36 protein-coding genes and 1 pseudogene are annotated in these 46,866 nt (G+C 42.1%); 16 read left to right on the forward strand and 21 right to left on the reverse strand.

The genetic code is table 11. The features are described from left to right. The 6 genes from WJR50_RS29695 to WJR50_RS29720 form a co-directional block, all read left to right on the forward strand. On the forward strand, positions 1-510 hold a 510-nt coding region (locus tag WJR50_RS29695), incomplete at its 5' end, for a Crp/Fnr family transcriptional regulator (protein WP_341296965.1). A gap of 145 nt (positions 511-655) precedes the next feature. Beyond that, a complete protein-coding gene (locus WJR50_RS29700) occupies positions 656-1,141 on the forward strand; it encodes a hypothetical protein (RefSeq protein WP_341296966.1) in 486 nt (161 codons plus the stop codon). Positions 1,142-1,210: 69 nt separating this feature from the next. Next, positions 1,211-1,603 (forward strand): GreA/GreB family elongation factor, encoded by a 393-nt coding sequence (locus WJR50_RS29705; RefSeq protein WP_341296967.1) that lies wholly within the window; start codon positions 1,211-1,213, stop codon positions 1,601-1,603. Between the two features lie 91 nt (positions 1,604-1,694). Next, positions 1,695-2,726, forward strand: coding sequence for a rod shape-determining protein (locus WJR50_RS29710; protein ID WP_341296968.1), 1,032 nt, complete (start codon positions 1,695-1,697; stop codon positions 2,724-2,726). Between the two features lie 342 nt (positions 2,727-3,068). Beyond that, a complete protein-coding gene (locus WJR50_RS29715; RefSeq protein WP_341296969.1) occupies positions 3,069-3,704 on the forward strand; it encodes an HdeD family acid-resistance protein in 636 nt (211 codons plus the stop codon). 141 nt (positions 3,705-3,845) lie between these two features. Then, positions 3,846-4,307 carry a hemerythrin domain-containing protein gene (locus WJR50_RS29720; RefSeq protein ID WP_341296970.1) on the forward strand — a complete coding sequence of 154 codons (462 nt, stop codon included), beginning with the start codon at positions 3,846-3,848 and terminating at the stop codon, positions 4,305-4,307. Positions 4,308-4,394: 87 nt separating this feature from the next. Here the strand turns inward: WJR50_RS29720 and WJR50_RS29725 are convergent, their stop codons facing one another. Together WJR50_RS29725 and WJR50_RS29730 are read right to left on the reverse strand one after the other, a co-directional pair. Next, positions 4,395-4,826 carry an RrF2 family transcriptional regulator gene (locus WJR50_RS29725; protein ID WP_341296971.1) on the reverse strand — a complete coding sequence of 144 codons (432 nt, stop codon included), beginning with the start codon at positions 4,824-4,826 and terminating at the stop codon, positions 4,395-4,397. Between the two features lie 56 nt (positions 4,827-4,882). Further along, on the reverse strand, positions 4,883-5,815 hold the full coding sequence (locus tag WJR50_RS29730; protein ID WP_341296972.1) for a PA14 domain-containing protein: 933 nt from the start codon (positions 5,813-5,815) through the stop codon (positions 4,883-4,885). Positions 5,816-6,009: 194 nt separating this feature from the next. Between WJR50_RS29730 and WJR50_RS29735 the strand changes: the two genes are divergently transcribed. The 4 genes from WJR50_RS29735 (at position 6,010) to cysI (ending at position 11,273) form a co-directional block, all read left to right on the forward strand. Beyond that, positions 6,010-6,915, forward strand: coding sequence for a LysR family transcriptional regulator (locus WJR50_RS29735; RefSeq protein WP_341296973.1), 906 nt, complete (start codon positions 6,010-6,012; stop codon positions 6,913-6,915). Positions 6,916-6,949: 34 nt separating this feature from the next. After that, positions 6,950-7,585, forward strand: a complete 636-nt coding sequence (locus WJR50_RS29740; RefSeq protein ID WP_341296974.1) for a peroxiredoxin — start codon at positions 6,950-6,952, stop codon at positions 7,583-7,585. Between the two features lie 126 nt (positions 7,586-7,711). Next, positions 7,712-9,538 carry an assimilatory sulfite reductase (NADPH) flavoprotein subunit gene (locus tag WJR50_RS29745; RefSeq protein ID WP_341296975.1) on the forward strand — a complete coding sequence of 609 codons (1,827 nt, stop codon included), beginning with the start codon at positions 7,712-7,714 and terminating at the stop codon, positions 9,536-9,538. Between the two features lie 40 nt (positions 9,539-9,578). Then, positions 9,579-11,273, forward strand: coding sequence for an assimilatory sulfite reductase (NADPH) hemoprotein subunit (gene cysI / locus WJR50_RS29750; protein WP_341296976.1), 1,695 nt, complete (start codon positions 9,579-9,581; stop codon positions 11,271-11,273). A 327-nt stretch (positions 11,274-11,600) separates the two neighbouring features. Here the strand turns inward: cysI and WJR50_RS29755 are convergent, their stop codons facing one another. The 5 genes from WJR50_RS29755 to WJR50_RS29775 form a co-directional block, all read right to left on the reverse strand. Next, the gene (locus WJR50_RS29755) at positions 11,601-14,987 is read right to left on the reverse strand and encodes a CHAT domain-containing protein (protein ID WP_341296977.1); all 3,387 of its coding nucleotides are present in this window, start codon (positions 14,985-14,987) and stop codon (positions 11,601-11,603) included. Between the two features lie 209 nt (positions 14,988-15,196). Then, complete coding sequence (locus WJR50_RS29760; RefSeq protein WP_341296978.1) at positions 15,197-15,880, reverse strand: HupE/UreJ family protein; 684 nt, start codon at positions 15,878-15,880, stop codon at positions 15,197-15,199. Next, the gene (locus WJR50_RS29765; RefSeq protein ID WP_341296979.1) at positions 15,881-16,867 is read right to left on the reverse strand and encodes a DUF4198 domain-containing protein; all 987 of its coding nucleotides are present in this window, start codon (positions 16,865-16,867) and stop codon (positions 15,881-15,883) included. A 295-nt stretch (positions 16,868-17,162) separates the two neighbouring features. Next, positions 17,163-18,491: a DUF4374 domain-containing protein gene (locus WJR50_RS29770; protein WP_341296980.1), complete on the reverse strand. Its 1,329-nt coding sequence runs from the start codon at positions 18,489-18,491 to the stop codon at positions 17,163-17,165. 18 nt (positions 18,492-18,509) lie between these two features. Further along, on the reverse strand, positions 18,510-20,930 hold the full coding sequence (locus WJR50_RS29775) for a TonB-dependent receptor (RefSeq protein WP_341296981.1): 2,421 nt from the start codon (positions 20,928-20,930) through the stop codon (positions 18,510-18,512). A 1,386-nt stretch (positions 20,931-22,316) separates the two neighbouring features. On the opposite strand from WJR50_RS29775, the gene WJR50_RS29780 reads away from it, so the two are divergent. Further along, complete coding sequence (locus WJR50_RS29780; RefSeq protein ID WP_341296982.1) at positions 22,317-25,535, forward strand: SusC/RagA family TonB-linked outer membrane protein; 3,219 nt, start codon at positions 22,317-22,319, stop codon at positions 25,533-25,535. Between the two features lie 29 nt (positions 25,536-25,564). Further along, a complete protein-coding gene (locus tag WJR50_RS29785; RefSeq protein WP_341296983.1) occupies positions 25,565-27,124 on the forward strand; it encodes a RagB/SusD family nutrient uptake outer membrane protein in 1,560 nt (519 codons plus the stop codon). 297 nt (positions 27,125-27,421) lie between these two features. Here the strand turns inward: WJR50_RS29785 and WJR50_RS29790 are convergent, their stop codons facing one another. From WJR50_RS29790 to WJR50_RS29815, 6 genes and pseudogenes are all read right to left on the reverse strand, one after another. Next, complete coding sequence (locus WJR50_RS29790; RefSeq protein WP_341296984.1) at positions 27,422-28,726, reverse strand: polysaccharide pyruvyl transferase family protein; 1,305 nt, start codon at positions 28,724-28,726, stop codon at positions 27,422-27,424. Positions 28,727-28,806: 80 nt separating this feature from the next. Next, entirely contained in the window at positions 28,807-29,835 is a 1,029-nt protein-coding gene (locus WJR50_RS29795; protein ID WP_341296985.1) for an NAD(P)-dependent alcohol dehydrogenase, read from the reverse strand. Further along, positions 29,832-30,563 carry a DUF4386 domain-containing protein gene (locus WJR50_RS29800; RefSeq protein WP_341296986.1) on the reverse strand — a complete coding sequence of 244 codons (732 nt, stop codon included), beginning with the start codon at positions 30,561-30,563 and terminating at the stop codon, positions 29,832-29,834. The genes WJR50_RS29795 and WJR50_RS29800 overlap by 4 nt, the downstream gene beginning before the upstream one ends. A 28-nt stretch (positions 30,564-30,591) precedes the next feature. After that, positions 30,592-30,891, reverse strand: a pseudogene (locus WJR50_RS29805) (DUF6567 family protein); the annotation flags it as partial. Between the two features lie 181 nt (positions 30,892-31,072). Beyond that, positions 31,073-31,966, reverse strand: coding sequence for an AraC family transcriptional regulator (locus tag WJR50_RS29810; RefSeq protein WP_341296987.1), 894 nt, complete (start codon positions 31,964-31,966; stop codon positions 31,073-31,075). A gap of 571 nt (positions 31,967-32,537) precedes the next feature. After that, on the reverse strand, positions 32,538-33,389 hold the full coding sequence (locus WJR50_RS29815; RefSeq protein WP_341296988.1) for an SDR family oxidoreductase: 852 nt from the start codon (positions 33,387-33,389) through the stop codon (positions 32,538-32,540). Between the two features lie 357 nt (positions 33,390-33,746). On the opposite strand from WJR50_RS29815, the gene WJR50_RS29820 reads away from it, so the two are divergent. From WJR50_RS29820 to WJR50_RS29830, 3 genes are all read left to right on the forward strand, one after another. After that, positions 33,747-34,010 (forward strand): hypothetical protein, encoded by a 264-nt coding sequence (locus tag WJR50_RS29820; protein ID WP_341296989.1) that lies wholly within the window; start codon positions 33,747-33,749, stop codon positions 34,008-34,010. A 96-nt stretch (positions 34,011-34,106) separates the two neighbouring features. Then, a complete protein-coding gene (locus WJR50_RS29825) occupies positions 34,107-36,128 on the forward strand; it encodes a BamA/TamA family outer membrane protein (RefSeq protein WP_341296990.1) in 2,022 nt (673 codons plus the stop codon). Between the two features lie 86 nt (positions 36,129-36,214). Further along, positions 36,215-36,493: a hypothetical protein gene (locus WJR50_RS29830; RefSeq protein WP_341296991.1), complete on the forward strand. Its 279-nt coding sequence runs from the start codon at positions 36,215-36,217 to the stop codon at positions 36,491-36,493. A 60-nt stretch (positions 36,494-36,553) separates the two neighbouring features. On the opposite strand, the gene WJR50_RS29835 is transcribed toward WJR50_RS29830, so the two are convergent. The 7 genes from WJR50_RS29835 to WJR50_RS29865 form a co-directional block, all read right to left on the reverse strand. After that, positions 36,554-38,890 (reverse strand): TonB-dependent receptor, encoded by a 2,337-nt coding sequence (locus WJR50_RS29835; protein ID WP_341296992.1) that lies wholly within the window; start codon positions 38,888-38,890, stop codon positions 36,554-36,556. Positions 38,891-38,961: 71 nt separating this feature from the next. Beyond that, a complete protein-coding gene (locus WJR50_RS29840; RefSeq protein ID WP_341296993.1) occupies positions 38,962-39,570 on the reverse strand; it encodes a porin family protein in 609 nt (202 codons plus the stop codon). A 31-nt stretch (positions 39,571-39,601) separates the two neighbouring features. Continuing rightward, entirely contained in the window at positions 39,602-40,216 is a 615-nt protein-coding gene (locus WJR50_RS29845; protein ID WP_341296994.1) for a porin family protein, read from the reverse strand. Between the two features lie 101 nt (positions 40,217-40,317). Then, positions 40,318-40,905 (reverse strand): porin family protein, encoded by a 588-nt coding sequence (locus WJR50_RS29850; RefSeq protein ID WP_341296995.1) that lies wholly within the window; start codon positions 40,903-40,905, stop codon positions 40,318-40,320. Between the two features lie 25 nt (positions 40,906-40,930). Continuing rightward, positions 40,931-41,911, reverse strand: a complete 981-nt coding sequence (locus tag WJR50_RS29855) for a DUF4249 domain-containing protein (protein WP_341296996.1) — start codon at positions 41,909-41,911, stop codon at positions 40,931-40,933. 9 nt (positions 41,912-41,920) lie between these two features. Then, positions 41,921-42,922, reverse strand: coding sequence for a DUF4249 family protein (locus WJR50_RS29860; RefSeq protein ID WP_341296997.1), 1,002 nt, complete (start codon positions 42,920-42,922; stop codon positions 41,921-41,923). Positions 42,923-43,934: 1,012 nt separating this feature from the next. Beyond that, entirely contained in the window at positions 43,935-44,636 is a 702-nt protein-coding gene (locus tag WJR50_RS29865) for a DNA-binding domain-containing protein (protein WP_341296998.1), read from the reverse strand. 219 nt (positions 44,637-44,855) lie between these two features. Here WJR50_RS29865 and WJR50_RS29870 point away from each other — a divergent pair, with 219 nt between their 5' ends. Further along, entirely contained in the window at positions 44,856-45,404 is a 549-nt protein-coding gene (locus WJR50_RS29870; RefSeq protein WP_341296999.1) for a Uma2 family endonuclease, read from the forward strand. Between the two features lie 80 nt (positions 45,405-45,484). Here the strand turns inward: WJR50_RS29870 and WJR50_RS29875 are convergent, their stop codons facing one another. After that, the gene (locus WJR50_RS29875) at positions 45,485-46,774 is read right to left on the reverse strand and encodes an aminopeptidase P family protein (RefSeq protein WP_341297000.1); all 1,290 of its coding nucleotides are present in this window, start codon (positions 46,772-46,774) and stop codon (positions 45,485-45,487) included. Positions 46,775-46,866 lie beyond the last annotated feature (92 nt).

The following is a 46,866-nucleotide window of genomic DNA, read 5'->3' on the forward strand; positions in this document are numbered from 1 at the left end:
GTCAAAACCTTCAAGACGACCGAAGATGGTAAGGAGTTCATTACCGGTATTTTTCTGGAAGGAGATTTCTTTGGATTCATGCCTTTACTCAGTGAAAAGGAAACTTATACCGAAACTGCCGTAGCTATGGAAGAGGCTGAAGTCTGCCTGATTCCGCAGGAGGATTTCTTCAAATTTCTTTACAGTAATCGCGATGTAGCCAACACATTCATCAAGATGCTTTCCAATAACCTGATGGAAAGAGAGGAACAACTGCTTCAGGTATCTTACTTCTCTGTAAGGCAAAGGGTAGCCGAAGTACTCCTGAGAGTAAGTGAACAATCCGCTAAACAGGATGAGTCATTGCCCGAAGTCACTTTAACCAGAGAGGATCTTGCCGGTCTGATCGGAACGGTGAAAGAAACAGTGATCAGAACCCTGGCAGACTTCAAAGAGGAAGGCTTGATTGCTATTGACCGTAAAAAAATCACCATTCTGGACAAGGAACGCTTAATAAGAGTGAAGTCATAGCTTATGGTTTAAGTAGTAGTCCTGCTGCATTTCCGAATAGTTCGGGATGATTTTAATCACCTATTTTTTCAAACATAGATCATTTTAGCTCAGCTTATTTAGCTTTTTCTTTACCCCATCAAAAGGTTTTTTGTAAATACTAAAGATGAATAAGGAGCTTTCAAATGAACGTCTGGAGCATAAGTGGAAGATACACCTCTACCTGAAGGTATGCAATACACTTGCTGAAGGAGAGGCTTCGGTCCGAAACCTACAAAATCGTCATCCTCCCCTGGAACATCTTTCTGTATTGGGAAAAGTGAGTGGCTTCAAAGAACTGGATTTCCGTCATGCATCCGCATGTTTTACTCATTTGACGTCTACAAAAATCCATATCCTGGATATTTCGGGTATAGGAAAAATTTTTGTTGCAGGTTCATTGTCGTCTCTATTACTAGAAAAAATTGATGGCAAAGCCCTGGGGTCATTGGAAGGAGGCTTGATGGGAATTCTGAATGGTTATGGTTTGAGTCATAAAAAAACCACCCACTACCTGGAGCATCTGCGGAACGGCAAACTGCTGATCCTTGGGTGGGAGTACGCTTCGCTGCTGAAAAACAATAACTCTTTTTCTGCAGGAATCGCAAAATAAAAGCTAGCCCTAAGCCTGGCTACAAAAAATCAATCTTAAAAGAAATCTTTCAATTTAATGTATGCAGAGATGGCAAAAAAGATCATAGTCACAGAAAGAGATTATGCGTTGATATCTAAATTCATCAATTATAATCCCAAAAATCTGTCTTATTACGCTTATTCCAGACTTGTGGATGAATTAAAAGAAGCCAGTATTGTCGCTGGAGATAAAACACCACAAGGAGTAATTGGCCTGAACTCAGAAGTGATGTTGTATGAAAATACACTTGGAAAAGAGATTAAAGTAACTTTGGTACTTCCCAGCAAAGTAAATCCTAAAAACAACATGGTTTCAATATTCTCCCCCTTGGGCGTCGCGCTGATTGGATATCGTGAAGGAGACTCCGTGGAATGGGAAGTACAAGGAAGCGTACGGAAGTACAAAATACTCCAGGTAAACAATAGCGGAAATAAAAAATAATTTAAAGCAAAAATCAGCATTTACTGTATTGTATTGCCTGCTCCTCTCATCGTCAGGCCAAACAGGTTTTTTAATTTCAATTACTTTATACATGTTTAATATCAGCAGCTTAAGAAGGGGAAATAGTCTGGGAATAGATTTAGGCAACAGCAATACAATTTTTACTGAGAAAGAGGAGCAATATTTCTCTCAGCCTTCATTCATTGCATTGCATAAAGATAAAAAAGCAGTGAAAGCAGTAGGGCAGGAAGCCTATGATATGCTGGGTAAAGCCAGCGAGCAGTTTAAAATTGTAAAGCCACTAAAAGGTGGAGTAATCATGGATTATGATTCAGCCAATTGTATGGTAAAATCACTGATCAAAAACCTAAATGCCAGATCTTCCTTTTTTTATGGTTTTGATAATGTGGTGGCTGGTATTCCTTATGATACTACTGAAGTAGAACGCAGAGCGCTGCGCGATGTACTTGAGCAATTTAAGGCGCATCGGAAATATTTGATCTTTGAACCTATCGCTGCCGCCATTGGCATGGGGCTGAACATTCAGCAACCCGATGGCAAATTTTTGGTAGATATTGGCGGAGGTGTCACTGAAATTGTGGTCATCTCCCTGTCTGGCGTGGTTTCGCATCAATCTATCAAAATAGCAGGAGACACATTTGACGAGGATATTCAGGATTACTTTAGAAAGCGGTATAATATGTCTATTGGAAGCAAAGTAGCCGAACAACTCAAGATCAAGGTAGGTGCTGCAATAGATTTACCAGATGATGTTCCTGAGGCATGTAATGTGATAGGAAAAAATCTGATGACTGGTCTGCCGGTGAGCATACAGATAAACCACGCAGAAGTAGCGGATATATTAAACGGCTCGCTTGTCAAGATAGAGGATGCAATTCTTAAAGCGCTTGAGGAGTGTGAGCCAGAGCTTGCTGGTGACATTTATGGTAATGGAATTCATCTGACGGGTGGAGGCTCGCTACTGAGAGGTTTTAAGCAAAGACTGGAAGCCAAAACCAGACTTCAGGTGTATCATGACACCCATGCATTACAATCTGTGATCAAAGGCATTGCTACTGTTTTAAAGTCACCGGATACATATAAAACTGTGTTATTTTCGTGATTGATTAAGCTTAAAAATACAGCCATTCAATTTCATTGATATTTATCACTTATTTATGAAAACTGAGAGCAGCATCTTATTTGGCCTGTTAATTACATTTACAAACTAAAGTAAATCAATAACCTAATTGCCAAATTTTCTATATCAAATTTAACGCTTTTACCTTCTGCTTCTTTGGCCAAAATATCATTCAGAAAAATAGTGTTTTCCAGTGACAAAGATCATCATTTTCATATGATATGTATCGTTTCATGCCGGTCTGCTTATTGCTAATTTGGAAAACATAAGGTTACTCCAATTTCGCATTTTCCCTCTTCGGAAGAAGGCGAATTAACCTTTCTTATGAACAATTTTAAGGTGAATAGTATGACGCTGGAAAGACAATTTATCAAAAATAAAAGCAGCCTTATATACAGAGGTATAGGAGCCATCACATTTGGTCTGGTAGCCTTATGTTATCCGGGTGATGAAATCAATGCATTGGCATTCCCATTTGGCCTACTCTTGCTGGTTAGCGGGTTAATCAATATCACCAGGTATATTAGCCTTAGAAAAAATAAATCAGGCAGTATATTCTCACCTGCAGGAAAAGGAGCAACAGAAATATTCATCGGGAGTGTAAGTCTTTTTACTGCTGTTGCAAAGATTGATCTACTTTGGGAACTGATCGCGTTCTGGATCATCATGACGGGCGTTTTTCAGGTTCTCACTTTTAACAGAATCAAGCATCTTATCAAGGAGTGGAAAGTTATGGTAGTGTTAGGAAATCTGGCAGTGATCTTTGGCACCAGCATGCTGGTAAATAACTCATTAAACATGGTTGTTCCCTCCTATGAGCTTGCCATTTTTACTATATTTTATGGACTTTGTTTTATCTATATTTACTTCAAACTCAAGGAAAAAAGCAAATACATCAAAGATAAGCCGGTAAAAGTTTTTGAATATAAAACAAAAGCTTTCTATGAAAAGATGGGGTAGCATTCAGCCTCCAAGCTTATGGGTTGGAGATTAATTTTATATGCTTTAGAAATTAAGATGTGAGTTGTATCAAGCCTTTGAAAATTCCGGACACCAAGCCTGTAAATATTTTGATAAATGAACGGTTCAAAAGATACCGCTATGAAAAGAAAGCCGATCAAAAGAAGTCAAGCCATACAACCCTTGAGCCGTGAACATCACCATAGCCTACTTTTGTGCTGGAAAATCAGAACAGGCATAAGAAAAAACATTGAGCTTGACCGTATAAAAAAATATGCTAACTGGTTTTTTGAAAAACACATCTCACCTCATTTTGAGATAGAAGAAAAATATATTTACCCAGTTCTTGGCAATGAAAACGAATTGGTAAAAAAAGCCCTTGCCGAGCATAGAAGGTTGACAAGGTTATTTGAAAACGATGAAGAACTGGAGAAATCGCTGAGCCGTATAGAGGAGGAACTGGAAGCCCATATTCGTTTTGAAGAGCGCATCCTGTTCAATGAAGTACAAAACATAGCCTCAGAAGAACAACTGAACAAAATTGCCAGACAGCATAGCGAAACAAAGTTTCAGGAAAATACAGAAGACGAATTTTGGAATTAACAGATGAATAATAAGATGAAGATTGAAGTATTTCCACTGTGAGAGGGGAAAAATTTTCTACTTCTGTTCAACTGTATTTTCAAATCGTCATTTTTTCAAAAACACCAGTCCTTTTTCCAAATCTTCCGTCACTTCCTGTACAGTAGTTTTTTCCAGCATTTCTTTGAGAGCATCTCTGATTTGCTTAAACTCATCATGAATAGGACAAGGCTTTCGTTCCGAGCATTCTTTTATTCCTAATCCACAACCTGTAAACAGTTTGTTTCCATCAATAGCCCTTACAATATCAATGAGTCGGATATCTTTTTTCCCTTCTTCAATATAAAAGCCACCGTGCGGACCTTTCACTGAACTGATCAGGTCCATGCGGCTGAGGTTTTGCAGTATCTTGCCGGTAAAATGCTCAGGAACGTCAATTTCCTGACTGATATCACGAATCCCAACTTTTTTTCCTTCCTGGCTTTTGGCTACGATATAGATGACAGCTCTTATACCATATTCACATGCTTTAGAAAACATAATTTTTTCGTTTGTAAAATGTAAAGGCAAATTAAAGAACAAATTTCCACCTGCTTTCATTTAATATCAACAGAAAAAACCTCATTAGGAATGACGCTATAATATTCTTCATCAGGCGGAATCCATTGTAGTGACCATACATTATGATCCTCTTTCAACACATATTCTACCACAATGGGATATGTACCTGACTGCATTTCCTTCATGACTTCAGTATCATCATCATTTTCGTTTATGATCTTATCCCCATCTATGAAAACCCTGCCCGGACCTTCCTTAACCAGCTTAAAAAAATATTTTCCTTTTTCTTCAATGTGTATATTACCGCTAGCACGAACCAAAGCACCTGCTGTAATCGGCTGAAAAGATGATTGCTCAGTAAAATGTATAATATTTGCCTTTCCTGAATATGCTACCGCAACTTCTGATAGCTCTCCGGTTTTGAGATAAGCCAGATCAAACGTACTCACGGTGGAGGGAGCAAAAACATTTATTTCCAAGCCATTTGTTGAATTTGACTTCTGGTTTTTATCCTTAAAAACTTCAGAAAACTTAAGCGTTGGCTGATGCCTGATAGGAGTTTGGTGCACAGTAGAGTCATTCAGGGAAAAAATCCATCTCACTATTTTTTTAGCGTCTTTTTTCTCCAGAAACGGATGCTTGGTCATCTGCTCACTTCCCCACATACCTCCTCCACCCTCAATAATTTTGCTGGCCAAGCGGCTGATGGTGCTAAAATCCGCTTCGTACTTTTGCGAGATTTGTATATAAGTAGGTCCCACAGATTTATCTTCTATATTGTGGCAATTCAGGCAATCATCATTTCTGATGATGGTGAGCGCTGTTTTCTCTTTTACTTTCTTTTGCTGACGATTTTCTTCTCTTTCACTACAAGCTGGTAAGCAAAGTATATAAATGGCCAGTACAACTATGAATAACTTATTCCCTTCTCTTAATATCATCTGATGCTTACTAGTCCTGTTCTCCATATTTTGTGTTAGATATTTTCCTGCAAAATATAATAATTTACAAAAAGAGACAAAAAAGTCTTTTATTAGGTTAACTTATTGCCTGACTGAAAATGTATTGGGTATCAAAAAACCTGATGATAAGTATGAAAGCTTTTCATCAATAAAATTAGGCTAACAACTGAACTGCATATAATTTTGAAAAAATAAAAGAAATGGAGATAAGGTATTTACGTCTGATTAAAGCTATTGTGGAGGAAGGGAGCATTACCCGTGCCATTGATAAGCTCCATCTGTCACAAAGTGCGCTCAGCTACCAGTTGAAGGAAGCTGAAGTACAGCTGGGCACACCTATCTTCTATCGTCGTAATAAAAAACTGATCCTTACTCCTGTCGGAAAAAAGCTGTATAACACTGCTAATCATGTACTCAAGGAAATTGATTCAACAGAATCAGAGATCAAAAAACTGATCTCGGGAGAAACCGGAGTGATCCGCATTAGTACGGAATGCTATACCAGTTATCACTGGTTACCCCCTGTACTCAAAAAATTCAAAAATGAATTCCCAAACGTGGAGGTACAAATTGTTTTTGAAGCGACTCATCGTCCTATTGAGAAACTAATGGAAGGAGAACTGGACCTTGCCATTACCAGTAATCCTGAATCAAAGGACAAAGTGGAATATACTGAGCTTTTCTCCGATGAAATGTTCGCTGTCGTATCACCACATCACCATTGGGCGGAGCTAAACTATGTGGAGGCTGAAGATTTTGAGGATGTCAAATTGATTATTCATTCCTTACCACTGGAAACAGTCTCTATATTCAGAAACCTGCTTACGCCCAAAGGCATACAACCCAAAGACCTCATCATACTGCCCCTCACTGAAGCCTCCATTGAACTGGTGAAGGCCAATATGGGGGTGATTGTCATGGCCAATTGGGCACTCAAACCCTACAAAAACCAGGAGATCAAAACCATCAAGATCAACAAACATGGATTCTTCCGCCAGCAGTATCTGGCAAGAATGGAAGACCGGGATTTTCCCGCCTACTTTGACTACTTCATCAAGTTCCTGAGAGAGGAGATCAGGTTTGATGACAATGAAGAAACCAACTAAAAATTTTCTTTTTTTAACCATTAATATTTTTACAATGAGTTTACAAATCGGTGACGAAGCACCTAATTTTACTGCGCAAACCACTGAAGGAGAAATCAATTTTCATGACTGGCTCGGTCAGGGCTGGGGCGTGCTGTATTCACACCCCGCTGATTTCACACCAGTTTGTACTACTGAACTGGGAAGGACCGCACAACTCAAAAGTGAGTTTGAGCAGAGAAATACCAAAGTGCTGGCAGTGAGCGTAGACGATCTTGACTCACACAAAGATTGGGTGAAAGACATCAACGAAACACAAAACTGCACTGTTAACTTTCCTATCATCGCTGACTCTGACAGAAACGTGGCAGAATTGTACGATATGATTCATAAGAACGCATCGGCTACGCTTACGGTAAGGTCAGTATTCTTTGTAGGACCAGACAAAAAAATTAAAGCTACGATCACCTATCCGGCCTCTACCGGAAGAAATTTCCACGAAATACTCCGGGTAATAGACTCTCTGCAATTAACTGCTGATTATAGTGTAGCTACTCCTGCCGACTGGAAAGAGGGTGAAGATGTAGTCATCGCACCTGCGATCAAAGATGAGGATATCCCTGCCAGATTTCCTAAAGGACACAGGAAAATCAAACCCTATTTGAGACTTACGCCTCAGCCTAATAAGTAAATGGTTTTGCTGTATTCGTATGGAGAGGTGCCATGATTGGACAGAAGACAGGAGCCGGAAGACTGAAGAAAAAGTTTGTAAATTTATTTCATCACTCATTCGTAATTCGTAAGAAGGCAATTAACAATGGATTGGAAAGACGGCATAAAGGGAGGGCCATTTAGCTCGGATCAGCTTGATAAGCTTATCAGTGCGTTTTCGGACTTATCTTCTGAGCAGATACAATGGCTAAGCGGATATTTTGCTGGCACTACGCATGCATTAGCGCAGCAAACAGTTCCACCAAAAGGGCAAAACGCTTCAGCAGGAAAACTCACTTCAGATAAAGTGCCCTTATTGATACTTTATGGCACACAGACCGGCAACGCTGAAAAGCTTGCCTTGCACATGGAAAAGTGTGCCGAATCTACTTCTCTGGAAGTGATCGTAAAGAGTATGGCAGAGTTTAAAGGTAAAGACCTCAAAAAAGTCACTAACCTTGCCATTATCGTAAGCACGCAGGGCATTGGCGAACCTCCAGTTCAGGCCGAAGAACTCTACAATTTCCTCCATAGCAAAAGAGCGCCAAAGCTTGATCATATCAAATATTCGGTGTTGGCACTGGGCGATACCGGCTACGCGCAGTTTTGCCAGACGGGCAAAGATTTTGACAGTGTGCTGGAAAAACTTGGGGCAGCGCGAATTTGTAAAAGAGTGGATTGTGACATTGATTACGAAGATGATGCTTCTGCCTGGATAGATGCTGTATTAAAGGCACTGCAAAAAAGCGAGGCAACAATCTCTCCTACTCCACTTGTTAACTTTCAACAAAATGGTAATGGCCATCAGCAGCAACCTCAGTACAACCGGAAAAGTCCTTTTGAAGCTACGCTTTTGGAAAAGATCAATCTGAATGGCAGAGGGTCTAGCAAAGAAACCATTCACCTGGAAATTGGCCTGGAAGGCTCAGGGATCACCTACAAACCGGGAGACGCGCTGGGCATTTACGCACACAATTCCGAACGTTTAGTCAGCAGTATTCTGGAATCTTTGCAATTCACAGGTACAGAAGAAGTAGAAACTTATAAAGGGATATGCAAGCTTGAGGACGCTTTAACATACGACTATGAGTTGACTCCTTTAACCGCTCTTTCTTTGAATAAATACGCTGAATTGACAGGAAGCAGCAAGCTCAAAAAAACATTAGCTGAACCTTCACGTGTGCCCGAATATCTTTACGGAAGAGATATCATAGACCTTTTGAAGGAAACTCCCTCTAAGCTTAGTGCTCATGAATTAATCTCGGTGCTCAGGAAAAACACAGCACGAATGTACTCCATTGCCTCCAGCCAACAAGCCTATGAAGATGAGGTACATGCTTTAGTCTCTGTCATCCGATATCAATCTCACGGAAGGGTTAAAGAAGGATTTTGTTCATCCCACCTGGCTGACCGGCTTACTTTTGAGAATGATAAGCTCAAAGTTTTTGTAGAGGAAAATAACAAATTCCGGCTTCCAGAAGACGAGCAAACGCCTATCATCATGATCGGCCCGGGTACAGGGGTGGCACCGTTTAGAGCATTTATGCAACAAAGAGAAATAAGTGACAATCCCGGTAAATCATGGCTGTTTTTTGGAGATCGTAATTTTACTACGGATTTTCTCTACCAGACAGAGTGGCTGCAATATCTCAAAGAAGGTGTACTTACCAAAGCGGATGTTGTCTTTTCACGAGATAGTCAGGAGAAAGTCTATGTACAGCACAAGATGCAGGAGAATGGCAAAACGTTATATGACTGGCTGGAAAGTGGCGCTCACTTTTATGTCTGCGGCGATGCCATCAGCATGGCTAAAGATGTTGAAAAAACTTTGAAAGACATCATAAGAACGCAAGGGGATAAAACATCAGAGCAGGCGGAAGAATATGTAAAATACCTGCAACTGTCCTGTAGATACCAGACAGATGTCTATTAACCCACAACGCTACTTTTTTAAAATCTAAATATTTATAGATATGGCTGAACAAGATCATCTTTCACAGGAAGAACATATCAAGAAAAACAGTAATTACCTAAGAGGCACCATTCAGGATAGCCTCAAAGACCCTTTGACAGGCTCGCTAGCCCCAGAAGATATTAAGCTCATCAAGTTTCATGGTTCTTATCAGCAACATGACCGTGACCTTGAGCACGAACGTAAAAAACAAAAGCTGGAACCACTGTACCAGTTTATGGTGAGGGTAAGAGCAGCGGGAGGTATTACCCAGCCTCAGCAGTGGCTTATCCTGGATGAGTTAGCGGAAAAGTATGCCAACAATACGCTTAAGCTCACTACCCGACAGTCCTTTCAGTTTCATGGAATCCTGAAGAGAAATCTTAAATCTACCATCAGGTCTATCAATCAGGCACTGATGACCACTATTGCTACCTGTGGAGATGTGAACAGAAATGTGATGTGCAACCCCAACCCCTACCACTCCCAGGTACATGATGAGGTTTATGAACAGGCAGAAAAGCTCAGCGAATATTTCAAACCTAAAACCAAAGCCTATTATGAGATCTGGCTTGATGGAGAGAAAGTTGAGAACACAGCAGACCAAGAACCTTTATACAATGACACCTATCTACCCAGGAAGTTCAAAATAGCCCTGGCTATACCGCCCCGAAATGATATAGATGTCTTCGCCAATGACCTTGGGTTTATCGCCATAGAAGAAGATGGAAAGCTGACAGGATATAATGTATGTGTAGGTGGAGGATTAGGCAATACTTTAGGCGATGATGCTACTTACCCCAGGTTGGCTGACGTGATCGGTTTTGTCAGGCCAGAGCAGGTGATCCAGGTCGCTGAAGGTGTCATTAGTTTACAGCGTGACTATGGCAACCGTAAGGAAAGAAAAAACGCTCGTTTGAAATACACCATAGACAAAATGGGGCTGGAAGTGTTTAAGCAAAAACTTAATAGCTGGCTGGATTGGGAGTTAGAAAAAGCCAGACCCTTTAAGTTTACCACCAATGGCGATGCGTACGGCTGGTTGAAAGGAACCAATGGCAAGTGGTTTTATACTCTTTTTGTAGAACACGGCAGGGTGCTTGATGAAAAAAACTATCAGCTCAAAACTGCTTTAAGAGAAACCGCTAAAATTCACAAAGGTGATTTCCGCCTGACGGGTAATCAGAACTTGATTATTGGCAATGTCAGCCAGGCGGATAAAAGAAAAATAGAAAAGGTTCTGACTGACTATGGCGTGCTCAACCATCCTAAACTTACGGGTTTAAGACTCCACTCCATGGCCTGTGTGGCACTGAACACCTGTGGGCTGGCATTTGCCGAATCAGAACGCTACTTACCTTCTCTGGTGGATAAACTGGACCAGATCATGGAAAAATACAGTCTGGAAAAAGATGCGATCAATATTCGTATGACTGGCTGTCCCAATGGCTGCGCCCGCTCCTACTTGGGTGAAATAGGCTTTGTAGGCAGAGCCCCCGGACATTACAATCTGTACCTGGGAGCCAGCCACAATGGCGACAGACTTAACGCACTCTACAAAGAGATGGCAGATGAAAAAATCATTCTGGAAGCGCTGGAGCCCATCATCAAACAGTATGCTGAAGAAAGTGAAGACGCAGAACATTTCGGGGATTTTGTGATTCGTAAGGGCATAGTAGAGCCACACATTGTTGAACATCAAAACCTTGCTTTATGATAGCTGAGAGCACTTTATGTTTGTATCCTGTGGAAAGGTGAAGAAACATGCTATAATTTATCCTGTTTAGCTTTCCACTGCATACTTCTATCTGGAGACTGGAGAACACCTATAACCAGGCTTTCTTTCTACCATTAATTAGATTAGGGGCGGTTATCGCGAGACTGGAAAGAGGAAATTATGATATTACTGATTATTTACCTGCTCTTTTTTGCTCTATGAATGTATTCTATCAGTATGATACAAAATTAATCAACAACTTCTGTATCCAATCTATTTGCAGAGCTTTACCAGTTCTCTTTAGCATTATTCTCATAACCCTGACTGTTATTTTTTGTAGCGATAAAATAAACCCAAACCTAACAATAGCACCGTAACTCCACTACCCCACCACCAGTAGGAGAATTGGTACTTTTGTAGGGTAAGTGGTGAAGGATCACCCTGCACTACAAAACCTGCCCAGTAAAAAGGATGAGCAAAAAGCTCGTTGGTAGTAGTCAGATATTGAGTTTTAGCTTTTTGCAGGGCTTCATCTTTGCTCATTCCATCGGACAAGGCCTGGTAAAAATTGACCATAATCTCGGCGGTGGCCTGATCCTGTGCCGGCCACAAACTCATGATAATGCTGGGGCAACCTGCATAGGCGAAAGCACGGCCCAAACTCATCACACCTTCTCCTCTTTGTAACTTTCCAAAGCCGGTGTTGCAGGCCGAAAGGACAGTCATCTGAGCATTGAGCTTCATATTGTATAATTCCCAAGCATAGAGATTTCCGTCTTCTGATTGCTTGTTTGCCGAATCACGGCTTAGTGTATCTCTGTTCCAGGAATCGCCATTCCGGGAATCGCCATTCCGGAAACCTTCGTTCTGGATATTGTCTTCTTGGATGCTAAAAAGTAAACGGGAGTTCATAGGGTACATATCATCAATGATGGCATGGGTGGCCAGATGGATGATGTCATAGCTTGAAGCATATTCTTTGAATAGCTGTTCGTTAGCTGTAGCCCCTTCGTAAAACTGTCCGTTAAAATGATTTGCAATCGCATTTACTTCTGCTGTAGTGCCCTTCAGATTGGCTAAAGAACCGCGTTCTTCATCCGCAATGGCCAAAACCGCGGCACCAGCTGTATCCAGAGAAGATGACTTCTTTTGATTGAATGAAGGGGCAAATGCCAGATATTTGATTTCGCTGTTTCGCTTCCTGGCTTTCAATGATTCCTGCCATAGGGTAGCAGAATAGGCATAAGCAATCTGATGATCTTTGATAATATAGGGTAAATTGAAATATGTACTTTTATTATCCTCAGGAAGTGATTTTATGAAGACTCCGAAAGGAAGATAACTTAGCCCCCCATCCGGAATTACGATCAGATTTTTTCCCTGTATCAAGGGTTCGGCAGGAGCTATTAAGGTATGGTATAGTGTATAAGCACTATGGGTAAATTCATGGATATTATCTGTCTTATGGGCTATAGCTGACCTTACAATCTCTACGTGTTGGTGATACATACTGTCAATACTGCTGTGATAAAATGCAATATTGTTTTTATTGATCACAAAACTATAGATGCTGCTGTCTCCCACAAAATAGGAAAGTAGTGACGCTGATTTCTTGAGTTGCTGCTGAATCTGATCAACTGAGCTAAGACTTGTACTATATTTCAATTGATAATATTCAGGAGATTTCTGCTCCATGACATGGATAAGTGAGTCATAGCTGTTTTTCAACACAAAAATCTTATTCTGGTACGATTTGAAGTCTGAGCTGTCAGGATGTTTCTGTTGTTCTTCAAACAGCTTCCGTTTATAAAAGGCCAGATCTATTTTCAAAGCTCTTTCCGCTGACAATACTGAGGTAGGAATATTAGCAAACTCCTCAGCTTCCGATTCTTTCATGGCTTCCAGCAGAGCTACCGCCTTACTTTTTTCAGCCAGTGTAAAAGCTTGATTTATATATTCATTTTTAGCATTACGCTCATATAACAACCAGGCCGTTTCCAGGGCATCTTCAAAGTAATCTACGCTTTTTCCGGCCAGCAAATTTTTAGAAGTTGATGTCATCAGACTTTTACGGGTTTCCTGCAAAGTATTGGCTGCCAGTTGATAGGTTTGAAGAGCATAATTGAGGTCTTCCACTGTACCCGAACCTTTCTCTCCGTATTCCCGAAATGCCAGTGCCTTGGCATTTAGTACTTCGTATAGGATGTAGGGATTTAATGTCTGATCAATGGGTGGATTCTGGTAAATGTCCAGGGTATCCAGCGGTGCGTAAAGTACCTGTAGCGCCTGCTGATAGGCAGTGAGGCTTGCTGAAAAATGTTGTAACTTTCTATGTACATTGCCAATATTTGCATATACATAAGCAACTTCAGGATGGCTTAGCCCCACTGTTTGTTTTCTGACCTCCAAGTCTTTATGATAGTATTCCAGCGCCCTGTTGTAGTCCTGCATTTCTTCGTAACAACTTCCTATATAACCATAGGTTTCTCCTAGTCTGGATTGCCATACCTCCGCTAATTCCAGGTAGACTTTTAAGGCTTCTTGCTGATACTGTAATGCTTGCTCGCCCTGTCCTAACTTAAGGCTGGTATTCCCTATGTTATTATAGAGTGCTGCTATTTGAGGAGAATGATTTTCTCCTGCCTTTTCTAAAATGTTCAGCGACTTCCGGAAGTAAGCCAGAGCCTGCTCATAATTTTGCTGGTTGTTATAGGTAGCGCCAATATGAGAGATAAGAGCAGCACTATGCAGATCATTTTCTCCAAATGAAGCTATGGCAATGTCTAGCGATTTCTGAAAATAAGTCCGAGCCATCTCAGCATCGCCCTTTTGGATATAACAAATTCCGATGCTTTCGTAATCTCCGGCTACGTAAGCATGGTTTTCCCCAAACAAATGAATATCTATCCGAAGGGCTTTGAAGTAGTACTCAAGGGCAGTAGCGTTGTCACCCCGGTCTGCATAGATATTGCCTATATTAAAATAGCTACCCGCTACATTAGAATGATTTTCCCCAAATGCCGACAGAAAAAGCGGCAACGCTTTATGATGGTATTCCAGGGCTTTGTCAAATACTTCCATAGAAGCATAGGTAGCACCCAGTCCATTGTAGGCCGCAGCGGCAAACCGACTGGTATCCTGCCCGAGGGCGGTTAGCATATCCACACCTTTCAGGGTGTAGGCTATGGATTTTTCGGGCATATATTTGCGCCGGTATACATTCCAGATATTAATGTTCATTCTCGCTATTTCTGCCTCATGATCTCCCTGTAAATCGGTAAAAATGTCCAGAGCGGTTGAATAATTTTGCAAGGCTTCATCATACTGGCTGGTATAAAACTGATTCCACCCCAACTGATCATAGGCATTGGCCGTTTGCAAATGCTTTGCTCCAAGTTGTTGTACACTTAATGAGAGGGCTTGCTCAAGTAGCTGTTTAGCTTTATCATACTGACCTAGGTTATTGAACACTTCTCCTCTTCGGGTCATGCAATCAATATATTGCTCATAATAAATGCCTTTCTTATAAATCTTTTCTGCGATTTCAAAATATAATAGCGCACTGTCGTATTCTTGATCGGTTGCAAATGTAGCAGCTTTCTCATAATGCTGCCTGGCCATTGTTGTATCAGCCTGTACATTTATTTGCGCTATGCACGGACTGGCAAAGGAGAGCGCAAAAGGTAGAATGACATACTGTAAATGCCTGATCATAAATGATAATTGCTTTTTGATGCAAAGCCTATTTGCAAACTGTGGTTTACCTTTCCCGGCAACTATCTTAATATAAGAAAAGGAATTGTCATTGCCTTATTTCTGGGCGATGATTTACCATGCTTATAGTCAAGGACAAAACTTATTGTAAACGATATTGTACTTGCCGAGGATGGACTCAAAATCTTTTGCAGCCAGTTTTTGCAAAATCAGTGTACATAATAGTAACCATACATTTGATAAATGAAGAGCATAATTCCTGCTATTACTAAATAATAGTTGGCAGCTTTATAGAAGGCCTGATAACTCTTCTTATGTTTCCATGTGTTGATGATGAATACTATAGGAATCAACGCCAGAATTTGGCCCAACTCTACGCCTATATTGAAAGATACTATTTTAGACAGGAACTGTGCTGTGCCGACTTCAAAGGATTGTAACCTGGTAGATAAACCAAAACCATGAATGAGACCAAAAATAAAAACCATCAATAGCAGATTGGGAGATTGTATATTGAACTGTTTCTGAAAACCACCCAGATTCTCAAATCCTTTGTACAATACACTTAAAGCAATAACCGCATCTATCAAATGCTCATCTGCCCTGATGCCCAGGTAAGTAGCCCCAATCAACGTAATGCTATGACCAATGGTAAAGGCAGTGATGAAACGAACCACATCTTTGAATCCACTCAAATAGAAGATGACGCCTGCCAGGAACAGCAAATGATCGTAACCCGTGACCATGTGCTTTGCGCCGACATAGATATAGGCTAATAACCCTCCATTGTTTAATATTTCCTGATCAGCACTGCTTACCCCGTGTGCTAATAATACGACAGGGTAGCATAGCAGTATGCAGCATAGAGTCAATCTTAAAATTAATCGCTTCACTTATTTTTTCCGGTTAAACCAAAAAAACATCCCCCCTATCAGTAGAAGACTGCCAATCCAATAGACATAAGTTGGAATACCGGATTCCTGATCATGCGTATGGGTATTCTCTCCATGCTCATGCGTCACTTCAAAGCTAAGGGTCGCCCAGTTAGACTCATGCGTGAATCCTGGTTCTTCGGAATGAACCAGGTGAATAGTACGCAAATACCATATTCCATCTGCTGAAAGAGGTAGCTTTAAATTTCCATTGTCATCAGTGCGAAGTTGCGTACCGTAGGTATGCTGATGGTCTGAAGTTTCATGACCTTCATGAGTATGATCACTTTCTGATCCATGCGAATGAGGATGGCTGTGCCCATGCTCGCTCGTTCTGTAATCTGCATAGACCAGTTGATTAGCCAATGGCTCACCTCTTACAAGAAGTTTAACTTGCAGTTCGTCTCCTGTATGTAGGTTATAGGGATTGCTGAGAGGAATAAATTCAATGGGATAGCCCAATGCCGTTTGCCAGTCGTTCGTTCTTTCGTCACCCACCTGAAAGATGGCTTTGACATGCTTGGAATATTTTTCCACGGCATCGGTTTCAAGCTGGTCATTTTCCTTTCGCCATGCCAACATATCCAGCACACCATCATGCTCAAGATAACTGTTGAAATCAGTGGCAGTCAGTTCTATTGATCTTGGAACGGTAGAAACTCCAGCGACCCAGGTACCGGGTTCTCCGGTATTAAAACTTAAAATGGTAGCACTATCTTTTTCACTCCACTGAGCCGTGTCTACCTGAGAGCGTTTACCATTGCCTAGCAGGCTCACATCTACCATACGATCGCGCGTAATTACATTTTCACTCTTATCAAAAGTCCCATTGTAGAGTTCAATAGTCGCTGCGCTACCAGGCTGGAGAAAATAGGTGTCCAACTTCAGGTACATATCATGACTACTGAACAACACAAAAGCGATCAGAAACAGGAATATTTTTTTCATCAGAGGGGTATCGAGTAAAGGAGATTAGGTCTAATAATTACAAGCCAAAATTAGAAGGATTAAGCGAAAAGTAGAAGAAAATCTGATTGAAATGATGAGACTGTAAATATCTGGGAGAATAGAAAAACTATTGGGTTTACATATCAACCACAAGGGTTGCATAAATTATGTACACATAAAAGGGATTTACCTTCTGAGGTACACCCTAAGCTTTTAAATTAAGTAAGCTTTCTGCATAGTAATTTATTTACTCCACAGAAAGCTTAACTTATAAAATAACTACAGCTATTACACCCTAGAATACACCAATGTAGTGGTTCCCAGCTTTATTAACCAATTTGGCTCCTTTGGTCACTTCTCCTGTCTGGCTGTCCAATACATAAATATTTCCATCCTTACCAATGGGAGTCACTGCCATTAATAGCTCATCTCCACTCACAAGAAAACCCTGGTACTGATGAAGGCTCAGGTCAGCATCATTAGGAATTTCTTCTACCCTTTCGGCAGTTTGGTTATTCAGATCAATACGGGCAACATAGCTCTGGTCAGACTCTCCGTAACGATATACTATGTAGCCAATACCATTGCGCACATATCTCCAGGTCTGCACATAGACATCATCCACGCCTAGCGCCTGGTCCAAGCTGAATACGTAAGAGTTGTCATACTCATTATCAGCCGTGATTTTAAGTATATGAGAGCCATCGGTGTCTCGCTGGGTAGCCTGATATATACTCCCGTCTTCAGCCAGGAAGTTGACATTACTACGATAGCCTGAGCAGTCACCGTTCGCCACAGTTGAAGTGATCACTTGAGGGTTTTCCAGGGAAGGGTAATCTACCACTACAGACTTGGTACCCAGTCTCTCCCATTCACTTTCTCTCTCACCCGTGGCAGGATCGTACTTGCGCATCCAGGTACCAATAATCAATTTATCACCAGCCTGGTTTAATACCGGAGCGTCCAAACGAAAGATGGCATGTCCTTCACTTTCTTCTTCTGCTGAAAGAGGAATTTCATATTGCTTGTAATCTGAGATAAGCACATCCTGCAGATCCAAGGCAAGTACAGTGGCTGTACCACGGTAATAGGCAAAGGGCTCATCCGACTCAGCATTGTTTGCGGTAATATCCGCTATATTCACAGCTATACCCGTTTGATCTCCGTCATAGAGTTTTCCCCATCTGGGAGCAGTTCCGGCATATTGAGCAATGCTCACTGTAACATCTTCTTCCACATAATTGGCACCTCCCTGAACATTGAATCTTGAAAATTCACCACCATTTTCTCCGGCATAAGCGATGTTGAACATGGTATTACCATCTTCAGCAACCTGCAAACGCGCGGTACGGTTTGATTTTACCGGTTCTCCTTCATCATATAAATTGATAGTAGTTTCAGGGTTAATAGCGTCTTCATAGCTTATTGCATAGATCATCGTACCACCATTGCCATCTCCAGGATTGTCACCCATAAGCGCTCCGGCTACAGTTACCCAACGGGAATCATCCACCGGGTCTTCTGTATCTATCGGGCCTGAGGGTTCGTCTTCATCACAACTAGTCAATGTAAAAGCAATTGCTACTGCACTGAATAACCAAAATTTAATAAACAGATTCTTCATGATAAGCATTATAAAAATTTACAAATTGGTAAGTGTATAATTGAGTTTTAGATAGAAAGCCCTTCCTGGTTTTTGTACAGCGAAATTGTCGTATACCTGAGTGTCAAAAATATTTCTCACATCGGCGCTGACTACAAATTTTTTGTTGGGAAAAATGTAATTGACTCCCAAATCATGAATGAACTGAGGGGGTGTTCTGAAATCTTCAATTTCAAGCCATGTGGTATAAAAACGGTCCACAAAACCAAAGTTGTAAGAAAGATTTACGCTAGAGTTCTCTGCAATCAGGTCACTGAAAGTGTATTGTACAGCGCTATTGGCGGTGAAGAAAGGTTCATTGGGCAACTGTTGGTTGTAGTTATCATAGACATTACCGTTGGCATCATATTTCATGTTGAATACAGAGTTGAACCTGGACATATTCAACATCACATTCAGTCGCTTGTCGTATGTATAGTTCAGCTCCGCTTCAAACCCTATTGACTTTGTTTTTCCAAGGTTTTCAAAAGGATTGGTTTGTACCGCGTCATTGATTCGGGGATTGATCCTTTGTACAATTTTGTCTCGCGTATCCCGTATGAAGCCGGTACCTGAAAATGATAATTTATGGTCTGCTATGCTATAATTTCCTGCCTGAAATCCCAGGTTTACATTATTACTGATCTCGGGATTGATACCAAGATTTTCTACAATATTGTCTCCCGGACTTCCGAATATTTCATTTTCAGAGGGCATTCTTACGGCCTTCTCCGCAGAAGCGAGTATCACCAGGTGGCGCATAGCGGTGAAAGACAAAGCAATGCCATATCCGCTAGTGTTTCTACTGCTGTTTACCCTATCTTCTGTCCGCACCGATGCTCCGTTTTCTTCAACCAGTATTGGGTCCATCCGCTCTATACGCTGCTGATAAAGCTTGCCAAATACATTGGCTTTCAGTCGGGTATCTAAAACGTTTAGCTCATAAGCTAGCGAGGAGATATTCTTATGTAAATCACGGGTTCCTATAAATTCCCGTTCTACAGCGCTGCGTTTTTCATCCTGCTGCGTACGGTCAATATTGAAAAACGCATGACTAAATATGAGCTTATGGTGATCGTTAATAGCGTAATTGAGGCCCGATCTGAAGGTAGCGATATTTCTGTTGATATGATTAATCGTGGGTGCTCCCTGCTGCGCTCCCTGCGGTCTTAGGATCGGGTTGCCATCCAGGCCAACACTGCGTTCGCCAAACCAGTTGTAGTTCCACTTAACCGTATCATTCACCACCTGATTTCTGTCACTGATTACTCCGTTGAAGGTAAGCTCTAATCCGGGGATAAACAGATCACTTTTTCGGTAGGTGACACCAGCCGCATTGGCCTGAGATACAGTAAACCTTCCCTTATAAGGAATAGACATATAGGTACCATGCTGAATCTCATTGTAATCGTCAGAACCATTGTAGCTGATAAAAAACTGATCGGCCCATTTCTCATTGGTAAAACCAAGCGCTATTTGTCCGCCAACAGATCGGTAGGCATCATTAAATCTTCTGGCACGCACATAGTCATACCGTCCATTTGGCAATATGTTCCTAACGAATTTACCCCATACTTCATAATCATTGTCGGAGTAATTATAAAAACCTGATGCCTTTACTGTAAAGCCCGACTGATCATTGCGGTACATCCCGCTAAAATTGCCCTGAAATGTATTAAAAGAACCGTATGAAACTGATGCGGTCAGGTTATTGGTCACTTCCTGCTTCAAAACCACATTGATGGCTCCTCCCAATGCATCATCAGCCAGATGCGCAGGCAGTACTCCTTTGTATATTTCTATGCGCTCTATCAAGGCGGGTGGAATACTGTTCAGGCTGAAAGATGTACCATAAGTAGAAACAGGCAGGCCATCTATGAAAATCCGTACAGAGTTACCCGACATCCCATTGAGATTGTACTCCACTGATGAACCCAGTCCCCCATTTTGGCGAACCCTCACCCCTGCCGTCCGGTTGAGCAGATCATTGGTCTGAACTGACTGCAGTGATGCAGCTTTTGTTTCTACCACATTCACTGCAAAGCCTTTGGTTTCAATTTCCTTTTTTTCCGTGACTCCTTCCACTATAACTTCATCCAGTACACTGGCATCAGCTCTTTCCAGCACCAAGGCTCCATCAATAGTAAAGCTATCTACTTTAACCGTAAATGCTCTTTTCTTAATTTCAATGCTACTGATCTCCAGTTGGTGTGTACCGTAAGGTACATTGGCAAGCTCATACCAGCCGTTTTCACTTGAGAGCGTATGTTTTTTGATAGAAGGAATAAAAACTGTAGCGTAGGTTACTGGTGTGCCATCTTCAAAAGTAAGCGTTCCTGAAATCTTTCCAGCCTGCGAAAAACAGAGATTGGCTGAGAGCAGACTTACCACAAAAGACATCAAGAATAACTTTCTTTTCATAAAGCAGTCAATGATTTAGGTGTAAACCACCCCTTATTTTCATTTAGATCAATTAAAAATAGTGGCGCAATTTTATAGATAGAATCTTAGTAAAGCAAGTTGTTTAGAAAAATTCTAAATAATTAAATTAGTTCCTGTCGTAACGTCCTGATAGTGAAAGGGGTGTATAGAGTGATGACACTATGATAGTAATTAAGAAGGTCCCTGTGCAGTGGTCTGCATAGTTCCGTACAAGTTAAGCTAACAAGAACATCATTTATTAATTAGTGACTTAACAAGCATATTGTCCTCTAAAAAGGACAAGTTTGTCATAAGCGGTTAGAGTCAAGCCCGGAAAATATTTAAAAATTCTTCGGGATTATGAAGATATTTTACTGAAAGAAGACATGCTTCAGCAGAGGTGTACACACTTAATTTATTTTTCATCAAAAGAGTCTGGAAAATTATGGGTATGGAAATAACAATTCTTTTATGCTTAAGTAGTTCTAACCTTCTGAAAAATGCTTTTTAGGTCTTTAACACTTGTTAAAAAATACCCTTAAATGTACCCAATCTTAAACATTCAAAGTAACCAAGTCTTTGCTGCACAAATTCATAATTATACCATATGGGTTTATACTATATTCTTATAAATAGAAAAATAATATTGAGTATTACTTCTTATTTTAACATATGAATATATAGCAACAATTCTCAATCGCCATCAAAAAACTTGTATAATTTATAAGAAGATACAAATGCATATTGATAATAATTATGTAAATTTTGGAATCTACATTTTAATCTGAATTTGAAGAGGCAGTATAATAACTTTGCTTATAAGCAAGTTTAATACAGCCATATTTTGATATTATCAAAATAATATTTTTTATTTTTTACATAAATTAAAATAAAATTCTATGTTTGCGCATATGCTCATTTAAGCAAACAGCATGAAGTTAAAAATACCAGATGGTTTGACACTTTTTTATAAGGCAATATTTCAATGGAAACATATAGGACCTAACAATCTGAAAGCCAGTGAAATAAAAAGTATTCTGTCACCAAATGATGTGAGCTTTTACCATTGAAAAGTTAATGATCCACCAGAATTTAAATGATCAAGAAGTTCAATAATAGAGGTAAGAAGAGTAAAACCTCAGTGTAACAGTAAAAAGACTCAGGGCAGAGAGGAAATAAAGCAAAGGCTACCCGGACGAGCTTTTTGAAAGAAGACTAAAAGGTCTTTGATGAGTCTGCTTATCTATAAACATACTTATAAATCATACGCTAAACAGTAAACCCATACCTATGAGATACCCTAATTCAAGCTAACAGCACTACCGGCAAATCAGATTTTTGGTTCTGCCAGATCAAACATTGTTAAAAACTATATCAACTTTAATTATGAGAAAAAAACCAAACCTTACCTTACTACTAAACCACAAGTTATTGCTGTATGGCATCTTATTGCATTTTTTTGTTTTGGATAGCGTGTACGCACACGATAGCTTGGAAAGGCCAAATAAGGGTATTGATGATAATTACATCACCCTAAGCGAAGACAATGATAGACTGAGAGAGAGCAGGGAGGAAAGAGAAAAATCTAAAACTTCTACTACAGAGGAGTCGGTGCATACTTCTGTCATGATCATGGTTACCGGGCAGGTAACTACCTCTACTGATGGATTGGGCTTGCCCGGAGTCAATGTATTGGTGAAGGGCTCCAGCACAGGTACGGTTACCGATGTGGAAGGGCAATTTAGTATTAATGTCCCTAACAATGATGATACTTTAGTGGTCTCTTCTATTGGTTATATCACCCAGGAAGTGCCTGTCAACGGACGCTCCGAAATTAATATTGTACTGAATGAGGACGTAAAAAGCCTGAATGAGATCGTGGTAGTGGGTTATGGTACGCAGGAGAGAGAAGAGGTTACAGGTGCCATTAGTACGGTATCAGGCCAGGAACTTACATCGCGTCCTGTCACGAATACTTCAGCCGCACTGGCAGGTAGATCTCCTGGCTTAACGGTGATGAACCAAGGTGCAGCTCCCGGAGCAGAGGATATAGAGATCCGAATCCGCGGGGTAGGTACCTTGAACAACTCTAACCCTCTGGTACTGGTAGATGGGATAGAGCAGCCCCTGGGTGTGGTTGAACCTCAGAATATTGAGTCTATTTCTGTGCTGAAAGATGCCGCCTCATCGGCAATTTATGGATCACGTGCAGCAAACGGTGTGATTCTGGTAACTACCAAACGTGGTGCTTCTACCGGAACCAAAATTTCTTATAACACATTTTTTGGGATTCAAAACCCTAGTTTCTTTCCTGAAGGAGCAGATCCCGAAACCTGGCTGAGATTGGAAAATGAGGCCCAGGTAAATGCCGGTGGTACGCCCACCTTTAGCGAAGAGTACATTGAAAATGTGGCCAATGGCACAAATCCACTGGAGTTTCCTTTTGCTGACTGGGAGCAGGTGTTAAACCCCGATGCATTTATGCAACAGCATAATGTGTCCATTTCCAGCGGTGGCGATGCCGGGAGAGTTTTTGCCTCAGTAAATTTCACCGACGCAGATGGTATCATTGATAATTTTAACAACATTCAAACTACCGCACGAATCAATGCCGATTTGTATGCCTCTGACAAACTGACCTTCAATACCAACCTGATGTACAGAAATGGCCATTTTAGCGGACCTGGCCATGCTTTGAATGCCAGTGGTATTGCCGGCCAACAGATTATCCAGGGGCTGCTGCATATCAACAGAAATGTGGTGATGGAATATCCTGATGGCACTTATGATCTGGTATCAGGCTATTGGAATCCCTGGGCTATGGCCAACGAAGGAGAGACGAATAGGCTAAATGACTATATGCTAGCACAAGGTGGTTTTGAGTATACCATCAACGATGCGCTTTCTGTAAGAGGTAATGTCGCTTATAACTTAGAAGATTCTAATCTGTCAGAATTCATGAATAGCCTGGCAGGTATGGAGAATTATCTGACCGGTGAACCACAGTCGGTTGCCGGATGGTTTGCCACCAACCAACTGACAGAAAGAACCGTCACCGAAAGAGAGCTGAGCCAAAGATTGTATCTGAATTACAACAAAAGCCTGGGCAGGCATGGTCTGGAGGGATTGGTAGGATACGAAGAGATCCACAATCAGCTCAAATATGTACAGGCCCGTAGACAAGGTTTTTTTAATAATGAACTCAGAGATCTGAATTCAGGAAGTGTAGAAAACCAATCCATCAGTGGCTACAATGAGGAATGGCGCCTGCGTTCTTTCTTTGGTAGAGTAAATTATGATTTTGACAACAAATACCTGATTCAGGCTAATTTACGTTTTGATGGCTCTTCCCGATTTGGCGAGGGCAACCGTTGGGGACTCTTCCCTTCCATTTCTGCAGGATGGAATATCTCTAACGAAGGCTTTATGGAGAGTGTAGTAGATAACAACGTGATCAGCACCATCAAGCTAAGAGGATCCTGGGGACAGTTGGGTAACCAGAATATCGGACTAAACAGGTTTAGAAGCACTTACAATCTTAATCAGGGCTATCAGTTTGGTGGCAATATTGTGAATGGTGCTGCAATCACTCAGGCAGGTAACCCGGATATTACCTGGGAAACTTCCACCATGACTAACATTGGTCTGGACATGACCTTCCTGGATGGAAGAATCGGAATGATTGCCGAATACTACTGGAAATACACTGACGATATTTTACTGGAGTTGCCGATTTCCAGCACCATCGGGGTGGCCCCTCCGGTACAAAATGCAGCAGCTGTTTCTAACAATGGTTGGGAACTAGCTTTGACATACCAAAGTGCCTACAAATCAGATGACGCATTCAGCTATTCGGTAGGTCTTAACTTCTCTGACGTTAAGAACAAAATAGAAGATTTGAAGGGTGCCGGACCATTCTTCCCAGACAACTTCTCCATATGGACAGAAGGTGAGTCTATGAACTCTCTCAGAGGTTTGTCTTCTCCTGGTCTGTACCGTTCACAGGCTGATCTGGATGCCTACCCTGCTACCATCCACCCCAGTGTAGGCATAGGAGATATCATCTACAGGGACCTGAATAACGATGGTGAAATATCTCAGTCTATCTTCCCCGGAGGTGACCAGGTGATTATTGCGAATGAAGATCCCCGATATGAATTTGGTATCAACTTCAGTGCTAATTACAAAGGATTTGACTTCTCCATGTTCTGGCAGGGTGTGTTACAAAAATGGCATTTGCTGGATGGAGCAATCCCTGAAGGGCCTGCATTTAGCAATTTTATACATGAAGTAATGGCTCAGGAAGCGTATCATCCGGAAAGAAATCCGAATGGAACCTGGCCGTTAGTCACTGCCGGTAACTCATGGAACATTGTTAAATCTGATTTCTGGCTGGCAGATAGTAAGTATGCCCGATTGAAAAACTTCCAGTTGGGATACACCGTGCCTCAGGATTTGATTCAATCTTTAAGGGTCTATATCTCCGGTGAGAATATGTTAACGATCACTCCTAATGATCTATTTGATCCGGAAACACCCAGAGGTAGAAGTCAATTCTTCCCTCAGACCAAGACAATGAGTGTGGGCCTAAATGTTGTGTTTTAGCAATAAAAAATTTGTAAGTGAATATGATCATGAAAAAATTTAATATAATCAGAAGCATACTATCGCTAGCTGTCCTTGCACTAGCAGGATGTGAAGATGGTTTTGACACAGGTTTGGATCTGGAACCTACCGGAGCAGTATCAGAAACTATTTTCTGGCAGGATGAAAACGATGCTCGCCTGGCGGTAAACGCTGTTTATAATGAGTTGGACAATACCCAAATGGTGATAGAGCTGGATGGAATCACTGATCTGGGCTTCCGTTCTGCCTCCAACGTCCCTACTTTCAATGACGTACGTCTGGGCGAGCTAGACCCTTCCAACGCTACGATCACAGGAATCTGGGAACGTTACTATAGAGGTATACGCAAAGCTAATGATGTACTGACCAATATAGGCAATGTAGAAGGAGATGCCGAAGTACTGTCCAGACTGGAGGCCGAGGCCAGATTCCTTCGCGCCTACTATTATACTCAACTGACCAGCCTGTGGGGTGATGTACCCTTAATTCTGGAACCGCTGGATATCAACGACCAAAGGCCTGCAACTGCCAAAGCTGAAATTGTTGATTTTATCATTGATGAATTAGATGATATTATCAGCAACAATGTACTTCCATTAAGCTATACGGACGTTAATGTCGGCAGAGTTACGCATGGTGCCGCCCTCACTTTAAAAGCAAGGGTTGCCCTCCGCAATAATATGTATGAGATGGTAGTTGACGCGACTACTGCGGTAATGGATTTGGGCATCTATTCATTGTACCCCAACTATGGTGAGCTTTTCCAGTTTGCCGGTCAGAATTCTTCAGAAATAATCTTTGACAGACAGTATGCTGTGGGAGGAAATGTATACAATGCATTTGGATATTCCGCGGCTTCCATAGGAGGAGGATCTACCGTAGAGCCCATGCATGGACTGTTTGAGAAATATGATTACAACGGTCCCGTGAATCCGGATGACCCTTTTGAGAATATTGATCCTCGCTGGGACTTTACTGCCTATTATACCGGACAACCCATTGGTACATCTACTTTCAACTCCTGGCCGACCAGTAATACACCTGACAGAATATCCAGTACGGAGTTTTCTACCGTGTATGGATATAATCTGAAGAAGTGGGTAGATTATGATACTTACTCTTCTAATCCTGATATCGGGTCTATCAACATGATTTTGATGCGTTATGCTGATGTTTTATTAATGTACGCCGAGGCCAAAATTGAATTAGGCGATATTGATGCTTCAGTATACGATGCCATCAATCAGATTCGTCAGCGCCCCACAGTTGAAATGCCTGCTATTTCTTCCGGGCTTTCTCAGGACGAGTTAAGACAGATCTTAAGAGATGAGCGTGCAGTTGAGCTGGCATTTGAAGGCCTGCGCATATTTGATATCAATCGCTGGGAAATTGGCGAAGTGAAAGCCGGGCTGTTGCAGGGAATGTATTACATCAACCAGAACAGCGGTGAATGGGAGATTCTGGATTTAGGTGTTGAAGCAAATTTTGTGGAGAGAGACTATCTCTGGCCCATTCCTCAATCTGAAATGGACATCAACGACGTATTAGAGCAGAATACCGGTTATTGATTTAAGGATGAGTTCGGAGGTATGGTTTACACTGTACTTCTGAACTCATTTTCATTACAGTAGTCGTAAGAGTCATGAGCTGTTATTTCTTCCCCCTTCAGCATGTATAAACCAGGCAGCAACTCATGCACAATAACCTTTATCCTTTCTCATTTGGATGGTTGACATGCGGCATATAGGATTCAGGCGCTTCTCCATTTTCCAGTAACTTCTGAAACTGAGCAAAAGATCAGCCAACCCAGGCTGTACACATCTTGATCATGCCAATAGCATGTCTCTCTCTCTGATTGTAAAACCTCAGATTTTTGAAAAAGACTGATCAGCAAACTGCATGGTATTTTGATGACGCTCACTCACATAATTCATGGCTTTTTGTCGGTAAGTCTGCGCGCTAGTATAACTTTCTACCACTTTCATCAATTGGCGGCTAATATCTTCTCCTTTCGTTTCTTCAATTTCAAACACCCAATCTTCTACGCCTATGTCGTACCACATCTGCCCCTTAATGGTGTCTTCCGGCTGACGCAGATAGAAAGCAGGAGTTCCGTGCGCAAAGGCCATGATTGGCGAATGGCACTCAAAACTAAGTACAGCCAGTGCTTTTTTGTAGACTGAGCTTGCTTCATCGGGGAGCCAGTAAGTATTACGTTTGACCACATTTTCCTTCACATCGGCTGGCAATGGCTCTATGAGCAATTCTTCCATGATGTCTAGCTGATAGGTCATTTCAGGACAAACCAATACTTTGTTTCCTGTCTCACGCACATAAGTAACCATCGCTTCTCTGGCTTTGGCATGGTCCTTTTCCTTATGCTCATCATTAAGTGCATTTACTTCTTCAATATACGCTTGACTCCACCCGGCATTATCGGGATGAATTTTGTAGTAAGGGGTTTTTCTTAATCTGGGGATTACGCAGATAAACTGCTTTTCTAGCAGCTCATTCTTTTGTAAAAAACCACTGGCCTTCTGGTCGTCCAGCAGATGCATGGCAAAAGTAGCATCTGGCGTAAACCCGGTATGCTCGCCCTGAATGCCTTTTGCTGCCAGGTTTTTCAGTGAATGTGTTTCCCGTGTATACACGAAGGAAGCTTTTTTGAGCAGATCTTCCAATTCCAGGCTGATATCCTGAATGGTAACGCCATAAATTCCGAAGGCTTTGCCAGTAGACTCATGCCAGCTTTTTAAGCCCTGCTGTCCTACTACACTGGGGCCTGAGCCATGCAGCATAAAATCAGCTTTTGAGAAAGCTTCTTTGAGCGCCCCACTGGAAGGACGAAGCTGATCATCCAAATCTCCCTGGATGATGCTCAACTGGGGAAAACCTTGACGTAACATAGCCTCCGCACCACGATCCAGCTCACTTTTGGGCCACAAAATCACCTGGGTATCTGGCGAAAAATCTTGCAGTACCTTGATCAGGCCGGGAGTATGCGCTATATCTCCGATATTGACTGTTTGCCAGCTGGAGTGAAGAAGGACAGTTTTATCCTGGAGCATCTGACGAAACATAGCTGGTACTGCCGGGCTAAGTGTAGTCGCGGCTGCCAGTAGGCCAGTCTTTTTTATCCAGTTTCTTCGGGCTATTGCTTTACCAATCATATATTTAATTAGGTTGTTGAAATAAACAATTAACCTGGCGGTAAAGCATAAAATACGACACTACTATGAAATAACCATAGTTAAACCGTCATTTTCTGAAGTGATAGCTTTACTTTTTTCTTCGTAAAATAGTCAGCTATATTAGAAACGCATTGTATGGTAATGACTAATTTTCCGGCAGATCGCCCTTTACCTATTATTTGTAATGCCTCTGGTACATCATCTAGTGTAAAGGACTTTTCAATAAACGGCTTGAGCCTTCCTTCCTCTGCCAGTTTGGATATGGTTTGCAAATCTGCCTGATTGGCACTGGCGAGAAGGCTGATCATCTTCTTCTTTTCCGTTAAGGTTTTCCACGGCCCTAATAGTATAGCGCCCATTGAAAAGGCACAGCTTACATAGTAGCCATTTCGCTTAAGCACTCGGCTAATCGCAGTAACAGAGTGATTTCCTACTACATCAAAGATCAGATCATACTGTTTTTTATGTTTGGTAAAATCCTGAACCGTATAATCAATCACGTGATCCGCCCCCTGGTTTAAAGCATTTTCTACCTTAGTAGTGCTGCATACCGCGGTAACTTGTGCGCCATAAGCTTTGGCGATCTGTATGGCATAACTGCCCACTCCACCGGATGCTCCGTTAATCAAAACCTCCTGACCTGCCTTAATTTTCCCTTTATCACGAAGCCCTTGCAAGGCTGTTATTGATGCTATAGGAAGTGCTGCCGTCTCTTCATAGGTCAGATTGGAGGTTTTTTTTGCCAGTCGCTTTTCATCAGTAGTAACATACTCTGCAAAACCTCCAAATCCACTTCCGGACAACTCCCCATAAACTTCATCACCTGGACGAAATTGAGTGACCTCACTACCTACTCTTTCCACAATTCCGGCAATATCAGCACCCAGTATTAGATTTTTGGGCTTGAAAAAACCTGCCATCAAACGCACAGGAAAAGGCTTCCCTCTTAACAAATGCCAATCCGCTTTATTGACAGAGGCGGCCAGTACTTTTACCAGTATTTCATTGGGTTTTGGCTCCGGACGTTTTACCTCTTTCAACATAAGGCTGGCGGGAGTTTCATATTCTTTACGGATAATCGCTTTCATACTGTAGTAGTTTGGATGTTGCTTTTATTTGATTTTGTTAACCCCTTGAAGAGCATGTAAAAAGTCAGGCTAACTTCTCCCAATGCAGCGGTAATTCCGACCACCAGCACCAGCCAGGCTTCATTCCCGGGAAAATTGAAGTTGCCAAATGTTTCCATGAGGTATCCTGCAGCGGATCCGATCAGCAGTCCTCCAAACAAATTCGGGATAATGTCCGATTGATAGATCAAAACTCCCAGCAGGAAACAGTGAATCCCAAAAAATGCTCCGGCGATTAAGTATCCGTAATGATGGGCTTCCATAAAAAGCAGACTTATAGAGTGAAGCTGTGCAGTAGAAAAAACATCTAGAAACGTTTCTCCACCCAAGACTTCCAGCGCCATATAATGATTGAGTAGGTTTAGGCTTGCAATAGCCGGATGCGCCAACAATCGGAATGCAGATGAGACCATCGCCAGTGTTTGGTTATACTGTTTAAAGATTAGATAGAGCATTACTGAAATGACAGCATCCAGTAAGAATGCGATCAGATCCGTTACCAGACCGAAGCGGAACAATCCTTCATTGGACAAAATGTTGGCAGCAGTAGTGGTTGCATCACCAGCTACTACTACTGTACCCCTCACATAACCCTGGCTAAACCCAGCACAGATGATCACCAGTAAGTACATGAAACCGGTAAGCATTAGCAGGCGCTTATTGTCCAGTGTAGATTCTTGATTTTTCATGATTAGGTTGGTTAGAAGGTTTTAAGGCTTAGTTAGTAAACTCAATAATATTGGCACTTACAGTCACCGTTCGTTTATAGAAGAATGGAGGAACTCCGCCAATATGTTCTTCGGTGAGAATATTGGTAAGTGTTCTTGATCCTGTAGTCAGCTCGGCGTTCTGGAGCATTTCCTGATAGGCCGATTCGTATAAGTGTTTCTTTTTAGGACCACCGAAAATCAATACATAAGTAACTTCCGAACTCCCACTTACCTGGCCGAGCACCTTAAAGTTGTTATCACTAAGGTGTACCTGCGTTGCGTTCTGGTTTTGGTTGAAAACCCAGGCCCTGTTTACTCCTCAGGAGCTCAGTCCGACGATCAGTACTAAGCTCAGGATTACTTTTGTTGTCTTCTTCATTTTACTTTTACTTTTACTTTTAAGTTCAAGAGTAAAATTGCGACAATAGCTTAGCACTTACTTGACAGTCTGTGCCAAAGCTTTGACACTTGAGGCCAGCCAGGATGATTCAGGCATTTTTTCGGTAGTCAGCAGGAGATTGACCCAGCCATCGTTTGAATGCACGATTAAAAGCGCTTTGTCCTGAAAAGCCAGTCAGGAATGCTATTTCACCTACGGATTGGTTGGAATTTCGCAATAAGTCTACCGATACCTCTTGCTGTATCTGTTGCACCAACTCCCTGAAGCTAAGGTCTTTTTCTGCAAGTCTTCTTTTGAAGGTTCTGGCACTCATGCCTAAGTATTCAGCTACTTGAATGACGCTTGGTATACCACTGGGAAGGGCTTCTTCAATAAGCTTATGGATTTCGCCTAGAAGCCGATCTGCATTTGCATAAATTCCTTTTTTCTCCTCGTCCATCCGATCAAGCAGAAAGCGATGGATGCTCTTATCTGCCTTCACAGTAGGGATGTCAATATCCGAGATTATAAATTGAATAGCGTTTTCTTCATGCCCAAAGCTTACCGGGCACTGGAAAAAATCAATAAATGGAGCTGTCACTTTAGAGGTATGCTTGAAGAATACTTGGGCAGGATGTATGTCTTTATCGGTCACTTCTTGCATGATACCTTTTAGCATGACGAAAGTAGCTTCATTGGCGATCTCTATACCTTTCCGCTTGGCATTTCTCATTAAAATGATCTTGGTAGCGCCATCCTTTTCCTCTATCCTCGCTTCTCCATGATCGGTGACGAGTATCATATACCTTTCAATACGATCCAGCACATCTTTCGCTCGCCAACAGGTTTTCCAGGAAAGTCCCAAAGTACCGTAATCATCGGCGGTAAGCTGCATGCCCTGCCTTAAGCCAAATGCAGGTTTCAAGTGCTGATCCGCTAGCTCATAGACTTCAAGCAGCAGCTCCATAGGGATATATTTATCTCCATGAATGATTTCTTTCATGCTTTGGTGATGATTCAGGTGATCTGATGATAGACCCTCACTTTGTGCTAGCCTGGTAGCTTTTTGATAAATACTTAAAGAAACGAAAGGCATGAGATTGATCAGTAGGAGTCAATTTACAAAATTATTTTTTGTAATCTACTTGCTCAAATACCGCAATACCTTTCCCTGCCTGCCAGGTCTTCAACTACCAATGTGCTGTAGTGCAGCGCTGGTCATTGACTTAAGAGTACTGTTTGTTTTGTTCTAACTCCAAAAATAGTATCAGCAAGTTGCCCACCCATCCTGTACATCTCCCTTATATCCATACGCCTCTCGCAGTATTCGCTTTACTCCTAATTGAAGCCAAACATGTGGTCAGAATACTCTTTCCCCTTCCTGAGAATAAACCGACCTTCTTTATTAATCAGCCAGTATCCACTTGGTCTGCACTTTTTTGCTAAAAAATACATCGCCACGTGTATACAAAAGAGTTATTTATGCATACAGAAGGGTTCAGGTTTCCCAAAAAAAAAGGCAGCTTACACTGCCTTTCTCACTACTCTTAATCGTGTATTTAATTTACGTTTTCCTAACTTCCTATCATCTCACCTCCATTAATATGAATTACCTGCCCTGTCATGTAGCTGGCATCTTCCGAGGCCAGAAAAACATAAGCAGGACCTACCTCTGAAGGCTGTCCCGGACGTTGCATAGGCACCTGCTTACCAAACTTCTCTATATCATCAAAGGTGGAAGGAATCAGCGGCGTCCAGATGGGGCCGGGAGCTACTGCATTTACGCGTATATTCTTCTGCGCCAGGTTCTGACTAAGGGAACGGGTAAAAGAAATAATTGCCCCTTTGGTAGAAGCATAATCCATTAAGTGAGAGCTACCTCTATAGGCCGTTACACTGGAGGTATTAATGATAGTACTCCCTTCTTTCATTTTGGGTAGCGCTACTTTGCACATCTGTATCATAGAGAAAATGTTGGTACGAAACGTATCTTCCATCATATCCAGGTCCATCTCCTCTATATCACTATGCGGATGTTGCTCAGCAGCATTATTCACCAGAATATCTATGGCACCTAGCTGTTGAAGGGTTTCTTTGATGCTGTTTTCACAAAACTTACGGTCCCTGATATCTCCCCTGAGCACCAAGCACATTCTACCTTCCTGCTGTACCAACTCCTTAGTGGTATTGGCATCTTCATCTTCTTCGCGGTAAATAATGGCTACATCAGCACCTTCTCTTGCAAAATGTACTGCTACCGATCTGCCTATGCCAGAATCACCTCCGGTAATAAGTGCTTTTCTGCCTTTTAGCTTTTCACTGCCCCGGTAATTGTCTCTGATGATGACCGGTTCGGGATGCATTTCACTCTCTTTTCCTGGAGTGCTCTGATCTTGTTGCGGAATTTGTTCGGGATAATGAGTCATAAAAATATAGTTTAAAAAGTTTATGCGATATTGGTATAAAAAAATTGCTTAATAAAGCATCGTAATACATGATAAAATGAACTACAAAATCCTATCAATAGTTAACCAAATATCAAATTTTGTCACGACTAACACAAAGCATAAAATGCTCACAAGGCAGAAACCTGTATTTTCAAATAGGCCAATTAGTAAAAATTAATCATGAAAAAATATAGTCTTTCTGATAAGTTTCTCTCTTGAAAAAGACTTAGCCTCAATTATTTGCGTTTTAGTGGATTACTTATTAATATATCATAAGTACGAAGTATAAGTTTCTTTTTTATAAGTACTTTTGGTACTGATCAAACCCCCATATTGATGACATACAGTAGTATTCAGACACGTGAGCTTAATTTCATTGATGAACAGCAGAACAGGCTTACCATCAATGCGCAGGAAGCTCTTAAGGAAAGGCTTCTTTCGCAGGCCAGAGAGCGTGCGCTGCATGAGGGAGCTAGTAGCAGTTCTCCCTTCAGAGTTTATGAGTACTACTATGATGAACTGGCCAGCTTCATGTCTTCCTACCCCAGCATCTACATTGATCTGATTCTCATCAAGTTAGAAGATCACAAACTTAACTAACTCCTCTTAGCCTCGTCAGAACACTTTGACTACAAAACAGTTATATATTCAATTTAGCTTACACTTTTTTATATACCTTTAATAATTTTTTAGACTTTGCGCAATTGCTTAGTTGTTATATTGTGCCTTTGTGCAGTTTATGTACATGCCCAGGAAAAAGAGAAGGAAAAAAAATATACTCCTCGCTCTATCGTGGATACCATTCATATTGAGAAAAATACCCTTGTAGTAGGAGAAGATAGTATTTTCTTTCTGGAGAAGGATTCCGTGCTGTATATACAGGATTCCGTAAAAAGTGAAATAGAGTCACTGTTGCAGGAAGGCGAATCTACCCATGAGAAAGAGTTCTATGAAAACCTTACCAAAGATAAAGATAGCAGCCTGCTTCGTGAAAAAATCATAGACCTGGTCATTGACTCAGAAGATGAGTCTGATTCAAGTTCCTCTGAAACACAAGTAATCAATCCTGACCCCTCCTTTGATCTGGAAGGCAAAGTGGTTGGAAATATTACCATACAGGGAATAGAAGTATTTGGGCCCAGTGTCAATGATACTACTTATGATAAAACCAGCAGCATCAGCAGGTTTATCAATAAGCTTCACATGTATACCTGTGAAAATGTAATTCGCAACCGCCTTTTGCTGGAAAAAGGCGATTATTTAAATGCTGCAAAGCTGCTGGATAATGAGCGTCTGATCCGCTCTCTGCCTTACATCAGGGATGCTCGCTTTATGGTAGAGACTGTGCGCGGAGATACGGTAGACCTTCGCCTGGTCACCCAGGACCTGGTGGCCTACACTGTATCTGCTTCACCGGATGGGCTGGATGGCGGTGACTTCAGCCTGAATAACCTTAACATTCTGGGATACGGACACCAGATGTATAATACCATCAAGATCGACCGGGACAGAAGCAGAAAGTTCGGTTATGAAGGGGAATATCTTATTCCCAATATCAGGGGGACACTCATTGAGGGCCTGGCTATCTATGAAAACACCATCTATCGGCAGCGCTATAATGTATCTGCCGAACGGAGCTTCCTTACGCCCGGAATCAAGTTTGCCGGAGGTGTCTCGCTGGATTACAGCCGTGAACTCGCCTATGCTCCCTGGATCAATGATTATGATATTTTGCACACTTATGAGCATGAAGAAGATATACCCCGCCACCTTTTTAAGCGTTTTACCCAAGACTACTGGATAGGAAAAAGCTTCTCTCCGGGATTTATCACTGCCGCCGACCCACGAGCACGCCTGGTAGTAGCCCTGCGTTATCAACAAAAAAATTTTTTTGATCGCCCTGAAGTAAGCATTGACACCAACCGGGCATTTCACAACCGCCACCTCCTGCTGATGAGCCTGGGTTACTCAAGAAACAATTTTACGCGGGAGCGGCTGGTCTACGGTTACGGTCGTACGGAAGATATTCCTCTGGGCAAAGTTACTGAAATCATCTTCGGGCCGGAGAAAGGAGAGTTCTATAATCGCTTCTTCACGGGTATACGTGTGGCGCGGGGAAACTATGTGCGTCCCCTGGGATATATCTCCGGTGGATTCCGGCTGGGAGGTTACTGGCATAACAGAGAACTGGAAGATGGATTGTTACAAGTGGCCGCACGAACTTTCTCTTACCCTATTCAATGGAAACGTACCTCCTACCGGCTCTTTTTCAATGTAGATTATGCCCTGGGTATCTCCCAAAACGGGAAGGAAGATTTCCGTGAAAATATGATTAGCCTCAATGATCGCCAGGGAATACGAGGTATGCGAAGCTATCGTATGCACGGCAATAAGAGGCTCGCCCTTAGCCTGGAAACCGTAGCGTATCTGCCCTTTGAATTTTACAGTTTCAGGATGGCTACTTTCTTTTTTGCTGATGCAGGCCTGATTGCTAACCATGATGAGAAGTTATTAGACAGCCCTTTATACCAGGGCTATGGCCTGGGCCTGCGAGTCAGGAACGAAAGGCTGGCTTACAAGACCTTTCAACTGAGGTTTGCCTGTTATCCGGTAGCTCCCCTGGGAGAATCCCAATTCAAAGTTACGATCGCAGGACTCCCTATTCCCCGCCTGATGGATTTTAGCGTGCGCAAGCCCCAGGCGTTTGAATTTGAGTAGACAATTTCAGATTTCATACCCTAAGCCTCCAACATTCAGCACTATGAAGCTGTTTGATATGATACAAAACCTAAACTGTAGTTGATATGGAAATGCGTGATCATTATTTTGAAGAGATAAAGCTCAAACTAGATAGTTTGCAAAGACAATTTAGAGAAGATGTGCAGAAATTGGATGATCCCCAGGCCAAAGCCCTGCTTGAAACTTCTGCCGAAGTACTGAAAGGCTTACATACTGCCTTTGACCATTATGAAAAAAAGACTGAAGCCGCCTGGGAAGACAGTGAGGTAAAAGTAGAGACAAAAGAAGCAAATTCTAAAGGTCAGACCGGTACTCCCAAATCATCAAGCCCCACGCATGGGTGAACAGTGCCAGAGTTCTCGGTATTATAGAGCTAGGATGTATCATAAAGACTGTTGACACTTCTAAAACTCCAGCCTATAAGTCACCGATGGAATGATGGGAAACAGACTATACTGCTTTAGCTTTCCCTTGGCTTCATACACAAAGTAAGGGTTAAGTCTGCTGTAAGCATTGTACAGAGAAAATATCCAGGTCCGTTGGTTTTTGCGTTTCGTCTCCTTTTGCTTCTGATAGCTGATATCCAGCCGATGGTAAGCAGGGGTGCGGAAATTATTACGCTGATTCATCAGAGGTCTTTCGTCAAAAGCATCTTCGTAGTAGGGTGCATATTCCCAGTTAGGAGGCTTTACTCCCTGGTAGCGTGCGGTGGGTAGCGTAATGGCTGTTCCGGTATTGTACACAAAAGTAAGCGATAACATACGATCACGAGGCAGGGCATAATTCACCAATAGAGAGAGGTCATGCCGACGATCGTACTTAAATGGAAAAGCCTTTCCGTTGTTGATTTCCTCAAACCAACGGTTGGTAAAGGAAAGCGTATAACCCAGCCAGCCGCTGAGCTTTCCCACCTTTTTATTGACAAATAATTCTACCCCATAAGATTCTCCATCCCCGGATACTACTTTATTCTCCCAGTTTTCTCCGTTCTGGTACAGATAGCTGGCGCCATCCCGGTAGGTGATCAGCTGGTTCATCCGTTTGTAATAGCCTTCCAGACTCACTTCGTAAGCACCGTCCCGCAGGTCTTTCACTACCCCTAAAGCCACCTGCTCAGAAAGCTGGGGAGCCACATTGTCAGTAGAGGATACCCATAAGTCAGTGGGCAGACCTATTGAAGAATTGGTCAGCAGATGAAGATACTGCGCCATATAGGTGTATGAAGCTTTTACTGCCAAACGCTCATTGATCAGATAACGGGAAGCCAGACGAGGCTGTAAATTGCTGTAGGTCTTATCATTTACACGAAATAGTGAGCCTCTCAATCCGGCATTTACACTAAGCTTTTTCGTTATACTGATTTCATCTTCTACATAAGCTTCCGCGTTCAGGCTGTTTACGAAAGCCTGATTGTTGAAAGTGGTATCCGCACTGGGGTTGACTACCTGCACCACTTCTGGACTGAAACGCATGAAAGAAAGCTTAACTCCGTACTTGATGTTATGCGACAACGAAGGAGAATAGTCAAAATCCAGTTGGAGTTTGGCATCCCGGACGCGGGAGCGGTTGCGAGAGAAATATTCATCTTCCCCCTGCTCTACCATGTACTCCTGAAAGAAAGTAAAAGTGCTATAGCTCAGCGAAAGGTTACTGAACAGTTTGGGACCAAAGATTTTGTTCCAACGAACTACTGAGGTCAGATTCCCCCACTTGAAGTTGAAAGTGCTCTCATCCCCATAGTCATCATAAGTATCAAAGAAGCGGTCACGGCCGGTGTAGAAGCTCAGATAGATACGGTTATTCTGATTGAGCTTGTGATTGTACTTAGCATTCACATCATAAAAACCATAGCCAAAAGTGCGGTTATTTTGCAGCGAAGCAATGGCAGCCGTTATATCCAGCCAGGTACGTCGGGCTGAGATAATAAAAGAAGAAGTATCTTTCTTAATAGGAGCTTCATAGGTAAAACGGGCGGCAATAGGACTGATGGAAAAGACTCCTTCACTTTCTTTGAGATTGCCTTCCTTCATGGAGATATCCAGTACAGATGAGAGCCTGCCACCGTAGCGGGCGGGTATACCTCCCTTATAAAGTTCTACATTGTTGATGGCATCAGTATTAAATACTGAAAGGAAGCCGAAGAGATGGGATACATTGTACACCGGCACCCCATCCAGCAGGATCAAATTCTGGTCAGGACTTCCGCCACGTACGTATAAGCCCGCTGAACCTTCAGTACCTCCCTGTACGCCCGGCAGCAATTGCAGCGTTTTGAGAATATCAGCCTCCCCTCCCAGCACCGGAGCCGCTTCTATGGTTTTCATAGAAAGCTTATGTACGCTCATCTGCAAACGCTCTACCTGATTCTCTTCAGGGCTGGCCGTGATCTCTACCTCCTCCAGCAGGGTATTGGACGTTAGCTCTACATCCAGGCGAAGGTTTTTATTCAGTAACAATTGCTCTTGCTTACGAGCGTGGCCGGTATAAGAAAAGATGATGCCTACACTATCGGCAGGCAGGCCGTTCCTGCCGGAAGGTAAACTGAGACTGTAAAAGCCATACTGATTGCTGGTAGTCCCTTTTTGCAGTTGTGGCAGATATACGGAAGCACCGATCAGCTTCTCTCCACTCTCCTCATCACTCACATAACCGCTGATGGTATAGGTACTTTGCGCCCAAGCATAAAGGCTAACGCTGCAAGTGAGCCAAATCCGTATCAGGTGTTTTATCAATCTTATCACGGGTCATTCTTCTTTGATAAAATGCTTGTCATATCTGCCAGATTTTGGAAATCTGGCAGATATCTTCTTACCTATCGCCCCAGCTTCCAGCCTACCGAAAGCTGTAAGCTGCGGTTTATCGTTTTAGCATCAAAAGCCAGAGGGTCGTTCGGATCAGCCCATCTAAACTCTTCAGATATGTCATATACTCCCAGGCTATAACGGAGGTCTACCAGCCACCTTTGGAATAGCGCATAACTGAACCCGGCATTGACAGCTATGTCCAGATCTTTAATGCCGCTCCGTTCGCTTTCCCCCACATCCAGCAAATAACTAAACTCCGGTCCGGCACCTAATTTAAGCTTGCTGACCACCTCATATTGCAGCATAATGGGTAAGCTGAGGTAATGCAGGTAGCTGTTGTCACTAAATGCTCCCTCATCCTCCAGCTTACCTCCCCCTTTATTGACATAAAGCAGCTCGGGCTGTAGGCTAAGTTTTTCCGAGAAAGAAAGCAAAACAAATCCGCCTGCCAGATAGGAAAGCTTAGGATCAGTATTCGTGAAATCTATTTCTCCTTCATCCAGTGTAATAGTATTGGAAAGCATGGCCCCGGCTTTGAGGCCATACGTGATCTGAGCTGCGGCACTCAAGGAGAGTAAACATATCCCAGCGCAAATAAAAAATGTGAGCTTCTTCATAGTGATTACTTTAGTGTGAAAAGAATTGAGCTTACTTACCCAGTTTCCAGCCTACTGAAAGCTGTAAAGTACGGTTTTGGATATTGTAGTCTGAAAAAAAATCGGCGAGATTAGTATCGGAAAAACTGAAACGGGAGGTTTCAAATTTATAACTATCCAATACACCATGATTATACCTTAAGCCAATATTCAATCTATCAGTAAGGTCATAACTAGCTCCAATATTAATTGCAAGGTCAAAATCACTAGTGTAGTTGTGTGTACGATTATAAAAATTACTAAACATTGAGCCTGAGGTAGCGCCAAGAAGATAGCCAACTTCCGGTCCAGCCTCTATCTTTAACCTGTCAGTAATTTTGTACTGAAGCATAAGAGGCAAATTGATGTAATGCCTGTAAAAATTTTTCCAACCTTTATTTGCGTAAAGCAATTCTGGTTGTACACTAAATTTGGCGTTGATTGGAATGTTCATAAACCCGCCTACAAGATAAGAAAGCTTTTCAGGTCCCAATCCACTTAGTGAATCAGGTGCGATGGTGGCTATATTTGACCACATTGCCCCAGCTTTGAGGCCAAACTTTACTTGCGCCGTAGCAGCAGAGGATAAGAACACAAGCAGTGCGAAAGAGAAAATGAGCTTCTTCATTAATTTCAAAATTGTTTGATAATGGTTATATCTGATGTTTCTAAGTGATCGGTATTACAATCCTTTAATGCCCCTTAGTCAACAGGCAATTTTACTTCAACTCACTTACCCAGCTTCCAGCCTACCGAAAGCTGTAAAGTGCGGTTTTGGATGTTGTAGTCAGGAAGTCCTGATCCAGCTACAAATGACCTATACCCATGAGTATTGTATATTCCCATATTATACCTAAGCCCAATAATCCACCTATCCAGGATAGCATAACTTGCTCCTACGTTGATACCAATATCAAAGTCCTCAATATCCCATCTACTCCTAGCCTCACTACCAGGAAATTTTGAATAAGCAGCTAGCATATAACCTATTTCCGGCCCCACCTCAACTTTAAGTTTATTGATCACCTGATACTGTAGCATGACGGGCAAATTAATATAATGGCGATTTGTGTATTGATCGCCCTTACTGGCATAAAAAACCTCCGGCTGTACATTGAATTTAGAGCTGATTGGTATAGTCATGAAGCCTCCTAATAAGTAGGATATCTTAGCATCGTAAGAACCTGAAAGTGAATCCGGCTCCACCAATACAGTATTGGACCACATCGCTCCGGCTTTGAGGCCAAACTGTACCTGTGCCATAGCAGCTGAGGATAAAAATACAAGCAGTACGAACGAGAAAATGAGCTTCTTCATAAAGTATGGTTAATGGTAAGATGGTTTATTTACAAGGTTTTTCATCAATAGGGATACTTACTGAGTTATAGGCAGCAAAAATCCCCATGCCATTTTCTATATTGGAGTAGACTTCACTGGACGCTACAAAGGGTTTGAATCCGATATCATCATCATCATTGTATTCCTGGTTAAGAGCATATATTACACTTGATTTGAGGTAGCGATCGTAGTGTCTGCTGGTGCTTAAAATATGTACATCTCTGTAAGTTTCCCATCTCGGCTCAGGCTCAGGCTGATAGATATAGCTGGCAACATCAAAAGTAATGGGTAAGCCATCCAGTGACACATCATCTATTCTTATATAAAATTCATATTCAGTGATTCCTCCCGAAGTATTATCTACAAAAGCATTAAACCTGTCTGGAACAGAAGAATAGGATTGGTAGTAGTTTGGCTTTACTACGCTTACCAAAGGCGGATCAACCTCTGTGCACACGAAATCGCGGTCAATAAACTCGCATTGCCGGATGGTGTAAGAAGTATTTACTGTATAAAACCAGTAGAAATTAGACTCCTGCGCCTTGTCCTGTATATCCACCTGAATACTGGCGTTTCCCCATACATATGTGGTATCGGGCCTGATGCAGGCAGTAGCATCCGGTAAATCCGGGATAATATCCGAAGCCCTTACTTCAGGATAATCCTCTACCGCTACTTCCACCCTATATTCACTACCAGCTTTGGGGTAATAGTCCAGTACATACAGACTGTCCTGAAAGATCAACTCTCCCAGCAACTCATCATCTTCGTACATCCGTACCGTGGCATCTTTTACCAGAGGGTAATCATTTCCAAAGCTATGCACAGGCAAGGTTTTGGTTACGGATACTTTGATCAAACTATCGGGATGCAATATACCATTGAGCACAAGCTGATCTTCAGCCTGAGGATAAGGCAGGTCTAGCTCTTTGGTGCAGGAAACTGCCAGAAGAAGAGTACAATATGGTATAAGCTTTTTGAGCATATTAATAGCTTATTCACAAGGAAAATCCTCTACGGCAATACTCACTGAATTATAGGCTGCAAATATGCCAGAACCGTTTTCTATGTTGGAATATATTTGTGTAGGCTCAGCAAAAATGCCGGGAGTATCACGAAAACCATTATTGAGCGCATACATCACACTAGATTTGAGATAGCGATCGTAATTTTCACTTGTACTCATCACATGGAGTGTCACATATTGATTACTATCTAATTGATTCATTTCACTTTGTTGAAACATAGGGTCTCCTATAGACCCTAGTTCTATATTGATATTTTCTTCATTCAAGGAGTAATCATCTATTCTTATAAATCCACTGTATTCAGTAACTCCTCCACTGGTATTGTCAATTGATGCATTAAACTTATCAGGAATGGTTGAATAAGAATGCAAATAAAACATTCTCTCAGTGTAAAGAGATGAATCTATTCCTACACAGAAATATGATGGGTCTTTCTCTGGAGCGATTCTACATTCAAAATCACCATAAGTAGTAATCATAAGCGTTAGCCAATACACATTATCTTCTAACGTATTATCCAGTATATTAAGTCTTGTTGTAAGGTAACTAGAAGAGGAGTTATCGGCAAAAAGGTAGCAAGCATCAGCGGTAATGGGCAAAGGTATTTTATCTGAAGCACTAATTATATCATGACCAGGTATTATAACTTCTATTGTATATTCACTTCCTGCTTTAGGGTAATAGTTCAGGACATAAGTGCTGTCCTGATAACTCAATTTGCCAAGCAATTCATTATTTTCGTATAATTGTACCTCAGCATTAGTAATCAAAGGAAAATCATTGCCACTACTTCTGGTAGGAAGAGTTTTGTTTATTGATAACACAATAACACTATCTGGGTGTAATATAGCATTTAACACAATTTGGTCTTCAGCCTGAGGATAAGGCAGATCCAGCTCTTTGGTGCAGGATGTACAAACAAGTACTCCTAAAAAGAGCGCTAATATTGTCTTCTCAACAGGCTTCATTTACGTGTAAACGCATAACTATCTACAGTTATTATTGTGAGCGCACAAAGAAACAATTATTCATCTTATTTTAGAGCCTTATTCTCACTTTAATTTAAGTAGATATGTTTTTTGGGCAGGTCTATCTGTATACAAGACAGGCTGTAAACTACTTCAAATCTCAGATTGGACAAAGGTTACGTAAGAAATATCACGGTATTATATTAAAGCGCTATTAACGCAAAAGCATGTAGTGTAACAATATTGAGTGCTATCCGCTAAATTCCAACTTTTATATCAAAATAGACTAAGTACCTACGCCCTGTTTTTAAATTAGCCTATCAAAGTTTATATACAAGTGGCTACAAGCTCTATTGAGTTGATTCTAACCGAACCCTCAAGGCCGAACCTTTCAGGCCGAACCTTTCAGGCCGAACCTTATCGTAACAAAAAGTAGAATAATCTTTACCCGCCTTTTAATGCACGCTACTCCTTCCTTTTGATACTACAAGCCGCTAAAGATGCCTTGCCGGGCTGGCCTGACGGCATTATCTTCGGGTGTTGCATGCCCTTGGTGCAAGGATAAGCCTTGCAAATGCGAACCAGATATATAAAAGGACATTAAAATAAGGCGAAATATGCATCTGCTTCACGTCACTTGCTCCAACTGCTTCCCGCCGGTTTGGGCAAGTGCCCCGGGGCAGTCAGCCTAACTGACGGGAGGCAGTTAGCAGAAGTGCTTAGGGGCAGTTGAATGATTTGCAATGAACAGCTTGTGTAGAACAGAGATATACCGAGCTGATACTTCGTCCGATTAGGAGTGGAAGGCTAGGCTATGTCTGGGGGACCCCATCTGATAACTTAGAGTATTAAGTATAGATCTGCCAAATTTCAAAAATTTGGCAGATCTCCTGGGTTATAAGTTATTGATCAGAAAGAGGCTCCCAGACACAGCAGCCTGGCTAAAAGCATAAAAAAAGGGGCAAATGCCCCTCATCCTGGTCCTATGTTAGACAGTTACTATCAGTTCGGACTATACTACTTCCAGACTGACATCCATCCTACCGCTGCGCACTTCTTTAGAGCCGCTGATGGTAGTACGTACTTCAAGGCTATAGCTTCCTTTCTTCATCCCTTTGGGCATGGCAAAGCTTAGTTTGCTTTTGCTATTGTTCCGCAGACGCTCTACCCTGTACTCCGTACCGCTGCTGTGGATGAAAAACACCCCCTGCTCAGCAGATTCAGTATCCTCAACTTTTACCAGATCGCCTAATAGTTCGGCGGTATTGCCCGGTGTAATCTGCTGGTTGATCGTATCGGAGCCATAATCATAAAACTCAATCAGCTCAGGTGCAGGCACTACGTTTTGCAACTTCTTGGTCACTATCCGCTCTACTGCCCTGCGCATCTCCGTATTTTGAAGTAAATTGATGTTGATCTGGTGTCGCTCGGGATCAAACTCATCCTTTACATTTTTAAATACCCCACTGATGGTGTGGTAGATGGTAAAATAGTGGGAAGTAAAGCCCAAACCGAGGCCGATGTTGTGGGTTACCTCCTTCAGGAATGCATTGATTACGGCATTACATTCTGTCTTTTTCAGAATAGAACCTTCTATTGTCATGTTTTCTACAATCTCTTCTACAGTAAGTCTTTTGCTGTCCTGCACCTGTGCCCTGAAATCAGTAGGATCGGGCGTCAGCGGATTGTCTTTGAGTGAGTAAAATAAGTACATAATCTTTTGATTTGTAAAACGTTAACCTCAGTGAAGATAGGCTTCAGGCAGAAGTATAACTATGAGATTAATATAGCACGATATGACCTGTAAGCATTATGAGGTTATGCATGAATTTGGCAGGTAAGTTTTTTATCATAAAATACTGTTGCACAAACCATTACGACCTATGCCCACGCTGAAGCTTTGAACTAAACATCCTGAACTTTATATTGTGATATGCTACAGTCACCCCTAAGACATAAGTTTACCGTAGAGGAGCTTTACCGCCTGCAAGAACTGCTGCAACCCGAGCAGCGTATGGAACTTGTGTGCGGAGAAATTATAGATATGAGTCCTATAAACCCACCCCATGCTACCTGTGTGCGTAAGTTAATACGCTTTTTTCAGGAGCACCTAGCAATTGAAAAGTATGTATATGATGTCCAGAACCCCCTTAAGCTATCTGATGACTCTCTGCTGCAGCCGGATCTGGTGATCTCCCACCTGCGCCCGGGGCTTCTGGAAAATGAGCATATCAAAGCCGAAGATGTAGCTGTGCTTATGGAGGTGGCGGACTCCAGCTATCGCTATGACAGTGAAGACAAGTATGCCCTTTACGCCTCTGCCGGAATTCCGGTCTATGTCATCATTAATCTCAATCAGCGACAGGCAGAAGTATATACAAAGCCGGAAGGTAATCAGTATACGCTAAAACAAATTGCGACAGAGCAGTTTACCATGCTGGATATACTAATTACACTGGATGATATTCTTCCCAAAGCCTAGATATGTTGAAGTGTTATGGTGTTATAGCTTTCTTGAATATGCAACTATAACACCATCACACCATAACACTTTAACACTAACTATTTCATCAACTCTTCTATCTCCTCTGCTTCTATCGGTATGTTGGCCATAAGGTCATTAATGCCATCTTCCTGTATCACTACATTATTTTCCAGTCGGATGCCGATGTCCTCTTCCCGAATGTAAATACCCGGCTCCACGGTAAAGACCATGCCCGGCTCAAAGATACGGTACACATTGCCTACATCATGTACATCCAGCCCCAGATGATGGGAAGTACCGTGCATAAAATACTTCTTGAGTAGAGGCTGCTTGGGGTTTTGCTTTTCCACATCATGCTTGTCCAGTAAGCCCAGGCCGATCAACTCGCTCTCCATGATTTTCTCTACCTCCTTCTGGTACTCCTTGACCACATTACCCGGCCGGAGCATTTTCATGGCTTCCCGCTGTACCCTAAGCACCGCATTGTACACTTGCTTTTGGCGTTTGCTAAACTTCCCACTGACGGGAATGGTGCGCGTCATATCCGCATTGTAGTTGCCGTACTCCGCACCTACGTCCATCAGCAGTAAGTCACCTTTCCGGCACTGCTCGCTATTGGCGATATAGTGTAGCACACAGGCGTTTTTACCGGAAGCTACGATAGGTTCGTAAGCAAAGCCGCGAGAACGATTCCTGACAAACTCATGCAGGTACTCCGCTTCAATTTCGTACTCCATCACACCGGGTTTCACAAACTGCAATACCCGGCGAAAGCCCTGCTCCGTAATATTACAGGCTTCCTGCATCACTTTAATTTCTGCTTCAGACTTTACCGCTCTCAAATGATACAGATGTGGAGCCAGCCTTTCGTAACGGTGCAAGGGGTATCTCTGCTGACACCATTTGATAAAACGGGCATCGCGGGTTTCTACTTTTACATCGGCCCGAATGTGCTCATTGGCATTAAGGTATACATGATTGGCTTCGGCCATCAGCATGCTGAAGATACGCTCAAACTGGGATAGCCATAGTACGGTCTGTATCCCCGAAACCTCCCTGGCTTCTTCTTTGGTATACTTGTGTCCTTCCCAGATAGCGATCTCCTCATTGGTCTCGCGTAAAAACAGTATCTCCCGATAATCTTCGTTAGGAAAGTCGGGAAACATCAGCAATATGCTTTCCTCCTGGTCAATGCCAGTAAGGTAAAAAAGGTCGCTATTCTGAATAAAGCGCATACTCCCATCCGCATTGGTCGGCATGATGTCATTGCTGTTCAGCACCAGTACCGAGCAGGAATGCAGCTCGCTGCATAGGCGTTTTCTGTTTTCTGTAAATAGTGAAGCATCTAATGGTGCGTATCTGGGCATGGGTTATTATTTTTGGTATACTACGGTACAAATGAATAAGTGAGGCACAATAGTTTGTTGTAAAGGTGAACACTAAAACAACCAACATGTAC

The organism is Catalinimonas locisalis (assembly GCF_038039535.1).
Taxonomy (GTDB): Bacteria; Bacteroidota; Bacteroidia; order Cytophagales; family Cyclobacteriaceae; genus Catalinimonas.

Coding starts and splice junctions, on each gene's coding strand:
- WJR50_RS29700 (WP_341296966.1), top strand. CDS start 656: ATGAATAAGGAGCTTTCAAATGAACGTCTGGAGCATAAGTGGAAGATA.
- WJR50_RS29705 (WP_341296967.1), top strand. CDS start 1,211: ATGGCAAAAAAGATCATAGTCACAGAAAGAGATTATGCGTTGATATCT.
- WJR50_RS29710 (WP_341296968.1), top strand. CDS start 1,695: ATGTTTAATATCAGCAGCTTAAGAAGGGGAAATAGTCTGGGAATAGAT.
- WJR50_RS29715 (WP_341296969.1), top strand. CDS start 3,069: ATGAACAATTTTAAGGTGAATAGTATGACGCTGGAAAGACAATTTATC.
- WJR50_RS29720 (WP_341296970.1), top strand. CDS start 3,846: ATGAAAAGAAAGCCGATCAAAAGAAGTCAAGCCATACAACCCTTGAGC.
- WJR50_RS29725 (WP_341296971.1), bottom strand. CDS start 4,826: ATGTTTTCTAAAGCATGTGAATATGGTATAAGAGCTGTCATCTATATC.
- WJR50_RS29730 (WP_341296972.1), bottom strand. CDS start 5,815: ATGGAGAACAGGACTAGTAAGCATCAGATGATATTAAGAGAAGGGAAT.
- WJR50_RS29735 (WP_341296973.1), top strand. CDS start 6,010: ATGGAGATAAGGTATTTACGTCTGATTAAAGCTATTGTGGAGGAAGGG.
- WJR50_RS29740 (WP_341296974.1), top strand. CDS start 6,950: ATGAGTTTACAAATCGGTGACGAAGCACCTAATTTTACTGCGCAAACC.
- WJR50_RS29745 (WP_341296975.1), top strand. CDS start 7,712: ATGGATTGGAAAGACGGCATAAAGGGAGGGCCATTTAGCTCGGATCAG.
- cysI (WP_341296976.1), top strand. CDS start 9,579: ATGGCTGAACAAGATCATCTTTCACAGGAAGAACATATCAAGAAAAAC.
- WJR50_RS29755 (WP_341296977.1), bottom strand. CDS start 14,987: ATGATCAGGCATTTACAGTATGTCATTCTACCTTTTGCGCTCTCCTTT.
- WJR50_RS29765 (WP_341296979.1), bottom strand. CDS start 16,867: ATGAAAAAAATATTCCTGTTTCTGATCGCTTTTGTGTTGTTCAGTAGT.
- WJR50_RS29770 (WP_341296980.1), bottom strand. CDS start 18,491: ATGAAGAATCTGTTTATTAAATTTTGGTTATTCAGTGCAGTAGCAATT.
- WJR50_RS29775 (WP_341296981.1), bottom strand. CDS start 20,930: ATGAAAAGAAAGTTATTCTTGATGTCTTTTGTGGTAAGTCTGCTCTCA.
- WJR50_RS29780 (WP_341296982.1), top strand. CDS start 22,317: ATGAGAAAAAAACCAAACCTTACCTTACTACTAAACCACAAGTTATTG.
- WJR50_RS29785 (WP_341296983.1), top strand. CDS start 25,565: ATGAAAAAATTTAATATAATCAGAAGCATACTATCGCTAGCTGTCCTT.
- WJR50_RS29790 (WP_341296984.1), bottom strand. CDS start 28,726: ATGATTGGTAAAGCAATAGCCCGAAGAAACTGGATAAAAAAGACTGGC.
- WJR50_RS29795 (WP_341296985.1), bottom strand. CDS start 29,835: ATGAAAGCGATTATCCGTAAAGAATATGAAACTCCCGCCAGCCTTATG.
- WJR50_RS29800 (WP_341296986.1), bottom strand. CDS start 30,563: ATGAAAAATCAAGAATCTACACTGGACAATAAGCGCCTGCTAATGCTT.
- WJR50_RS29810 (WP_341296987.1), bottom strand. CDS start 31,966: ATGAAAGAAATCATTCATGGAGATAAATATATCCCTATGGAGCTGCTG.
- WJR50_RS29815 (WP_341296988.1), bottom strand. CDS start 33,389: ATGACTCATTATCCCGAACAAATTCCGCAACAAGATCAGAGCACTCCA.
- WJR50_RS29820 (WP_341296989.1), top strand. CDS start 33,747: ATGACATACAGTAGTATTCAGACACGTGAGCTTAATTTCATTGATGAA.
- WJR50_RS29830 (WP_341296991.1), top strand. CDS start 36,215: ATGGAAATGCGTGATCATTATTTTGAAGAGATAAAGCTCAAACTAGAT.
- WJR50_RS29840 (WP_341296993.1), bottom strand. CDS start 39,570: ATGAAGAAGCTCACATTTTTTATTTGCGCTGGGATATGTTTACTCTCC.
- WJR50_RS29845 (WP_341296994.1), bottom strand. CDS start 40,216: ATGAAGAAGCTCATTTTCTCTTTCGCACTGCTTGTGTTCTTATCCTCT.
- WJR50_RS29850 (WP_341296995.1), bottom strand. CDS start 40,905: ATGAAGAAGCTCATTTTCTCGTTCGTACTGCTTGTATTTTTATCCTCA.
- WJR50_RS29855 (WP_341296996.1), bottom strand. CDS start 41,911: ATGCTCAAAAAGCTTATACCATATTGTACTCTTCTTCTGGCAGTTTCC.
- WJR50_RS29860 (WP_341296997.1), bottom strand. CDS start 42,922: ATGAAGCCTGTTGAGAAGACAATATTAGCGCTCTTTTTAGGAGTACTT.
- WJR50_RS29865 (WP_341296998.1), bottom strand. CDS start 44,636: ATGTACTTATTTTACTCACTCAAAGACAATCCGCTGACGCCCGATCCT.
- WJR50_RS29870 (WP_341296999.1), top strand. CDS start 44,856: ATGCTACAGTCACCCCTAAGACATAAGTTTACCGTAGAGGAGCTTTAC.
- WJR50_RS29875 (WP_341297000.1), bottom strand. CDS start 46,774: ATGCCCAGATACGCACCATTAGATGCTTCACTATTTACAGAAAACAGA.